The organism is Micromonospora sp. NPDC047467, assembly GCF_040643095.1.
In the GTDB taxonomy this organism is placed as follows: Bacteria; Actinomycetota; Actinomycetes; order Mycobacteriales; family Micromonosporaceae; genus Micromonospora.
Window position 1 is genome coordinate 459,684 of record NZ_JBEYTO010000003.1, and the last position, 57,244, is coordinate 516,927.

The 57,244-nt window shown below is 72.9% G+C and carries 51 protein-coding genes and 1 riboswitch (2 of these 52 only partly in view); of the genes, 14 read left to right on the forward strand and 37 right to left on the reverse strand.

All coding sequences use genetic code 11. The features are described from left to right. The 9 genes from ABZ780_RS10820 to ABZ780_RS10860 form a co-directional block, all read right to left on the reverse strand. A protein-coding gene (locus ABZ780_RS10820; RefSeq protein ID WP_357485618.1) for a hemolysin family protein crosses the window boundary here: on the reverse strand, positions 1-898 show its 5' portion. 167 nt of this gene lie to the left of the window's left edge; 898 of the gene's 1,065 nt are visible here — the first part of the coding sequence; the start codon lies at positions 896-898; its stop codon lies beyond the left edge, outside the window. Further along, entirely contained in the window at positions 895-2,250 is a 1,356-nt protein-coding gene (locus tag ABZ780_RS10825; RefSeq protein ID WP_357485620.1) for a hemolysin family protein, read from the reverse strand. Before ABZ780_RS10825 ends, ABZ780_RS10820 begins: the two co-directional genes overlap by 4 nt. 177 nt (positions 2,251-2,427) lie before the next feature. Next, positions 2,428-2,781, reverse strand: coding sequence for a monovalent cation/H(+) antiporter subunit G (gene mnhG / locus ABZ780_RS10830; RefSeq protein WP_357485878.1), 354 nt, complete (start codon positions 2,779-2,781; stop codon positions 2,428-2,430). Then, complete coding sequence (locus ABZ780_RS10835; RefSeq protein ID WP_357012195.1) at positions 2,781-3,044, reverse strand: monovalent cation/H+ antiporter complex subunit F; 264 nt, start codon at positions 3,042-3,044, stop codon at positions 2,781-2,783. The genes mnhG and ABZ780_RS10835 overlap by 1 nt, the downstream gene beginning before the upstream one ends. Beyond that, positions 3,041-3,655, reverse strand: a complete 615-nt coding sequence (locus ABZ780_RS10840; protein ID WP_357012192.1) for a Na+/H+ antiporter subunit E — start codon at positions 3,653-3,655, stop codon at positions 3,041-3,043. The genes ABZ780_RS10835 and ABZ780_RS10840 overlap by 4 nt, the downstream gene beginning before the upstream one ends. Further along, on the reverse strand, positions 3,652-5,157 hold the full coding sequence (locus ABZ780_RS10845; protein WP_357485622.1) for a Na+/H+ antiporter subunit D: 1,506 nt from the start codon (positions 5,155-5,157) through the stop codon (positions 3,652-3,654). The genes ABZ780_RS10840 and ABZ780_RS10845 overlap by 4 nt, the downstream gene beginning before the upstream one ends. 22 nt (positions 5,158-5,179) lie before the next feature. Further along, positions 5,180-5,662 carry a Na(+)/H(+) antiporter subunit C gene (locus ABZ780_RS10850; protein ID WP_357012188.1) on the reverse strand — a complete coding sequence of 161 codons (483 nt, stop codon included), beginning with the start codon at positions 5,660-5,662 and terminating at the stop codon, positions 5,180-5,182. 43 nt (positions 5,663-5,705) lie between these two features. After that, positions 5,706-8,546 carry a Na+/H+ antiporter subunit A gene (locus ABZ780_RS10855; RefSeq protein ID WP_357485623.1) on the reverse strand — a complete coding sequence of 947 codons (2,841 nt, stop codon included), beginning with the start codon at positions 8,544-8,546 and terminating at the stop codon, positions 5,706-5,708. A 192-nt stretch (positions 8,547-8,738) separates the two neighbouring features. After that, the gene (locus ABZ780_RS10860; RefSeq protein ID WP_357012184.1) at positions 8,739-9,125 is read right to left on the reverse strand and encodes a hypothetical protein; all 387 of its coding nucleotides are present in this window, start codon (positions 9,123-9,125) and stop codon (positions 8,739-8,741) included. A gap of 178 nt (positions 9,126-9,303) precedes the next feature. On the opposite strand from ABZ780_RS10860, the gene ABZ780_RS10865 reads away from it, so the two are divergent. Beyond that, the gene (locus ABZ780_RS10865; RefSeq protein ID WP_357485625.1) at positions 9,304-13,986 is read left to right on the forward strand and encodes a DEAD/DEAH box helicase; all 4,683 of its coding nucleotides are present in this window, start codon (positions 9,304-9,306) and stop codon (positions 13,984-13,986) included. 363 nt (positions 13,987-14,349) lie between these two features. On the opposite strand, the gene ABZ780_RS10870 is transcribed toward ABZ780_RS10865, so the two are convergent. Further along, positions 14,350-14,946, reverse strand: a complete 597-nt coding sequence (locus tag ABZ780_RS10870) for a hypothetical protein (RefSeq protein ID WP_357485626.1) — start codon at positions 14,944-14,946, stop codon at positions 14,350-14,352. A 144-nt stretch (positions 14,947-15,090) separates the two neighbouring features. On the opposite strand from ABZ780_RS10870, the gene ABZ780_RS10875 reads away from it, so the two are divergent. Further along, a complete protein-coding gene (locus ABZ780_RS10875) occupies positions 15,091-15,891 on the forward strand; it encodes an SAM-dependent chlorinase/fluorinase (RefSeq protein ID WP_357485627.1) in 801 nt (266 codons plus the stop codon). A 46-nt stretch (positions 15,892-15,937) separates the two neighbouring features. Then, positions 15,938-16,159 (forward strand): CPCC family cysteine-rich protein, encoded by a 222-nt coding sequence (locus tag ABZ780_RS10880; RefSeq protein ID WP_357485880.1) that lies wholly within the window; start codon positions 15,938-15,940, stop codon positions 16,157-16,159. A 25-nt stretch (positions 16,160-16,184) separates the two neighbouring features. On the opposite strand, the gene ABZ780_RS10885 is transcribed toward ABZ780_RS10880, so the two are convergent. Further along, positions 16,185-17,453 carry a hypothetical protein gene (locus ABZ780_RS10885; RefSeq protein WP_357012172.1) on the reverse strand — a complete coding sequence of 423 codons (1,269 nt, stop codon included), beginning with the start codon at positions 17,451-17,453 and terminating at the stop codon, positions 16,185-16,187. A gap of 110 nt (positions 17,454-17,563) precedes the next feature. Between ABZ780_RS10885 and ABZ780_RS10890 the strand changes: the two genes are divergently transcribed. Both ABZ780_RS10890 and ABZ780_RS10895 read left to right on the forward strand, forming a co-directional pair. Next, positions 17,564-18,373 carry a DNA-formamidopyrimidine glycosylase family protein gene (locus ABZ780_RS10890; protein WP_357485628.1) on the forward strand — a complete coding sequence of 270 codons (810 nt, stop codon included), beginning with the start codon at positions 17,564-17,566 and terminating at the stop codon, positions 18,371-18,373. Between the two features lie 165 nt (positions 18,374-18,538). After that, positions 18,539-22,222: a hypothetical protein gene (locus tag ABZ780_RS10895; RefSeq protein WP_357485630.1), complete on the forward strand. Its 3,684-nt coding sequence runs from the start codon at positions 18,539-18,541 to the stop codon at positions 22,220-22,222. 20 nt (positions 22,223-22,242) lie between these two features. On the opposite strand, the gene ABZ780_RS10900 is transcribed toward ABZ780_RS10895, so the two are convergent. From ABZ780_RS10900 to ABZ780_RS10930, 7 genes are all read right to left on the reverse strand, one after another. Then, positions 22,243-23,028, reverse strand: coding sequence for a hypothetical protein (locus tag ABZ780_RS10900; protein WP_357012165.1), 786 nt, complete (start codon positions 23,026-23,028; stop codon positions 22,243-22,245). 23 nt (positions 23,029-23,051) lie between these two features. Next, positions 23,052-23,933: a PspA/IM30 family protein gene (locus ABZ780_RS10905; protein WP_357012163.1), complete on the reverse strand. Its 882-nt coding sequence runs from the start codon at positions 23,931-23,933 to the stop codon at positions 23,052-23,054. Between the two features lie 200 nt (positions 23,934-24,133). Then, positions 24,134-24,592: a helix-turn-helix transcriptional regulator gene (locus tag ABZ780_RS10910; RefSeq protein WP_357012161.1), complete on the reverse strand. Its 459-nt coding sequence runs from the start codon at positions 24,590-24,592 to the stop codon at positions 24,134-24,136. Positions 24,593-24,744: 152 nt separating this feature from the next. Beyond that, positions 24,745-25,296, reverse strand: a complete 552-nt coding sequence (locus ABZ780_RS10915) for a CinA family protein (protein ID WP_357012158.1) — start codon at positions 25,294-25,296, stop codon at positions 24,745-24,747. 56 nt (positions 25,297-25,352) lie between these two features. Continuing rightward, entirely contained in the window at positions 25,353-25,943 is a 591-nt protein-coding gene (pgsA, locus tag ABZ780_RS10920) for a CDP-diacylglycerol--glycerol-3-phosphate 3-phosphatidyltransferase (RefSeq protein WP_357012156.1), read from the reverse strand. A gap of 77 nt (positions 25,944-26,020) precedes the next feature. Further along, on the reverse strand, positions 26,021-27,520 hold the full coding sequence (gene rimO / locus ABZ780_RS10925; RefSeq protein WP_357485631.1) for a 30S ribosomal protein S12 methylthiotransferase RimO: 1,500 nt from the start codon (positions 27,518-27,520) through the stop codon (positions 26,021-26,023). Between the two features lie 103 nt (positions 27,521-27,623). Next, a complete protein-coding gene (locus ABZ780_RS10930) occupies positions 27,624-28,547 on the reverse strand; it encodes an ornithine cyclodeaminase family protein (RefSeq protein WP_357485881.1) in 924 nt (307 codons plus the stop codon). Between the two features lie 92 nt (positions 28,548-28,639). Next, positions 28,640-28,712: riboswitch (guanidine-III (ykkC-III) riboswitch) on the forward strand. Positions 28,713-28,771: 59 nt separating this feature from the next. Between ABZ780_RS10930 and ABZ780_RS10935 the strand changes: the two genes are divergently transcribed. Both ABZ780_RS10935 and ABZ780_RS10940 read left to right on the forward strand, forming a co-directional pair. Further along, complete coding sequence (locus ABZ780_RS10935) at positions 28,772-29,086, forward strand: SMR family transporter (RefSeq protein WP_357012151.1); 315 nt, start codon at positions 28,772-28,774, stop codon at positions 29,084-29,086. 82 nt (positions 29,087-29,168) lie between these two features. Continuing rightward, the gene (locus ABZ780_RS10940) at positions 29,169-29,414 is read left to right on the forward strand and encodes a hypothetical protein (RefSeq protein WP_112586600.1); all 246 of its coding nucleotides are present in this window, start codon (positions 29,169-29,171) and stop codon (positions 29,412-29,414) included. 92 nt (positions 29,415-29,506) lie between these two features. Here ABZ780_RS10940 and ABZ780_RS10945 read toward each other — a convergent pair whose 3' ends face one another. Beyond that, positions 29,507-31,960 carry a DNA translocase FtsK gene (locus ABZ780_RS10945; protein ID WP_357485633.1) on the reverse strand — a complete coding sequence of 818 codons (2,454 nt, stop codon included), beginning with the start codon at positions 31,958-31,960 and terminating at the stop codon, positions 29,507-29,509. A gap of 113 nt (positions 31,961-32,073) precedes the next feature. Here ABZ780_RS10945 and ABZ780_RS10950 point away from each other — a divergent pair, with 113 nt between their 5' ends. Next, positions 32,074-32,544, forward strand: a complete 471-nt coding sequence (locus ABZ780_RS10950) for a YbjN domain-containing protein (RefSeq protein ID WP_357485634.1) — start codon at positions 32,074-32,076, stop codon at positions 32,542-32,544. After that, entirely contained in the window at positions 32,541-34,205 is a 1,665-nt protein-coding gene (locus tag ABZ780_RS10955) for a YbjN domain-containing protein (RefSeq protein WP_357485636.1), read from the forward strand. Before ABZ780_RS10950 ends, ABZ780_RS10955 begins: the two co-directional genes overlap by 4 nt. 75 nt (positions 34,206-34,280) lie before the next feature. Here the strand turns inward: ABZ780_RS10955 and ABZ780_RS10960 are convergent, their stop codons facing one another. The 5 genes from ABZ780_RS10960 to ABZ780_RS10980 form a co-directional block, all read right to left on the reverse strand. Then, positions 34,281-35,969, reverse strand: coding sequence for a ribonuclease J (locus ABZ780_RS10960; protein ID WP_357012139.1), 1,689 nt, complete (start codon positions 35,967-35,969; stop codon positions 34,281-34,283). A gap of 52 nt (positions 35,970-36,021) precedes the next feature. Continuing rightward, positions 36,022-36,948 carry a 4-hydroxy-tetrahydrodipicolinate synthase gene (gene dapA / locus ABZ780_RS10965; RefSeq protein WP_357012136.1) on the reverse strand — a complete coding sequence of 309 codons (927 nt, stop codon included), beginning with the start codon at positions 36,946-36,948 and terminating at the stop codon, positions 36,022-36,024. A 47-nt stretch (positions 36,949-36,995) separates the two neighbouring features. Further along, positions 36,996-37,736: an FAD-dependent thymidylate synthase gene (gene thyX / locus ABZ780_RS10970; protein ID WP_357012421.1), complete on the reverse strand. Its 741-nt coding sequence runs from the start codon at positions 37,734-37,736 to the stop codon at positions 36,996-36,998. A gap of 885 nt (positions 37,737-38,621) precedes the next feature. Continuing rightward, positions 38,622-39,158, reverse strand: a complete 537-nt coding sequence (locus ABZ780_RS10975; protein ID WP_357012420.1) for a DUF2752 domain-containing protein — start codon at positions 39,156-39,158, stop codon at positions 38,622-38,624. A 64-nt stretch (positions 39,159-39,222) separates the two neighbouring features. Then, on the reverse strand, positions 39,223-40,452 hold the full coding sequence (locus ABZ780_RS10980) for a crosslink repair DNA glycosylase YcaQ family protein (RefSeq protein WP_357485638.1): 1,230 nt from the start codon (positions 40,450-40,452) through the stop codon (positions 39,223-39,225). A 79-nt stretch (positions 40,453-40,531) separates the two neighbouring features. Between ABZ780_RS10980 and ABZ780_RS10985 the strand changes: the two genes are divergently transcribed. Beyond that, positions 40,532-41,083 carry a GNAT family N-acetyltransferase gene (locus ABZ780_RS10985; RefSeq protein WP_357485639.1) on the forward strand — a complete coding sequence of 184 codons (552 nt, stop codon included), beginning with the start codon at positions 40,532-40,534 and terminating at the stop codon, positions 41,081-41,083. Here ABZ780_RS10985 and ABZ780_RS10990 read toward each other — a convergent pair. Continuing rightward, on the reverse strand, positions 40,982-42,256 hold the full coding sequence (locus ABZ780_RS10990; RefSeq protein WP_357485641.1) for a glycosyltransferase 87 family protein: 1,275 nt from the start codon (positions 42,254-42,256) through the stop codon (positions 40,982-40,984). The genes ABZ780_RS10985 and ABZ780_RS10990 overlap by 102 nt on opposite strands. Positions 42,257-42,291: 35 nt before the next feature. Between ABZ780_RS10990 and ABZ780_RS10995 the strand changes: the two genes are divergently transcribed. From ABZ780_RS10995 to ABZ780_RS11005, 3 genes are read left to right on the forward strand one after another with little or no spacing between them, the layout of a single operon-like run. Next, entirely contained in the window at positions 42,292-42,882 is a 591-nt protein-coding gene (locus ABZ780_RS10995) for a GNAT family N-acetyltransferase (RefSeq protein ID WP_357012127.1), read from the forward strand. A gap of 60 nt (positions 42,883-42,942) precedes the next feature. Further along, complete coding sequence (locus tag ABZ780_RS11000) at positions 42,943-43,920, forward strand: sigma-70 family RNA polymerase sigma factor (RefSeq protein WP_357485642.1); 978 nt, start codon at positions 42,943-42,945, stop codon at positions 43,918-43,920. A 9-nt stretch (positions 43,921-43,929) separates the two neighbouring features. After that, a complete protein-coding gene (locus tag ABZ780_RS11005) occupies positions 43,930-44,172 on the forward strand; it encodes a hypothetical protein (RefSeq protein ID WP_357485644.1) in 243 nt (80 codons plus the stop codon). Positions 44,173-44,183: 11 nt separating this feature from the next. Here the strand turns inward: ABZ780_RS11005 and dapB are convergent, their stop codons facing one another. From dapB to ABZ780_RS11040, 7 genes are all read right to left on the reverse strand, one after another. Then, positions 44,184-44,957 carry a 4-hydroxy-tetrahydrodipicolinate reductase gene (gene dapB, locus ABZ780_RS11010; RefSeq protein WP_357485645.1) on the reverse strand — a complete coding sequence of 258 codons (774 nt, stop codon included), beginning with the start codon at positions 44,955-44,957 and terminating at the stop codon, positions 44,184-44,186. Positions 44,958-45,073: 116 nt separating this feature from the next. After that, positions 45,074-46,471: a pitrilysin family protein gene (locus ABZ780_RS11015; protein WP_357485646.1), complete on the reverse strand. Its 1,398-nt coding sequence runs from the start codon at positions 46,469-46,471 to the stop codon at positions 45,074-45,076. A 47-nt stretch (positions 46,472-46,518) separates the two neighbouring features. Further along, positions 46,519-48,915: a polyribonucleotide nucleotidyltransferase gene (locus ABZ780_RS11020; RefSeq protein WP_357012115.1), complete on the reverse strand. Its 2,397-nt coding sequence runs from the start codon at positions 48,913-48,915 to the stop codon at positions 46,519-46,521. A 226-nt stretch (positions 48,916-49,141) separates the two neighbouring features. After that, positions 49,142-49,411 carry a 30S ribosomal protein S15 gene (rpsO, locus tag ABZ780_RS11025; RefSeq protein ID WP_030337594.1) on the reverse strand — a complete coding sequence of 90 codons (270 nt, stop codon included), beginning with the start codon at positions 49,409-49,411 and terminating at the stop codon, positions 49,142-49,144. A gap of 200 nt (positions 49,412-49,611) precedes the next feature. Next, on the reverse strand, positions 49,612-50,541 hold the full coding sequence (locus ABZ780_RS11030) for a bifunctional riboflavin kinase/FAD synthetase (protein WP_357012112.1): 930 nt from the start codon (positions 50,539-50,541) through the stop codon (positions 49,612-49,614). A gap of 76 nt (positions 50,542-50,617) precedes the next feature. After that, positions 50,618-51,502 carry a tRNA pseudouridine(55) synthase TruB gene (truB, locus tag ABZ780_RS11035; RefSeq protein ID WP_357012110.1) on the reverse strand — a complete coding sequence of 295 codons (885 nt, stop codon included), beginning with the start codon at positions 51,500-51,502 and terminating at the stop codon, positions 50,618-50,620. Positions 51,503-51,533: 31 nt separating this feature from the next. Next, complete coding sequence (locus ABZ780_RS11040) at positions 51,534-52,874, reverse strand: MATE family efflux transporter (protein WP_357012107.1); 1,341 nt, start codon at positions 52,872-52,874, stop codon at positions 51,534-51,536. 395 nt (positions 52,875-53,269) lie between these two features. On the opposite strand from ABZ780_RS11040, the gene ABZ780_RS11045 reads away from it, so the two are divergent. Next, positions 53,270-54,019, forward strand: a complete 750-nt coding sequence (locus ABZ780_RS11045) for a hypothetical protein (RefSeq protein ID WP_357012104.1) — start codon at positions 53,270-53,272, stop codon at positions 54,017-54,019. A gap of 585 nt (positions 54,020-54,604) precedes the next feature. Here the strand turns inward: ABZ780_RS11045 and ABZ780_RS11050 are convergent. From ABZ780_RS11050 to ABZ780_RS11070, 5 genes are all read right to left on the reverse strand, one after another. Further along, positions 54,605-54,814: a DUF6186 family protein gene (locus ABZ780_RS11050; RefSeq protein WP_357485648.1), complete on the reverse strand. Its 210-nt coding sequence runs from the start codon at positions 54,812-54,814 to the stop codon at positions 54,605-54,607. After that, positions 54,814-55,221, reverse strand: a complete 408-nt coding sequence (locus ABZ780_RS11055; protein WP_357012098.1) for a hypothetical protein — start codon at positions 55,219-55,221, stop codon at positions 54,814-54,816. The genes ABZ780_RS11050 and ABZ780_RS11055 overlap by 1 nt, the downstream gene beginning before the upstream one ends. Positions 55,222-55,293: 72 nt before the next feature. Further along, a complete protein-coding gene (locus ABZ780_RS11060; protein ID WP_357012096.1) occupies positions 55,294-56,352 on the reverse strand; it encodes a bifunctional oligoribonuclease/PAP phosphatase NrnA in 1,059 nt (352 codons plus the stop codon). Beyond that, entirely contained in the window at positions 56,349-56,843 is a 495-nt protein-coding gene (gene rbfA / locus ABZ780_RS11065) for a 30S ribosome-binding factor RbfA (protein ID WP_357485649.1), read from the reverse strand. Before rbfA ends, ABZ780_RS11060 begins: the two co-directional genes overlap by 4 nt. A 125-nt stretch (positions 56,844-56,968) precedes the next feature. Further along, on the reverse strand, positions 56,969-57,244 hold the 3' portion of the coding sequence (locus ABZ780_RS11070; RefSeq protein WP_357485651.1) for a DUF503 domain-containing protein. Its footprint extends 21 nt past the window's final position; only the last 276 of its 297 coding nucleotides appear in the window; the start codon falls outside the window, past its right edge — the gene reads right to left on this strand; its stop codon occupies positions 56,969-56,971.

Sequence of the window (57,244 nt, forward strand, 5' to 3'; positions counted from 1 at the left end):
CCTCGGTGACCGAGGACGTCGAGGGCAGGGTGAACGCGGGCGTCATCAGCTCCTCGGCGGTGGCGACGCGGCCGTTGGTCACCACCCGCACCGCCTCCCGGACGTGCACCAGGCCGCAGACCTCGCCGTCGGCGTCCAGCACCGCCAGCCGGGACCGGCCGCTGTCCCGGCTGACCTGCTCGATCCGCTCGGCCGGGTCCTCCCGCCGGACGGTGACCATGGTGGCGAACGGCTCCATCACCTGCGCCACCGACGTGCCCTGCAACTCCAGCATGCTGGTGAGCAGCTCGTGCTGCTCGGCGCCGAGCAACCCGTGTTCGCGGGACTGCTCCAACAGCATCCGCAGCTCGTCCGGGCCGTGCACCTGGGCCAACTGATCCTGCTGTTCGACCCCGAACAGGCGCAGGATCGCGTTGGCCAGCGCGTTCAACGCCGACAGCACCGGCCGGGCCACCCGGGCGAACGCGCGGAACGGCAACGCGAGCAGCGTCGCCGACCGCTCCGCGTCGGTGATCGCCCACGACTTCGGCGCCATCTCCCCCACCACCAGGTGCAGGAAGGTGACCAAGCCGAGGGCGAGGACCAGGGCGATCACGTGGCTGGCGGCGTCCGGCAGGCCCACCGCGTGCAGCAGCGGGCTGACCAGATGCTCGATCGCCGGCTCGGCCAACGCGCCCAGCCCCAGGGTGCACAGCGTGATGCCCAACTGCGCTCCGGCCAGCATCAGCGACAACTCGCGGACACCGTCCAGGGCGGCTCGGGCCGCGCGGCCACCGCTCGCGGCCGCCTGCTCCAGGCGGTACCGCTTGCTGGCCACCAGTGCGAACTCGGCGGCCACGAAGAACCCGTTCAGCGCCAGCAGCACCACCGAGGTGAGCAGCGCGATTCCGGGGCTCATGCGGTCACCCCCGGCTTGGTCAGCTGCAACCGCACCGAGTCGGCCACGTGCCGGTCCACGGCCAGCACCTCGACCAGCGCCCGTGGCTCCGCGTCGTGGTCCTCACCGTCCGCGCCCTCGCGCACCAGGCTGATCTCCAGCCGGTCACCGACCTCCGGCACCCGGCCCAGCTCCCGCATGACCAGCCCGGAGAGGGTGTCGTACTCCGGGGCCTCGGGCAGCGCGATGCCGGTGCTGTCGGCGACCTCGTCGATCCGCCAGCGGGCCGGCACCACCCAGGACCCGTCGTCCTGCCGGGCCGGTGCCCGATCCGGCGGGTCGTCCTCGTCCCGGATCGGGCCGACCAACTCCTCGGCGATGTCCTCCAGCGTGATCACGCCGGCGAACCCGCCGTACTCGTCGACCACGCAGGCCATCTGCCGGTGCCCGGACCGCAGGCGGTCGAGCACCGTGGGCAGCGGCAACGTCTCCGGCACCAGCAGCGGCGGCCCCGCCACCGCGCTCACCGCGGTGGTGGCCCGCTCCCCCGGCGGTACGCCGAGCACGTCGGCGATGCCGACGATGCCGATCAGGTCGTCGACGCCCTCCGCGCCGCGCACCGGGAACCGGGAGTGGCCGGTGTCCAGCAACTCGACGACCCGGCTCACCGGGTCGTGCGCCCGTACGGTGTGCACGTCGACGCGCGGCACCATGGCCTCGCCGGCGGTCAGCTCACGGAAGTCGAGCCCTCGGTCGAGCAGCGTGGACATCTCTGCGTCCAGGCTGCCCTCCTGCCGGGACTCGGCGATGATCTGTTCCAGGTCCGCCGGGGTGGCGCCGCTGGGCAGCTCCTCGATCGGCTCGATGCCGATCCGGCGGAGCAGGCGGATCGAAGCCCGGTCGAAGAGCCGGATCAGCGGTCCGGCGACGGCCAGGTAGATGAGGGTGGAACGGCTCAGCGCCCGGGCCAGCGACACGGCCCGCGCGATGGCCAGGTTTTTCGGGGCCAACTCGCCGAGGACCATCTGCACGACGGTGGCGATGACCAGGGCAAGTGCCACCGACAGCGGCAGGCTCACCGACGTGCTGACGCCGGCCACGCCGAGCAGTTCGGCGAGGCCACCGCCGAGGTACGGCTCGGCGACGTAACCGACCAGCAGGGCGGTGACGGTGATGCCGAGCTGCGCGCCGGAGAGCATGAAGGAGAGACGGCTGGTGACGGTCAGAGCCCGGGCGGCGGCCTGGTCGCCGTCATCGGCGAGCTGGCGCAGCTTGCCCCGGTCCACGGCGACGTAACCGAACTCCTGGGCTACGAAGTAGCCGGTGGCAGCGGTGAGTACAACAATCAGAAGGAGACCAACGACGATCAACACGGGTCGCTCAGGGCTCCCGGGGTCGTCGGGGCGGGGATATGCCGGGCACGACCCGGCTGGCTACTGCTGCCCTCCTGGGCAGAAGAGTCGATCATGCTGCCATTTTATCGGCGTTGGCTGGGACTCCGCTGAGGGTGGGCCGAAGGCGCTGATCGTCCGGTTCACCGCGCCCGGCCGTCACCCCAACTGCCCGCCGCTCGGCCCGCGCTCGGCCAGCTCGTCAGCGTCGAGCAGGCTCCGGTCCAGACGCCCGGCCCGGTAGGCCGCCCGGCCGATCATCTGCGCCGCGACCGGCGCGGTGGCCAGCTGGAACACGCCTACCAGCAGGATCATCCCGATGTCGGACGGGGTCCGCAGCCGCAGCGCGATGCCGAGCAGCAGCAGGAGCACCCCCAGCACCTGGGGCTTCGTGGCGGCGTGCATCCGGGACAGGGTGTCCGGGAAGCGCAGCACACCGACCCCGGCGGCAAGTGCCAGCAGGGCGCCCGCCACCAGGCAGGCGGCGCCGACCCAGTCGGCGACCACGCCGATCACGCCTGCTCCCGAACGGCGAAGCGGACCAGCGACACCGAGCCGACGAAGCCGAGCAGGGAGAGCACCACCAGCACGGGCAGCGTGGTGGAGTGCCGGTTGACCGCCGCCTCCGCACCCACCGCGCCGATAATGGTGGCGAGCAGCATGTCGGCGGCGATCACCCGGTCCAGCAGCGACGGGCCCCGGTAGAGCCGGATCAGCGCGAGCAGCGCGGTCACCGACAGCAGGGCGGTGAGGACGGCGGCCAGGATCAGGATCACTGGTTGCTTCCCTTCTCGGCGGAATCGGGCTCGACGCAGCGCACCTCGGCCGCGCTGCCGACCGCGCGGACGATCCGCCGCTCGAGAGCGTAGGTGCGTTCCCGGGCGAGGGTCAGGTCCTCCGGGCCGCGGGTGTCCAGCACGTGCAGGTAGAGCGTCGCGGCGTCCCGGTCCACCTCGAGGATCAGCGTGCCGGGAACCAGCGAGACCGCCTCGGCGGTGAGGGCCATGTTGAGGTCGGTCGGCACCCGCAGCCGGACCCCGATGATCGCCCCGCGCGGCCGGTAGCCGGGCTGCACGGCGATCCGGGCGACGTGCAGGCTCGCGCTGACCAGCTCCACGACGAACCGGCCCACGAACACCAGCAGCGCCCCGAGCCGCAGCCGGCCGCCGAAGGTGACCGGTGGCAGCGGGAAGAACACCAGCACCGCGCCGCCCACCAGCACACCGCCGATCAGGTTGGCCCAGGTGATCTCGCCCCAGAGCAGATTCCAGACCACCACCAGCCAGCCGAGGGCCACCGCCTGGTCGCGCCAGCGGCCGAACCGCCCTCTGGGCGACGTGGGCGGCTCGGGGGCGGGCCCTGGCGTCGTCGCGCGCGGATCGGTCACGGCGCACCTCCCGGCAGCACGGCCCGCACGTACGGGGTACGCGAGAGCAGGTCGGTGGCCGCGTCGGCGGTGACGTCGAAGAGCGGACCGGCCAGCACGGTCAGCATCAGCCCGAACACGACCAGGCCGACGGTGGCGCCGACCATCAGTGTGGGCAGCCGGACGACCGGCTCGGTGGTGGCCAGTTGGGGTGCCCGCCAGAATGCGATGTTCCACACCCGGGAGGCGACGTAGAGGGTGAGCAGGCTGGTCAACGTGCCGGCCGCCACCAGCGCCCACGGCAGTGCCCCGCCGGCCGCCACCCCAGCCTCGAGCAGACCGAGCTTGCCGAGGAAGCCCGAGAATGGTGGCACCCCGGCGAGATTCATCGCCGGAACGAAGAACAGCACTCCGAGCAGGGGCGCCACCCGGGCCAACCCGCCGAGACGGCGCAGGTCGGTGCTGCCGGCCCGCTCCTCGACCAGCCCGGCGACCAGGAACAGCGTGGTCTGGATGGTGATGTGGTGCACCACGTAGAAGATCGCGCCGGAGAGCCCGGCGATCGTGCTCAACGCCACCCCGAAGATCATGTAGCCGATGTGGCTGACCAGGGTGAACGACAGGAGCCTCTTCATGTCGGACTGCGCCACCGCCCCGAGGATGCCGACCACCATGGTCAACCCCGCGACGACCATGAGCAGCTTGCTGGCCTGCCCGTCCGGGAAGAGCAACGTCTCGGTGCGGATGATCGCGTAGACACCCACCTTGGTGAGCAGTCCCGCGAACACCGCCGTCACCGGGGCCGGGGCGGTGGGATAGCTGTCCGGCAGCCAGGCCGACAACGGGAAGACCGCCGCCTTGATCGAGAACGCGAGCAGCAGCATCAGCTGCAGGGTCAGCCGGACGTTGTCGGGCAGATCGTCGAGCCGCTGCGCGAGCTGCGCCAGGTTGAGCGTGCCGGTGGCCGAGTACACCAGACCCACCGCGGTCAGGAAGATCATCGAGGAGAGGATGCTGACCACCACGTACGTCGACCCGGTGCGGATCCGGGCCTCGGTGCCCCCCAGCGTGATCAGCACGAAACTCGCCGCCAGCAGGATCTCGAAGCCGACGAACAGGTTGAACAGGTCACCGGCGAGGAACGCGTTCGTCACGCCCGCGGTGAGCACCAGGTACGTCGGGTGGAAGATCACCACCGGTGTGGTCTCGGCCGTCTCGCTGCGGCCCTGGCCGATCGAGTACAGCAGCACGCACAGGGTGACCGCCGAGGACACCACCACCATCAGCGCGGCGAGCTGATCGGCGACCAGCACGATGCCGACCGGCGCCGGCCACCCCCCGATCGCCAACACCACCGGCCCATACCGGTACGCCTGGACCAGCAGCACCACCGCGACGACGAACGTGCTCGCCAGACACAGCACGCTGACCGAACGCTGAATCCGGGGCCGGCTCGCCAGCAGCAGGGTCAGCGCCGCACCCAGCAACGGCACCACCACCGGCAGCGGCAACAGGCTGTTCATCGAGTCCCCCACCTTGCCCCGGTCATCCCGTCTCGCCCTCGTGCCGCAGCCGACGGCGCGCCGGCTCCGGATCGACCTGCTCCGGGTCCTCGTCCGGGCCCTCCCCGCCGTGGTCGACGGCACCCACCTCGTTGCGCTCGGCCTGGCGGATGATCTGCCGGTCCTCCAGGTCGTCGGGCACCTCGTCGTCCCCGGTGAGATACCAGCTGCGGTACGCCACGGCGAGCAGGAACGCCGACAACCCGAACGTGATCACGATGGCGGTCAACACCATGGCCTGCGACAGCGGATCACTCATCTCGTCCACCGGACCGGTGCCGACGACCGGCGCCCCACCGGGCCGGCCACCCAGCAGGATCAGCAGGTTGACCCCGTTACCGGCCAGGATCACGCCGAGCAGGATCCGGGTCAGGCTGCGCTCCAGCAACAGGACCACGCCGCAGCCGACCAGCACCGCGACGGCGAGCACCAACACCACCGTCGGCCCAGCGTTACCGGCCGTCATGCCGCACCGCGTTTCGCGACTGGCCGCACTCGCTGACTCACCCTCATGGCCGGTCTCCCTTGTCGACGGCCAGTCCGCCCGATCCGGTCCCGGTCGCCTCGATGTGCCGATCCACCTCGGCACCGAGGCTGCGCAGGATGTCCAGCACCAGCCCGATCACGATCAGGTACACACCGATGTCGAAGAACAGCGAGGTCACCAGGTGGATGTCGCCGATCAGTGGTAACGACCAGTCGATCTTCGCGCTCTCCAGCAGCGCACCACCGGCCAGCAACGACACCACGCCGCTGCCCACCACCACGGCCAACCCGGCGCCGAGGATCAGGCCCGCGCCCACCGGCGCCGCCTCGGTCAGCTCGTACCGGCCGCCGGCCAGGTAGCGGACCACCAGGGCGAGGCCGGCCACCAGACCACCGGCGAAGCCGCCGCCCGGCGCGTTGTGCCCCGAGAAGAGCAGGAACAGGGAGAACAACACCACCGTGTGGAAGATCAGCCGGGTGATCACCTCCAGCACGATCGAGCGCCGCTCCTCGTACAGGGTTGGCCCGCCGCGCAGCCACACCCGCCGGCCGTACCGTGCCGTCCGGGGAGCCCGGACCGGCTCCGGCCGACGCGGGCGCGGCCCGGTGCGGGACCGCTCGAAGATCAGGCTGGCCACCCCGGTCGCGGCCACCACCAGCACCGACACCTCGCCCATGGTGTCCCAGGCCCGGATGTCGACCAGGGTCACGTTGACCACGTTGCGGCCGTACCCCTCGCCCACCGCCAGGTCCGGGAAGGCAGCAGAGATGTCCGGTGCCCGGCGGGCGCCGGCCGCGACGAGGGCGAGCCCACCCGCCACCACGCCCACGGCCACGCCGATCACCCGGCGCGTCCACCGGCTGCGGCGCAGCGGGCGGGCCGAGAACCGTTGCGGCAGCCGGCGCAGCACCAGCACGAAGACCGCGATGGTCGCGGTCTCCACCAGGAACTGCGTGAGCGCGAGATCGGGCGCGCCGTGCAGGATGAAGAGCATCGCGGTGCCGTAGCCGGTCACCCCCACCAGCAGCATCGCGGTCAGCCGCCGGCGGGCACCGACCGCGAGCAGCGCGGCCACCGCGATCACCACCACGACCACCGGTTGCAGTGGGTTGTCCCAGAGTGGAATCCGGGTTCGCCACGGGCCGGCGGCGAGCATCGCGCCGCCGGGCAGCACCACCAGGGTGACCAGGATGATGCCCAGGTACTGCGGCAGCGAGCCCCGCTGGGTCGCCCCGGTCACGTCGGTGGCGAGCCGGTCGAACCGGCCCACGACCCACTCGTACCCCTGGTTGCCGCCCACCGGCGAGCGGAGGCGGGCCAGCACCGGCGCGAGCGGCCCGCGCAGGGCGAAGAGCAGACCGCCGCCGGCCAGCGCCAACACGGACAGGCCGAGCGCCGGGGTGATGCCGGGCCAGAGCGCCAGGTGCGCGTCGACCGCGCCGAACAGCTCGGCGTACGGGCTCAGCAGGCCGTCCAGCACGGCGGCGGCCGGGCCGGCGAGCAGCCCGATGCCGGCGAGCACGGCCGGCGGGACGAGCATCGACGCGGCGATCGGGGCCGGTGCGACCGGTTCCACGCCCGGCCGGTCGGCGAACGCGCCCCAGAGGAACCGGGCGCTGTACGCGACGGTGAACACCGTCCCGACGACCAGCCCGGCGAGGAGCAGTGGCTGGTCGGTGAAGGCCGCGAACACCGCCTCCTTGGCCACGAAACCGACCAGCGGTGGCACGCCTGCCATCGACGCCGCCGCCAGGATCGCGACCACGAACAGCGGCCGGGACCAGCGCCGCAGCCCGGACAGTTGACGCAGGTCGCGGGTGCCGGCGCCATGGTCGATGATGCCGACGACCAGGAACAGCGAGGCCTTGAACAGCGCGTGCGCCAGCAGCATCGCCGTGCCGGCCAGCGCGGCGGCCGGAGTACCCGCGCCGGTCACCGCGATCAGCAGACCGAGCTGACTGACCGTCCCGTACGCCAGCAACAGCTTCAGGTCGGTCTGCCGCAGGGCCGCCCAACCGCCGACGAGCATGGTGGCCACGCCGGCGACCTGCACCACGGGCCGCCACGGGTCGACCGTGGCGAGCACCGGCGCGAGCAGCCCGACCAGGTAGACGCCGGCCTTGACCATGGCGGCGGCGTGCAGGTACGCGCTGACCGGCGTGGGTGCCGCCATCGCTGCCGGCAGCCAGGAGCTGAACGGCAGCACCGCCGACTTGGACAGCGCGCCGGCCAGGATCAGCAGCACCGCCGCGATCAGGTACCCGCCGCTGGGCAGCGGCTGTGCGGCGATCTCGGACCAGCGGTAGCTGCCGGCATGCTCGCCCAGCATGATGAACCCGATCAGCATCGCCAGCCCGCCCAGCGTGGTCACGGTCAGCGCCTGCGCCGCCGCCCACCGGCTGGACCGCCGTTCGGTGCTGTGACCGATCATCAGGTACGAGAAGACCGTGGTCAGCTCCCAGCCGACGTAGAGCAACAGCAGGTCGTCGGAGAAGACCAGCAGGAGCATCGCGCCGGCGAAGGCGACCAGGACCCCGGCGAACTGCGCCAGCCCCGCCGAGCCGGCTTTGAAGTACCGGGCACAGTAGACCATCACCAGCGCGCCGACGCCGCCGATCAGCAGGGTCATCAGCCATGACAGGGTGGTGACCCGCAGCGCTATGTCGAGCTTCAGTTCCTTGATCCACGGGTACGTCTCGACCACCGCACCGCCGTCACCGACGGCGGGCGTGTGGGCGAGCGCCCAGCCGAACGCCGCGGCAGGTGCCAGCGCCAGCGCATAGAACGCCCGTGGACCCCACCAACGGACGAGTAGAGGCGCCGCAACGGCAGCCACGAGGTGGAGGATGAGTAGTAACAGCACTCGCGCTCCCGATCGTGGTGGCCGACGCCCGTACAGCTGTGGCGCCTAGCAGCGATCAGACGCCACTTCGCCAGCGCGCGAGCGCCATTGCCATTATTCGTCCCCTATCGGGCGGGCAAAGTGGCGGCTGCCGTCAGCCAGCGAGTGCGCGAAAACGCGTCGGTGGCCGACTGACCAACAGGCCGCCGGAGATCAGCTTATCAGGGCGTTACTGATGGGTTGCGCGTCGTCCATGTCGGCGTCGCCCGCGCGCAACTCGGCCAGCAGGTCGGCGCGGCCGAGTTGGCGAGCCACTTTGCTGACCACCCGCTCGGCGACGGTCAGGGACCGCATCGACAGCAGACGACCCCTGCTCTCCCGGCGCAACACGAAATAGTGGACGGCGACGCGCACCTGACCACGGTCGGCGGCGCTGGCCTGGGCGGTGGAGATGACCAACTCGCGCAGGCAGCGGGCGAGGCGCTCGGCGAGGGCCAACTCGGGCCCGTTCAGGCCGCCGCGCAGGGTGGCGAGGTGGCTGTCGACCTTGCGGATCAGCACATCGGTGCCGGGTTCGACGTGTCGCGGCTCCTTGGCCATCTCATCGCCTCCACCCCGGTTCGCGTTGCGGTGAAGTTACGTTATGTTGCACCTCACAAGCAAGCAGTTAAGTGAGACTTAACGTACTTAACCACGCATCCAGTGCTTTTTGCCGGAGGCGGGACCGTTCTGACCGGGGACGCTCGTGGTTGTCGTACCGGCGGGGCACGATGGTCCGGTGACCGGGGCAGATGTGGACACGGGCGGGGTGCTCGACGGGTTCGGCCCGGCCACCCGCGCCTGGTTCGACGCCGCCTTCGCCGCACCCACCGCCGCCCAGGCCGGCGCCTGGCGGTCGGTCGCCGCTGGGCGCAACGCCCTCGTCGTGGCGCCCACCGGCTCCGGCAAGACGCTCGCGGCCTTCCTCTGGTCACTGGACCGGCTGGCTCGCGAGCCCGCACCGGCCGAGACCCGGCAGCGGTGCCGTGTGCTCTACGTCAGCCCGCTCAAGGCTCTCGCCGTCGACGTCGAGCGCAACCTGCGCGCCCCGCTGGCCGGCATCCGGCAGGCGGCGACCCGCCTCGGCGTCGCCCCGCCCGACATCACCGTCGGCATGCGCACCGGCGACACCCCGGCCGACGAGCGACGCGCCTTCGCCCGCACCCCGCCCGACATCCTCATCACCACGCCCGAGTCGCTGTTCCTGCTGCTCACCTCCGCAGCTCGGGATTCGCTGCGCGGTGTCCAGACGGTGATCGTCGACGAGGTGCACGCGGTGGCCGGCAGCAAGCGCGGCGCGCACCTGGCCCTGTCGCTGGAACGCCTCGACGAGTTGCTGCCCTCCCCGGCACAACGGATCGGCCTCTCCGCCACCGTCCGGCCGATCGACGCCTGCGCCCGATTCCTCGGCGGCGCCCGGCCGGTCGACGTCGTGCAGCCGGCCACGCCGAAGACCATCGAGGTCAGCGTGCAGGTCCCGGTGGAGGACATGACCCGACTGGACGAGCAGGACCAGCCACCGGAGGACGACCTCGGTGTCCCCGGGCCGCGCCGCGCCTCGATCTGGCCGGCCGTGGAGGAGCGGGTCTTCACCCTCATCGGGCAACACCGCTCGACAATCGTCTTCACCAACTCCCGCCGCAGCGCCGAGCGCCTCTGCGCCCGGCTCAACGAGCTTGCCGCCGAGAGGCTGGCCGCCGAAGGGCTGGTCGCCGCGTCGGGCGACGGTGCTATCGGCGTACCGGAAGGGTTGCCGGCGAACGACGGCCCGGCTGCCAACGGCGGTCCGGCGTCGGGCGGGCAGCGGTGGGGTGACCCGGCCGGGCCGGTCCGCAACCGGCCGCCGGCCGCGGTGATGGCGCAGTCCGGCGCGGCCACCGGCGCGACGCCCGTGATCGCCCGCGCCCACCACGGCAGCGTCTCGCGCGAAGAGCGCAAACACATCGAGGAGGCGCTCAAATCTGGGCAGCTCCCGGCGGTGGTGGCCACCTCCAGTCTGGAGCTGGGCATCGACATGGGCGCGGTCGACCTGGTGGTGCAGATCGAGGCACCGCCCAGCGTGGCCGCCGGGCTGCAACGGGTCGGTCGGGCCGGGCACCAGGTGGGCGCGGTTTCGCGCGGGGTGGTCTTTCCCAAGCACCGCGGAGACCTGCTCTCCTGCGCGGTGGTCGCCGAGCGGATGACCAACGGCGCGATCGAGGAGCTGCACTACCCGCGCAATCCCCTCGACGTGCTGGCCCAGCAGATCGTCGCGATGGTGGCACTGGAGCCGTGGCCGCTCGGCGACCTGGCCGTGCTGGTCCGCCGCGCCGCGCCCTTCGCCGAGCTGCCCGACTCCGCGCTGCACGCCGTTCTGGACATGCTCTCCGGCCGCTACCCGTCCACCGCCTTCGCCGAGCTGCGCCCCCGGCTGGTCTGGGACCGGGCCACCGACCTGCTCACCGGCCGCCCCGGCGCACAACGGCTCGCGGTGACCAGCGGCGGCACCATCCCCGACCGGGGCCTGTTCGGGGTCTTCCTGGCCGGTGCCGAGCGGGCCGCCCGCGTCGGCGAGCTGGACGAGGAGATGGTCTACGAGTCCCGGGTCGGTGACGTCTTCCTGCTCGGCTCGTCCTCCTGGCGCATCGAGGACATCACCCCCGACCGGGTGCTGGTCTCGCCGGCTCCCGGCCAGGCCGCCCGGATGCCGTTCTGGAAGGGCGACCAGCTGGGCCGGCCGGTGGAGCTGGGCCGGGCCATCGGCGCCCGGGTCCGCACCCTGCTGCGGCAGAGCGACGAGGCGGCGCTGGCCGCACTGCGCGCCGGTGGGCTGGACGACTGGGCCGCCGCCAACCTGATGGCCTACCTGCGCGAGCAGCGGGAGGCCACCCGCTCGCTGCCCGACGACCGCACCATCGTGGTCGAGCGGTTCCGCGACGAGCTGGGCGACTGGCGCCTGGCCGTGCACAGCGTCCTCGGCGCGCGGGTCAACGGGCCGTGGGCCCTCGCCGTCGGCCGCCGGCTCGCCGAGCGGTACGGGGTGGACGCCCAGGTCATGCCCTCCGACGACGGCATCGTGGTGCGCCTGCCGGACACCGCCGACGAGCCACCCGGCGCCGATGTGGTGGTGTTCGAGCCCGACGAGATCGCCCAACTGGTGGAGGAGTCAGTGGGCACCTCGGCACTCTTCGCCGCCCGGTTCCGGGAGTGCGCCGCCCGGTCGCTGCTGCTGCCGCGCCGTGACCCGCGCCGCCGCCAACCGCTCTGGCAGCAGCGGCAACGTGCCGCACAGTTGCTCGACGTCGCCCGCGAGTACGCCGACTTCCCGGTCACTCTGGAGGCGGCCCGGGAGTGCCTCCAGGACGTCTTCGACCAGCCGGCGCTGGCCGGGTTGATGCGTGACCTGGCGGCCCGCAAGGTTCGGCTGGTCGAAGTGGAGACCAGCGCGCCGTCCCCGTTCGCCCGGTCGCTGCTCTTCGGCTACGTCGGGGCATTCCTGTACGAGGGTGACGCCCCGCTCGCCGAGCGGCGCGCCGCCGCGCTCGCGCTGGATTCCACACTGCTCGGCGAGCTGCTCGGCCGGGTCGACCTGCGCGAGCTGCTGGACCCGGCGGTGCTCGCCGAGACCGACCGGCAACTGCGCTGGCTGACCGAGCAACGCCGCCCCCGCGACGCGGAGGACGTGGTCGAGCTGCTGCGGGTGCTCGGCGACCTGAGCACTGCCGAGCTGGCCGAGCGGGGTGCACCGGAGGCCTGGCTGACCGACCTGGAGGCCACCCGCCGGGTGCTGCGGGTCCGGATCGCCGGCGAGCAGCGCTGGGTGGGCGTCGAGGACGCCGCCCGCCTGCGGGACGCGCTCGGCGTGGCGCTGCCGGTCGGAGTGGCCGAGGCGTACCTCGCACCGGTGGCCGACCCGCTCGGCGACCTGGTGGCCCGCTACGCCCGCACCCACGGCCCGTTCGCCGCCGCGAGCTGCGCGGCCCGCTTCGGGCTCGGGGTGTTCGTCGTCGAGCAGGTCCTGCGCCGGCTCGCCGCCACCGGGCGGGTCGTCTCCGGGGAGTTCACCCCGGATTCGGCCGGTGCCCAGTGGTGCGACGCCGAGGTGCTGCGGATGCTGCGCCGCCGCTCGCTCGCGGCGCTGCGCCGGGAGATCGAGCCGGTGCCGCCCCGGGCGCTGGCAACCTTCCTGCCCCGCTGGCAGCAGGTCGGCGCGTCGGCCCGAGGCGTGGAGGCGCTCGCCGCCACCGTGGAGCAGTTGCAGGGCGCGGCGGTGCCGGCCTCCGCGTTGGAGCGGCTCGTGCTGCCCGGCCGCGTCGCGGACTACTCCCCCGCCCAACTCGACGAGCTGTGCGCCAGCGGGGAGGTGCTCTGGGCGGGTTCGGGGGCCATCTCCGGCGGTGACGGCTGGGTCACCCTCGCGTACGCGGACGCCGCGCCGCTGCTCCTCGCGCCCCCCGATGACGCGCTGACCCGCACCCCGCTGCACGACGCGGTGCTCGATGCCCTCGGCGACGGGCAGGCGCTGTTCTTCCGGCCGCTGGCCGACCGGGTCGGCTCGACCGACGACGCCACGCTGACCGGGGTGATCTGGGACCTGGTCTGGGCCGGGCACCTCACCAACGACACCCTCGCCCCGCTACGGGCGGTGCTCGGGGCCGGTGGGGCGCACCGCTCGCGGCCGTCCGCGCCGCGCACCCGCTACCGGCGGCCGGGTCGGGTGGCGCTGCCCACCCGGGGCGGCCCGCCGACGGTCGCCGGTCGCTGGTCACGCCTACCGGAGCGAGATCTCGATCCGACCCGGCGTGCCGCCGCCCTCGCCGACGTGCTGCTGGAGCGGCATGGGGTGGTCACCCGTGGTGCGGTGATGGCCGAGCAGGTGGTCGGCGGGTTCTCGGCGGTCTACCCGGTGCTGTCGGCGCTGGAGGAGCGCGGCGCGGCCCGCCGCGGTTACTTCGTCGAGGGCCTCGGCGCGGCGCAGTTCGCGGTGCCCGGGGCGGTGGACCGCCTGCGCGCGTTGGCCGAGACCGCCGACGGCACCCGGGGTCGGGGCGGGCCGGCCATGGTGCTCGCCGCCACCGATCCCGCCAACCCGTACGGCGCGGCGTTGCCCTGGCCGGAGCGCGTGGTCGACTCGGGCGACGGGGCCGCCCCGGCGACCGGGCACCGGGCCGGCCGCAAGGCGGGCGCCCTGGTGGTGACAGTCGGCGGCGACCTGGCGCTGTACGTGGAACGCGGCGGCCGGACGCTGCTCTCCTTCACCGACGACACCGACACGCTCGCGGCGGCCGGCAAGGCGCTGGCCGAGGCCGTCCACTCCGGAGCGTTGGGCGCGATATCGGTGGAACGCGCCGACGGTGAGGCGGTGCACTCCTCACCGCTGCGTGACGCGCTGACCGCCGCCGGCTTCCGGGCCACCCCGCGCGGCCTACGCCTACGCGGCTGAACCCCACTCCCCAGCGCCCGCCCCCGACCAACGTGACGCCGACCCATGCCACGCCGACCGGGCCGGGCTAACTCACCCGACGCCAACCCCGCACGACCCACGCCACGCCGACCCAGGCGAGGGCCGACTCACACGACACGAACCGAGCAGCCTCACTCACGCGACGCCGGCCCGGCGGCCTCACTCAGTTGAGCGTGATGTCTGTGAGACATATTGATGCCTCACAGACATCACGCTCGAAATAGAGGCTTGCCTCGTCGCTGACGCCAGTACCCACCGCTCAACGCCGACAGCCCGGCGCCCCACAGCACGCTGCCCACAGCCCGGCGACCGGCGACCGGCGACCGGCGTTGAGGGTCTGGCTCAGCGGAGGCTGTTGAGGGCCTTCTCGTAGCGCGGGCGGTCGGCGGCCGGGGTCTTCGCCTCCAGGTAGTTGAGCACCACCGCGCCGCGCCGGTACGACTGGCCGCCCCAGGTTTCGGCGATGTCGCTGGCGCTGGTCTCGTCGGGGAACACGTAGACCGTGACGGCATCGGTGGCGACGATCTCTGAACAGCCCAGGCCGAGCCCGTCCGGTCCGCAGTCGACGGACCGGTCCTTCGGGCGCGGCACCTTCAGGCCGGCGGCCCGGAACGCGTCGACTACCTGCTGGGCTCCGGGCGCGCCGGCCGGGCGCTGGGGCAACACCACCGGCGGCTGGCTCGCCGGCCGCCGCTCGGTCGGCCCCTGCGGCGGAGCCGGCGGCGCAGCGGGCTGGCCCGGGGTGGCGGCACTGCCGGCGGGGCCGGACGGAACCGCCGATGGCAGTGGGGCGTCCGGCAGAGCGGTGGCCTCCTGGGTTGGGAGGGACGAGGCGGATGGGGCCGCGCTCGGCCGGTCGGCGTCGTCACTGCCGCAGCCGGCGGTGAGAGCGACGGCGACCAGGAGAACACCGACGGCGGGCAGGCTCCGATTTGTCACCAGGGCAGTCTGCCGGTCGGCGCCCGACGACGGGAGGGGCCGGTCGGCCACTGCGCTCTGTCCCATTTCCGCCAATCGTCGGTCGGCCGCGCAGCCCGGGTACACCACAGGGCTGGCACCGGCGCGGAGCGCTAACCTGCGGGGATGGCCGCCACGCCCTGGATCTCACTGACCACCGACTATGGCCTCACCGACGGCTTCGTGGCCGCCTGCCACGGGGTGATCGCCCGGATCGCGCCGGCCGCCCGGATCATCGACGTGACCCACCTGGTGCCGCCGGCCGACGTCCGGCGGGGCGCCGCCGTGCTGGCGCAGACGGTGCCGTACCTGCCGGTGGGCGTACACATGGCGGTGGTCGACCCCGGGGTGGGGACCACCCGGCGGGGTGTCGCGCTGGCCACGCCGGGCGGACTGCTTGTCGGCCCGGACAACGGTCTGCTGCCGGACGCCGCCGCCACGCTCGGCGGGGTGACCGCCGCGGTGGAGCTCACCGAGCCCCGCTGGTTGGCCACCCGGGTGTCCGGCACGTTCCACGGCCGGGACGTCTTCGCGCCGGTGGCGGCCCGGCTGTCGCTCGGCGCGCCGCTGGCCGAGGCGGGCCCGGCCGTCGACCCGGCCGGGCTGGTCCGGCTGCCGCCGCCGGTCGTGGTCCCCGACGCCGACGGGTTCACCGCCGAGGTACTGACCGTGGATCACTTCGGCAACGTCCAACTGGCCGCACCGGCCGAACGCCTCGACCCGCCTGCGGCCACGGTGCGGGTGGGGCCGCCGGGGCCGACGCCGGGTCGGACAGCGGTGCGCGGACGCACCTTCGGTGACGCACCCGACGGCGGCCTCGTGGTGTACGTCGACTCGGCCGAACGGGTGGCGATAGCGGTCAATGGTGGTCGTGCGGTGGACCTCCTCGGGGTAGGCCCGGGTGATCTTTTGCGGGTGGCCTGGTGACATTCAACTGTGGAATGCTGCCTCGGTGGGTGAACACGTAGTTCCCGTGGGCTGTCCCTGTTGCGCCTCTCGCACTGGCGGCGGGACCTGCCCGGTCTGCTTCTGGACAGACGACGGGCAGACCGACGCCGATGCCGACGCGGTGCGGGGTGGCGCCAACGGCGACCTGAGCCTGTCGTACGCCCGGCTCAACTACGCCGTCTACGGGGCCAGCCATCCGCGTTACCAGGACATGGTGCGCCCGGCCCGCCCCGACGAGCGCCCCTGACGGCGCCCGACGGGGCGAGACCGGATCAGCAGACCGGGACGGTGCCGCCGTACACGGCGGAGATGTACGCGTGGCTGACGTACTGCCCGGCGGCCAGGCGGTTCCACCGGGTGGTGGTGCGGTAGGGGCCGGTCACCGACTGACCGGTGACGTAGCACTGGATCGGCACGTTGGCGAACCGGGCCGCGAGCCCACGGACCGCGTACGACGTGCTGGCCCCGCTGCGGATGTTGAGTGGCCCGTCGCCGACGACACCGCGCGACCCGCCGCCGGTCCACAGGTAGGCGACGTCCACCCAGGCGTTGGTGGTGAGCTTCAGGCCGTCCCAGAAGGTGCCGTCGGCCAGATCGATGCCGGCCGGGTTGAGCACGGTCCGCCCGAACTGGTCCCGCCCGCCGTTGTAACCCGACTGGTAGGCGGCCTGCGCCTCGGGCCGGCCCTGTGGCAGGTTCTTCCAGTTCTCCCGTACGGCCGCGGGGTTCCAGTAGTCGTCGCGGGTGTTCCACGGCCCGACGTCCCAGACCGGGGCGTACTCGCAGCGGGACCCCGTGGTGGTGCAGACCCGCACGGTGTAGTCGCCGGTGTTGAGCGGGGAGAGGCCACGGCGTGACGGCAGGGCCACGAAGTGGTCGCGCGGCTGCACGGTGCGGCCGTTGGCGGTCACCTCGCCGACCAGCCCGATCCGGGTGGCGTACACCCGGTAGGTGCGGCCGGGCGTGGCGGCGGAGACGGCGGCGGTCGCGTCGGCGGTGAGTTGGACGCCGCGTACCGTCGCGGTGGCGCCGCCGTTGGGCGCGGTCAGCACCACCCGGGTCTGCACCTGGCTGACCGGCCGGTCGAAGACCGCGCCGGCGGTCGCGGCCCGCCATTCGGTCCAGCCGCTGACCCGCCAGCCCCGGACCTGCACCTCCACTGTCGCACCGGCGGGAACGTCCGCGGTGAGCTCGGCGCGGACCCGGGTGGCCGGGCGGGCGAGGGTACGCGGGGCGGTCAGCAGCATGCCCTCGGCGACCGCGCTGTGCGGGCTACGCGGGCTGCGCCCGGTGGATCGTGCCTCGCGCAGCCGCAGACCGGCGGGGGTACGCCGGACGTTGACGTCGTCGCGGTCGACGACCGAGAGGTCGGTGCTCCACCGTTCGCCACCCGGCGCGACAGCGGTGTGGGTGACCAGGCCGCCGACGCTCGGGGTGGCGGACGAGAATCCGCTGGTGATGGGCACGAGAGCGGCCGTGAGTGCGAGGGCGAGGGCGGCGGTGAGGGTGGTGGAGCGGATACGACAATGAGGTCGTCTCATGGGCATTCTCCTCAGATCCCCCCTGACCCTGCCATGTCTGGAGATCATGAGGAACCGAGGTACAAATAGCGATACATGCGAATCTTGCTCGACCGAGGGAGGATGGCAGGGTGCCCGAGGGTGACACCGTCTGGAACACCGCGCGCGTGCTGCACCGCGCGCTGGCCGGCGCGCGGCTCACCGGCAGTGACTTCCGGGTGCCGCAGCTGGCCACCACCGACCTCACCGGCTGGACGGTGCGCGAGTCGACCAGCCGGGGCAAGCACCTGCTGCTCCGGCTCACCGCCCCGGACGACGCGCACTGGACGCTGCACTCGCACCTGCGGATGGACGGCGTGTGGCGGGCGTACGCGCCGGGGGAACGGTGGAGTGGCCGCCCGGCGCACCTGATCCGGGTGGTGCTGCGCAGCCCCGGCGCGGTCGCGGTCGGCTACCACCTGCACGAGCTGGCGCTGGTGCCGACCGCCGAGGAGGACCGTCTGGTCGGCCACCTCGGCCCCGACCTGCTCGGCCCGGACTGGGACGCGGCCGAGGCGGTCCGCCGGCTCACCGCCCACCCGGAGCAGACCATCGGCGAGGCGCTGCTCGACCAGCGGAACCTGGCCGGGGTGGGCAACCTCTACAAGTGCGAGGTGCTCTTCCTGCGGGGCGTGTCGCCGTGGACACCGGTCGGCGCGGTGCCCGACCTGCCCGGCATGGCGGCACTCGCACAGCGGCTGCTGGCCGCCAACCGGGGCCGCTGGACCCAGAGCACCACCGGCTCGCTGCACCGGGGGCAGACCAGCTACGTGTACGGTCGCCGCGCCCAGCCCTGCCGCCGCTGCGGCACCGCCATCCGCAAGCAGGAGCTGGGCGAGCGGGTGACCTACTGGTGCCCGGTCTGCCAGCCGGAGCACCCGAGCGACCTGCCGCCCGGCTGACCGGGGCCTCGTCGATCGAGCTCATCCCAGATACGGACGATTGGGTAATTCCTATCTGGCGTCGGACGTCGCATGCTGCGGTTGAGTGCTCACCGATCGTCAGCAGAGTGCCGAGGTTCGCCACGTCGGGGTGGCGACTCTCGTGCCCCGACCCCGGGGAGAGCCATGGCGATGTTTCGCAGACTCCGCTCCACGTTCTTCGACCGGCCCGCCCAGGGCAGCGACGAGGCCAACGGGCGGGCGGCGCCCGTGCCGGCCGCTCGTACCCCCGAGGAGGCGACCCCGGCGCCGAGCCTGGACCCCGCCGTCGCGCCCCGGTGCTTCGGCCCGGTGCCGAACTTCGCGTACAGCCCTCGCCCGGCGCGTGACCCGCACGGTCAACTGGTGCCGGGCACCGGTCTGCGGAAGTTCGTCGACGCGCTGCCGACCCCGGGCGAGCTGGGTCGCACCGACCTTGGCAGCTACCTGCCGGTGGCGGTGCCCGACACGATCAGCTATCCGGGCTGCGACTACTACGAGATCGGCCTACAGGAGTACGCCCAACGGCTGCACCGGGACCTGCCGGCCACCCGGCTGCGCGGCTACCGGCAGCTCAACCTGGGCACCGACGTGTCGGGCCACAACACGGTGGCGCCCCCGGAGCGACCCTGGCACCTCGGCCCGATGATCCGCGCCCGGCGGGGCCGGCCGGTGCGGGTGAAGTTCATCAACCAGCTTCCCACCGGCCGGGCCGGCGAGTTGTTCCTGCCGGTCGACGAGACCGTCGAGGGCGCCGGCATCGGCCCGCTGGACGGCCCCGCTCCGTACCCGCAGAACCGGGCGGTGCTGCACCTGGCCGGGGCGCAGACCGGCTGGACCAGCGCCGGCAACCCCGAGCAGTGGATCACTCCCGCCGGGGAGATCACCCCGTACCCGACCGGGGTCAATCTGGCGCACGTGCCGGACATGCCGCCACCCGGTGCCGGCGCCACGACGCTCTACTACCCGAACGAGCAGAGCGGCCGGCTGCTGTGGTTGCACGACAACACCCTCGGCCTGGCCCGGCTCACCGTCTACGGCGGGCAACTCGCCCTCTACCTGCTCACCGACCCGGCCGAGGACCAACTCGTCGCCGACCGGGTGCTGCCGGCCGAGCAACTGCCCCTGGTGATCGAGGACAAGACGTTCGTGCCGGACGACACCCAACTGGCCGCCGAGGACCCGACCTGGGACCGGGAACGCTGGGGAGCCCGGGGCAGCCTCTGGCACCCCCACGTCTACCAGCCTCGGCAGAACCCGTACCGATCCGGCGGGCGGAACCCCACCGGCCGGTGGGACTACGGCCCCTGGTCGCGCAACCCGGCCCCGGACGGCAGCCGGGCCGACGCCCGTTCCACCGTGGACGGCTGGTCGGCAGCCGACCACATCACCGGCGGGCCGCCGCTGGTCGGGCCGGGCCCGGTGCCGAACCCGCACCACGACCCGGTGGGCGCACCGGCCGAGCCGCCGCTGCGCCCCGGAGTGCCGCACCCGTCCGCGGTGCCCGAGGCGTACGGCGACACGCCCCTGGTCAACGGCGTCGCCTACCCGTACCTGGAGGTGCGGCCCCGCGCGTACCGGTTCCGGATCCTCAACGCCTGCCTGGACCGCGGCCTCAACCTCCAGCTCTACCGAGCGTGCTCCGACGCGCCGATGTGGACCGACGACGGGAGTCTGGCCGACGCGGACGCGGGTGAGGTGCCGATGGTGCCCGCCGTGCGGGCGGCGGACCAGCCGGCCGGGTGGCCGACCGACGCACGGGACGGCGGTGTGCCGGACCCGCGCGCCGCCGGGCCGGCGTTCATCCAGATCGGCAACGAGGCCGGGCTGCTGCCCGCACCGGTGGTGCTGCCCAGCCGGCCGATCAGTTACCGCTACGACCGGCTCGACCCGACCGTGCTCAACGTCGACGGGCACACGCTGCTGCTCGCCCCCGGTGAGCGCGCCGACGTGCTTGTCGACTTCTCCGCCGTGCCACCGGGCAGCACGCTGATCCTCTACAACGACGCCCCGGCGCCGCTGCCCGGCTTCGACCCGCGCTACGACCAGCACACCGACGCGCCGGACCGGACCGCCGAGGGCGGCCCGCCGCCCACCGAGCCCGGGTACGGCCCGAACACCCGGACCCTGCTCCAGTTCCGGGTGACCGGAGCGCCGGCACCGCCGTACGACCTGGACCGGCTGCGGGAGCGCCTGCCGGTGGCGTACGCGGCCAGCCAGCGCCCGCCGATCGTGCCGCAGCCGGCGTACGACCCAGCGTTCGGCACCCGGACGGCCGCCGAGACGACCGTGCCGGTGCACGCCGCCACGGTGACGTTCACTCCCGCCGGCGGCGCCGTCCCGGTGACCCTGCCGATCGAGGTCAAGGCCGCGCAGCACGTCTTCGAGCCGGGGCACGGCCGGCTGGCCGGACGGCTCGGCGTCGGCCACCCGCTGGCCGGGCCGCTCACCTCGGCGACCCTGCCGCTCGGCGCCACCGACCCGGTCACCGAGGTGCTGTTCGCCGCCGACCCGGCCGTACCGGTGGGAGCGCCGACCGACGGGACGCAGATCTGGCGGATCAGCGGGAACGTCCGGCAGACCGAGCCGCTGCGCTTCGGCGGCTGCGACGTGCAGGTGGTCAACCGGGTCGGCTGGGATGGCACACTGCGGCCACCGCACGGCGCGGAGCTGGGCTGGAAGGAGATCGTCCGGGTCAACCCCCGGGAGGACGTGGTGGTGGCGCTGCGCCCGGTCGCTCCGGTGCTGCCGTTCAAGCTGGGCGACAGCGTTCGGCTACTCGACCCGGGCCGCCCGCCCGGGGCGCGGACCGGGTCGACTCCGGTCAGCCCGGCCGACGGGCGACCCGCCGTGGTGGTCAACCAACTGGTCAACCTGGGTTGGGAGTACCGCTGGCACAGTCAGCTCGCCGGTCACCGTGACCTCGGCATGAACCGGCCGCTGGTGCTGCGGGTGACGCCGAGGGCGCCGACCGGGCTGACCGCCACACCGGTGCCCGGCTCGGCCACCGCGTTGCCGGCCATCGCGCTGACCTGGACCGGCAACGGTGGACGCCCGTCCGCGACCAGCCACCTGCTGCAACGGGCCACCGACGTGACCTTCGCCGGCGCGGTCACCACGATCACCGTCGCGGCCGCCGCCACCCGGTACACCGACGCGACGGTCACTCCGGGGGTGACCTACCACTACCGGATCCGGGCGGAGAACGAGGTCAGCTACTCGTCCTGGTCGAACAGCGTGCCCGCCTCGGTGCAGCTGGCCGCCCCGGCTGGCCTGATCGCGGCGATCCCGCCGGCCGCTCCGCTGCGGGTGGCGCTGCGCTGGACGAACCGGTCGTTCGCCACCGGCATCGACGTGCAGCGCGCCACCAACCCGACCTTCACCAGCGGGCCAGGCACCACGGCGATCAGGGTCGGCGACAACCACCTGGACGCCACGATCGCGCCCGACACCACGTACTACTACCGGGTCCGGACCACGTACCTGGGCGCCGCCTCGGCCTGGTCGACGGTGGCGACGGTGAGCACCCCGCCCGCGCCGGCCACCCCGGCCGGGGTGAGCGCCACCGCCAGCGCGCCGGGGCCGGACACCGCCACGGTCGTCCTGGGCTGGACGGCGAACACACCCGCCGGCCCGGGGGCCGGGTTCATCGTCCAGCGGGCGTTGGACCCGGCGTTCGGCAGGGAGGTCGCCACCTTCACGGTGACCGGTCGCGGCTTCACCAACACCGGGCTGGCCCGGGGCGTGACCTACCACTACCGGGTGCGGTCGTTCAACGTCGTGGGCAGCTCGGCGTACACCGGCCCGATCCCGGTCACCACCCCACCGTGACCGGGCGGGCGGGGCTCAGCTCAGCGGGTGGGCGCGCGGAGCGGGCGGTCGACGGCGCGCAACTCGGCCAGGGCGGAGGCCACACCGTGCAGCAGGTCGGTCGCCTCGGTGAGCCGGTCGGCGGCGGGATGGGTGGGCTCCGGTCGGGCGTCCTCGGCGAGATAGCCGGCGGCGGCGACCACCAGCCGCTCGTAGGCCGCCACGCCGCTCTCCAGTTGGCCGGTCAGCATGCGGTGCGCCTCGGCGAGCGGGGGCCGGGCGTCGGTCGGTGCGAGCCGCAGCGCTCGTTCGACGCTGGCTGTCCGCTCGGCGAGTTCGCGCAGTGACCGGTCCGCGGCGGCGGCCTCCAGGACCGCGGGCTCGGCCAGCCCGCTGAGCCGGGGCGCCATCCCGGCCAGGGTCAGCGAGGCCCGGTCGAGTCGTGCCCACTGCTGCCCGGCGGTGGTGCCGCGCAGGGCGACCCGGTTGCGGACCCGGCGGGCCTCGGCCAGCAGGCCCGAGCCGGCCGGCAGTCGCTCGACGGCGGCCACCAGCCGTGCACGGGACCGGGCGGCAGCCTCGGCCGGATCCAGGGCCGGCGGTGCCGGTTGGGCGGCGAGCCCGCGCAGGTCGATCCACCGCCAGGCGGCCAGCGCCACCGCACTGCCTGCGGCGCCGGCCCAGGCCGCGTCCGGCAGACCGAGGCCGGCGTACGGGGTCAGCACCGCCGCAGCACCGCCCAGCCCTCCGGCCAGTACGCTCCACCGCCGGGCCGAACGGCGCAGCCGATCCAGCCGACGGAAGTACCGCGTCCGCTCGTCTGCCACCGTGACCTCCTCGGACCAGTCGTTCAGCCGGCGGCGGTCGGGTCGCCGGTGCCCCGCTCGCGGGCCATGCTGGCCCGCAGCTCGTCCAGCCGGGCGGCGGCGGCCGGGTCGCCGGCCGGGCTCGCCGAACCGGTCGTCTCAGCCTGGGGTACGGCCGGGCGCTGGCCCGCGCCACCGAGCTGCTCCCCCGCCATGCTGGACCGGATCTGCTCCAGCCGGGCCGAGCCCGCCGAGTCGATCGTCGCCTTCTGGATCTCCAGCATCCGGCCCTCGACCGAGTTACCGGCCAGCTCGGCGCGGCCCATCGCGTTGGCGTACCGCCGTTCGATGCGATCACGCACCTCGTCCAGGGACGGGGTGTTGCCGGGGGCGGTCAGGGACGACATCGACTCCAGCGAGTGGGCGACCGTCTCCTGCATCTTGGCCTGCTCCAGCTGGCTGAGCAGCTTGGTGCGCTCGGCGAGCTTCTGCTGGAGGATCATTGAGTTGTTCTCGACCGCACGGCGGGCCTGCGCTGCCGCGCCGAGGGCCTGGTCGTGCAGGGTCTTCAGGTCCTCGGTGGCCTGCTCGGCGGAGACCAGCTGACTGGCGAGGGTCTGCGCGGACTGCTCGAAGCGCGCCGCCTCGGCCTCGTCGCCCTTGGCGCGGGCCTGGTCGGCCAGCACCAGGGCCTGCCGGGCGTTGCCCTGCAACCGCTCGACCTCGGACATCTGCCGGGACAGCTTCATCTCCAACTGGCGCTGGTTGCCGATCACCGCGGCTGCCTGCTGGACCAGTGCCTGGTGCTGCCGCTGGGCATCCTCGATGGCCTGCTGGATCTGCACCTTGGGATCGGCGTGCTCGTCGATCTTGGCACCAAAGAGCGCCATCAGGTAGTTCCAACCCTTGACGAACGGGTTCGCCATCTCCGCGGTATCCCCTCAGTAGCGTCGTTCCGCCACGGTCGGGCCGGATGGACCGACCGACCGCGACCCGGCCGATCTCCATCGTCCCAGTCGGACGCCCGCAAGGCATCCGTACCGGACGGTCGACGGGCACCGGCGGCTCCTGCCGGCCACCCTACGCGGCCCGCGCCACCTCGCCCATGGTCAACCGGACTGATGACTCAGGCGGCGCAGACCACATCGCGGTCGCGCTCGGTGGGGCGCACCCGCGTGCTGCGCAGCGTGGCCCGCAGCGGCGAGTCCTGCCGGACCGACACGGCGACCTTGCCATCGGAGGTGACCTGGCGGACGGCCCGGTTGGCGCTCTTGCCGACGGCCGCCGTCGCGCCGACGGGCGTGGCCTCGGCCGGCTCGTCGGCCATCGGGACGAGCACCCCGGGCAACTGCTCGGCGAGCGCCACGGTGTCGCTCACCTCACGGAGCAGCTCGGACAGGCGGGCGCCGAGCGCGTCGCAGATCGCGGCGAGCAGCTCGCTGGACGGCTCCTTGTGCCCGCGCTCGATCTCGGAGAGGTAACCGAGGCTGACGTTGGCGGCGGTGGACACCTCGCGCAGCGTGCGCTGTTGCCCCTGCCGGCGCGCCCGCAGTGCGTCACCGATCACTCGGCGTAGCAGGACCATCGCACCTCCCCCTGAGGGATACCTCTCGCCCGGCGTCGGGCAGCCGGTCGCGGCGGACCGCGCCGGCCCCGAGCGTCGGAGCCTTCCCGCAACCGTACCCGGTGTGGGCCCGGCCGACATCCCGCCCCGCCTGTCGGATCGCTGGGAACGCCTCAGCGGTGCCCCGCGCCGGCGGTTCCCAGGCCGTCGCGGGCGGCTTCGTCGGCGGCGTGGATCCGCTCGGCGAGCAGCCGCAGCGCCGCGACCACGGCACCCGAGCGGACGTGGTCCCGACCGCCGTCCAGGTCGAGCTGGCGGACCTCGCCGCCGTTCGGACCGGCGACGGCGACGTAGACCAGGCCGACCGGCTTGCCGTCCTGCGGCTCCGGACCGGCCACGCCAGTCGTGGCGAGCCCCCAGTCCGCGCCGCAGCGCTGCCGTCCGCCTTCGGCGAGCGCGGCCGCCACGTCCGGGTCCACCGGGCCGCGCTCGGCCAGCAGCTCGCCCGACACGCCGGCCAGCGTGGCCTTCAACTCGGTGGCGTAGACCACCAGCCCGCCCTGGTAGATCCCGCTGACGCCGGCGATCTCCACGACCGAGGCGGCGAGCAGGCCCCCGGTGAGCGACTCGACCGTGGCGAGGGTCTCGTGCCGCTGCGCCAAACTGTGCACCACCGCGGCCGCGGGACTACCCGTCAACCGCCCAGACTCAGAATCCCGCGCCATAGAACCCGTCCTTCCCCACCAGTCCCACCCCAACCCTGCCTGACCTGGACGGTGGGTCAGCGGCGGTGTCGGAGCCGGAGTGCCTGGGCTATGTAGTCGAAGCCGGTGGCGACCGTCACCAGGACGGCGGCGGCCATGATCCAGGGGCCGACGGCGACGAGGGCCGCCGGCAGCGGCCAGAGGTACCAGGCGATGGCCAGGATCTGGAGCGCGGTCTTGACCTTGCCACCCCGGCTGGCCGCGATCACGCCGTGCCGGATCACCCAGAACCGCAGCCCCGTGATGCCCACCTCGCGGACGAGGATCAGCGCCGTCACCCACCAGGGCAGCCGGTCGTACCAGGAGAGCAACAGCAGTGCCGCGCCGGTGAGCGCCTTGTCGGCGATCGGGTCGGCGACCTTGCCGACCGAGGTGACCAGAGCGAACCGGCGGGCGATCCAGCCGTCCACCAGGTCGGTCGCCGAGGCCACCGCGAAGATCAGGCAGGCTGCCATCTGCCAGCCGGCGTGGGTCATCTCGGACGTGATCACCGACGCGGCGAAGACCGGCACCAGCGCCAGCCGCAGCGCGGTCAGCGCGTTGGCCGCGTTGAGCACGGGAACCTGCGGGACCACCCGGGCCGGCGTCGACTCCGTCGCCCCGGTCACCGCCTCACCCCGCTCGGATCGCCGTGGCGTCTCCGGCATCGCGCCACCTGGCTCCCCCGCTCCGCTCGGCCCCGCCGTCACCGTGCCGCGCCGGGCGCCGCCGAGATCATCTCATCCGGCACCGCGAGCAGATCCACCCCTTCGGTGCCGGTCACCGTGGCCCGTACCAGGTCACCCGGGCGCAGCGCGGCCAGGTCGACCCCGCCCTCGGCCGGGGCGACCAGGGTGGTGGAGCCGTCCACCTCCGGCGCCTGGTGCGCCGCCCGACCCTCGACCATGCCGTCGGCGATCGAGTCGACAAGCACCTCGACGGTCGAGCCGAGGCGATCCTCGGCCCGCTGCGAGCAGAGCTCGTCGGCGAGCGCGCTGAGCCGGTCGTAGCGCCGCTTGATGGTCGCGGCGGACACCTTGCCGGGCAGACCGGCGGCCTCGGTGCCGTCCTCGTCGCTGTAGTCGAACATGCCGATCGCGTCCAGCCGTGCCTCGGTGAGGAAGCGGATCAGCTCGTCGACGTCGGCCCGCGTCTCGCCGGGGAAGCCGACGATGAAGTTGCTCCGCGCGCCCGCGTCCGGAGCCAACGCGCGGGCACCCGCCAGCAGCTCCAGGAACCGGTCGGTGGAGCCGAAACGCCGCATCCGGCGCAGCACGGGCTCGCTGGAGTGTTGGAACGACAGGTCGAAGTACGGGGCCACCCCGGGCGTGCCGGCGATCGCCTCGACCAACCCGGGCCGGGTCTCGGCCGGCTGGAGGTAGCTCACCCGCACCCGGACGATGCCGGACACCGCGGCGAGCTGCGGCAGCAGCTTCTCCAGCGCCCGGGGGTCGCCCAGGTCCTTGCCGTACGAGGTGGAGTTCTCGCTGACCAGCACCAACTCCCGTACGCCGGTCTTGGCCAGCCACTCCGCCTCGGCGAGCAGCTCGTCGGGCGTACGCGAGACGAACGCCCCACGGAACGCGGGGATGGCGCAGAACGCGCAGCGGCGGTCGCAACCACTCGCCAGCTTCAGCGACGCGACCGGGCCGGTGTCCAGTCGGCGGCGCAGCACCTGACGCAGGTGCGCCGGGGTGTGCTCGTCGGCGTCGACGGCCGTCCGGGCGACGGTGCCGTGCCCGGGCAGCGAAACGGCGGCGTCGCGTCGCTTCACCGGGGTCAGCGGCAGCAGCTCGCGGCGGTCCCGGGGAGTGTGCGAGGTGACCTGCTCACCGGCGACGACGGCGTCCAGCCGGGCGGCGATCTCCGGGTAGTCGTCGAAGCTCAGCACCGCCTGCGCCTCGGGCAGGCTGTCGGCCAGCTCCTTGCCGTACCGCTCGGCCATGCAGCCGGCGGCCACCACCTTGGCGCCCGTCCCGGCGGCGGCGAGCAGGGTCTGGATGGAGTCCTGCTTGGCCTTCTCCACGAAGCCGCAGGTGTTGACGACCACCACGTCAGCGCCCTCGCCGTCGGTGGTCACCTGCCAGCCGTCGGCGTGCAGCCGGGCGGCCAGCTCCTCCGAGTCGACCTCGTTGCGGGCACAGCCCAGGGTGAGCAGGGCTACACGGCGGCCCTCGGCAGCGGAAGGGGAGGTGGCAGACACCATCCGAGGGTACCGGGCCGATCAGGGAACCCCACGCACGCGGGGCGACCTGCCGACCGCCGTATCCCGCGCGACGGTGGTCACGCAGGTGCCCGGCAACCGCCGCTCAGCGGGTCGCGGCCCCCACCCGGGTCAGCGCGTCGAGCAGGAAGACCTCGGTGCCGGCCAGGCCGGTGGAGCAGAAGACGGAGACCTGGTCCGCCGAGGTCCGGCCGGGGACCGCGCCGGCCAGAATGCCGCCCAGGTCACGCAACCGATTGGCGTACGGGGGTTCGGCGGCGAGCATCGGCGGCTGGTAGTCCGCGGCCTGGGCCGGTGAGTCGGTGACCAGCAACTCGGCGGCGTCCAGCAGGTCAGTGCCGAACTCGCTGCGGTCCCGCTGCTTGAAGCCGACCGCGCTGACGTGCGTGCCGGGGCTCAGGTCGACGGCGCGCACGACCGGGGTCACGCTGGTGGTGGCGAGCACCACCACGTCCCGCCCGCGCGCCGCCGCGCCGGGGTCGGCGACCGCGCGGGCCGGCACGCCCAGTTCGGCGCGTACCCGGGCGGCGAAGGCGTCCCGCCGGGCGGCCGAGCGGCTGTGCACCACCACCTCGCGCAGCGGGCGGACGGCGGCGGCCGCCCAGACCTGGGTCCACGCCTGACGGCCGGAGCCGATCACCCCGAGGGTCGCCGCGTCCGGTCGGGCCAGCGCGTCGACCGCGACGCCACCCAACCCACCGGTACGTCGTGAGCCCAGCTCCTCGCCGACCGCGACCGCGCGGACGGCGCCGGTGCGGGCGTCGTGCAGCACCACCAACTGCTCGCCCTGCGGGTGGCCGAACGTGTCGTACGAGCGGAAGCCGTACCACTCGCCGACCAGGTGCCCGGCGGTGAGCACCATCCGCCCTCCGCCGAGCGGGGCGGCGGCCCGGGGTGGGGCGACCAGTCGTCCGTCGTACGCGGCCACCAGGGCGGCGCGCATGGCGTCGACCGTGGTGGTGGCGTCCAGGAAGGCGGCGACCTCGGCGTCGGCGTAGAGCAGGGTCATGGTGGCCATACTGCAAGTTGAAGTGAGGTAGAGGTCAAACGGCCGTGGCGGGAGTCACGGCCCGGCCGCCGGGGCCGGTGCTAGCGTCGGCGGTGGTGGCCCCGGATGCCCGTGGCCGCTCCGGACGAGTGGTGGGCGTACCCGGTCAGGCCAAGACGCCCCGCGTGACGTACCGACTCGACTCGTCCCGGCGCGGCAGCCCCGGGCTCTCCGTGAGGTGAACGATGGCCTGGCTCGTACTGGTGATCTCGGGACTGTTGGAGACGGCCTGGGCGATCGCCCTGGACCGCAGCGCCGGCTTCAGCCGGCTGGTCCCGACAGTGGTGTTCGTGGTGGCCCTGGTCCTGAGCATGGGCGGGCTGGCGTACGCGCTGCGGGATATTCCGGTCGGCACCGGGTACGTGGTCTGGGTCGGCATCGGCGCGGTCGGCACCGCACTGGTCGGGATGTTGGCGCTCGGCGAGTCGGCGAGCCTGCCCCGGATTCTCTGCCTGCTGCTGGTGGTCGCTGGCGTGGTCGGCCTGAAGATCTACCACTGAAGTGCCGCGCGGGCATGCGTGATCGACACCCGGAGTGGGTAGTGATCGATTTGTCACAGCAGGCTCTCAACCGGAGGCAGACATGGCCGACATGCCCAGCACCGCCCGCCCGCGCAGCAACGCCGCCCGGATTCTCACGATCGTGGGCTTCGTCTTCGCGGTGCTCGCCCTGTTGCTCAACCCGATCATCTTCGGCGTGCTCGGCGTGATCGCGGGCGTCGTCGGCGCTGTGCTCGGCGACAAGCCGCTGGGCTGGTACGCGGCCGTGGCCAGCGTCGTCGCCGCGATCATCAGCCTGGTGATCATCGGCGCGCTGATCAACAACTGAGCCCTGAACTGTCGCGGGCCCGCCGGTTGCCGGCGGGCCCGTCGTGTTTCCCCGGTCGATGGTGCCCGATCACACCGAGAGCGCCCGCCGGGTCAGTCCACGTCGCCGCGCAGGCCGCCCAGGACGTCCTCTAGCTCGTCCGGCTTGACCAGCACGTCACGAGCCTTCGAACCCTCGGACGGCCCGACCACGCCACGGGTCTCCATCAGGTCCATCAGACGGCCCGCCTTCGCGAAGCCCACCCGCAGCTTGCGCTGAAGCATCGAGGTCGAGCCGAACTGGGAGGTGACCACCAGCTCCACCGCCTGCACCAGCAGGTCGAGGTCGTCGCCGATGTCCTCGTCGATCTTCTTCTTGTTCTCCTGGGCCGGGGCCAGCACGTCCTTGCGGAACTCCGGCTCGCGCTGGTCCTTGCAGAACTTCACCACGTCGGCGATCTCGCGTTCGGTGACCCAGGCGCCCTGGATCCGTACCGGCTTCGAGGCGCCCATCGGCAGGAAGAGCCCGTCGCCCCGGCCGAGCAGCTTCTCCGCGCCCGGCTGGTCCAGGATGACCCGCGAGTCCGCGAGGGACGAGGTCGCGAACGCCAGCCGGGACGGCACGTTCGCCTTGATCAGACCGGTCACCACGTCGACCGAGGGCCGCTGGGTGGCCAACACCAGGTGGATGCCGGCGGCCCGGGCCAGCTGGGTGATCCGGACGACCGAGTCCTCCACGTCGCGCGGCGCAACCATCATCAGGTCGGCCAACTCGTCCACGATCACCAGCAGGTACGGGTACGGGCGCATCTCCCGTTCGCTGCCGGGCGGTGCCTTGATCTCGCCGTTGCGGACCTTACGGTTGAAGTCGTCGATGTGCCGGACCCCGTTTGCCGCGAGGTCGTCGTAGCGCATGTCCATCTCGCGGACGACCCAGTCCAGCGAGTCGGCCGCCTTCTTGGCGTTTGTCACGATCGGGGTGACCAGGTGCGGGATGCCCTCGTAGCCGGTCATCTCGACCCGCTTCGGGTCGATCAGCAGCAGCCGCACCTCATCCGGGGTGGCCCGGGTGAGGATGGACACCAGCAGCGTGTTGAGGCAGGACGACTTGCCGGCGCCGGTGGCCCCGGCGATCAGGATGTGCGGCATCTTGGCGAGGTTGGCCACCACGTAGCCGCCCTCAATGTCCTTGCCGAGCGCCACCACCATCGGGTGATGGTCGCTGGTCGCCGCCCGCGAGCGCAGCACGTCACCGAGCGCCACGTTCTCCGGGTCGGTGTTGGGGATCTCCACGCCGACCGCGCTCTTGCCCGGGATCGGGCTGAGGATCCGTACGTCCGGCGACTTCACCGCGTACGCGATGTTGCGGGACAACTGGGTGATCCGCTCGACCTTGACGCCGTGCCCCAGCTCCACCTCGTACCGGGTGACTGTCGGCCCTCGGGTGAAGCCGGTGACCGCCGCGTCCACGTCGAACTGGTCGAACACGCCGGTCAGCGCCGCGATCACCTCGTCGTTGGCCTTGCTGCGGGTCTTCGCGGCGGCACCGGCGCTGAGCATGTTGGCCGGCGGCAGGGTGTAGTCGCCGGCCAGGCCGGTCAGCGCCAACTGCTCCGCCCGGGTTGGCGCGGGCGAGTGCTCCGGCGGCTCGGCCGGCTTGCGGCTGGCCGGCACCTTCGCCGGCGCCTTGCGCGGCAGCACCATGGTCTCCTGGAGGTCGGCGCCCTCCAGGTCGTCGAAGTCGTCCGGGTCCACCGGCGGCGGCATCCGCTTCGCGGGCCGCTTGCGCGCCGGACGGACCGCCGTCTCGTCCACGTCCTCGCCAGCGTCCGGCTGGGCGACCAGACCACCGGCGAGCAGACCCAGCCGCTCGGGGATCTTGTTGATCGGCGTCGCGGTCACCACGAGCAGGCCGAAGAGCAGCAGCAGGATCAGCAGCGGCACCGCCACCCAGGCGGTGACCGCGCGTTCCAGCAGACCACCGACGCCCGCGCCGACCAGACCGCCGGCGAAGTCGCGCTGCACCGGGTCGGTCGGGTCCTGACCGATCTGGAGCAGCGCGGCGGTCGACACCAGCAGCGAGCCCCAACCGATCAACCCCCGGCCCCGGTGCGCCGGGTCGGCCGGCTGGCGCATCAACCGCCAGGCCCCGATCATCAGCAGCACCGGCACCACCACGGAGATCGCACCCAGGAACAGCCGGACCGTGTCGGCCAGGCGCGCACCAACCGGGCCCGCTCCGGACAACCAGAGCGCCACGGCGCTGAGCAGAGCCAGCCCGAACAGCAGCAGCCCCGCCCCGTCGCGGCGGTGCTCGGGGTCGAGGTCACGGGCGGAGGCAGCCTGCCGGCCAGCGGCCCGCATCGTCCAACCCACTCCGTGGGCCACGCCCATCCACAGTGCACCGATGGCGCGGCCCACGTAGACGGCCGGCCCCGGTCGCGCGGGCGTGGTGCGCCGCCGGACCGGCGCCCGGGTCTTCTTCGCCGGTTGACGAGCACGGCTGTTGGTGCCACCGCGCGGCGACGCGCCGCGTCGCCGGCTCGCCTGAGAGGTACGGCCCGCCATAGAGTCACGGTAACGGTGGGGCCGGGCAGAACGCCGCTTTTCCGGGTCGTGTCCGCGCGTCGCAGCACGGACCCCGCCGCCGGTCGTGATATCCGCCTCAGAAGGGAAGCCCGATGGCGCCGCCCGGATTCGAGGACGATCCGCTGGCCGGGCACCCCGGCACGTTGCGCCCGCTGACCGGCGAACTGGTCGCCGCGGTGCTCGCCGCTCGGGGCCGGCCGGTCGGTCGGGCCGTCAACGGCGACCTGGTGGGCCGCTTCGACGACAATCTCATCTGGTTCCTGCGCCTCGGCGCAGACGGCGAGTTGTTGCAGGTCCGCACCATGGTCACGGCCACCTTCGACATCGAACAGGTGCCCTCCCTGTACGCCTTCTGCAACTCGTGGAACCACGACCGGCTCTGGCCCAAGGCGTTCGTGCACGTCGACGACGACGGCCGGGTCCAGATCTGCGGCGAGGTCATCACCGACCTGGAGCGCGGAGTGACCCCGCACCAGCTCGACCAACTGCTTGACTGCGGCATCACGGCCGGGTGCCAGCTCGCCATGGCGGTCGGCCGGCTGCCCGGTGCGGTGTCGGCATGACCGGGCGGGACGAGGCCACCGGCAGCCGTACCGAACGGGCCGGTGAGCCCGGCGCGTCGGGCACCGGCAGCCGGGCCGCGGCCCGCGCTCCGGCGCTGGTGGCCGCGCTCGTCGACGCCCGGGACCAGCCCGACGGCCCGGCCCGGCTGGTCGCCCTGGAACGGGTCGCCGAGCGGGCCGACGCCGCCGGGGACGTCCGGTCCGCGGTGGACGCCCGGATCGCGCTGATCGAGGCGTACCTGCTGCACGGCGAGCGGTGGCGTCTGGTCGAGCCGGTACGGCGCTGCCTGGCCGCCGCCGACCACTGGCCCGGGCTGCTCACCGACGCGGAGGCCGCGCTGCTGCTGCGCTACCAGCGGTACGCGGTGGAGGCGCTGCTCGGCACCCCCCGGGTGGGGCTGGACCAGACCCGGGCCCTGCTCGACGACCTGGCGCTGCGGGTGGGAGCGGACGGACCCGACGCGCCGACCGTCGCCGAGCTGCGCTGCCGGATCGCCGACCACCTCGGCGACGAGCCCACCGCCCGCCACTTCTACCAGCGGTGGGCCGGCACACGCCCCGGGCCGGCCGGCGGCTGCGCGGGCTGCGCCCCGGCCCGGCGCGCGGAGTTGCTCGCCGGCTGGGGTGAGTGGCACTCGGCCCTCACCGAGCTGCGGCAGCCCGCCGCCGCGGACGGCTGCACCGACCAGCCCGAGCGATCGCTGGTCGCCGGGCTGTTGCCCGAGCTGCGGGCCGGCGATCCGACCCGGGCCGCGGCGGCACACGTGCGGGCGTACCGGAGGCACCGGCGCGAACGCGCCGCGTTCCCGCACCTCGCCACGCACCTGAGGTTCTGCGCGCTCGGCGGCCATCTGGAACGCGGCCTGGCCATCCTGGCCGCGCAACTGCCCCGGCTGGACCAACCCACCGACGACCACGCGGCGATGGAGTTCGCCGCCGCCGGGGCGCTGCTCTGCGGGCTGGCTGGGGACGCCGGCCTCGGTGGACGGACGGTGCGCCGCCCGGCGTACGGCGAACGCCCGGCCGCCGACCTCGACGTCGCCGCCCTCGGCGCGCTGCTGCTCGGCGTGGCAAGCGAACTGGCGGGAAGCTTCGACGCCCGCAACGGCACCGGTCACCACTCCGGAAGGATGGCGGCCTGGCTGGCCGAACGCCCAGTCCCGGCGTCGATGCCGCTGCCCGTGCGGGACGACGAGACCGACACCGACGACACCGACGACGCCGGTCCGCCGGGCGCCGACGCGTACCCCGAGCACGAGGTGACGGGCTTCACCCTCGATCTGATCACCAGTGCGCTGGACCGGCGCGGCGATCAGTACGTGGTCGACGAGGACGGCACCGTGGTCGGGCGGTGGGGTGCGGCGCTGATCCAGTTCCGCCGGGCCGGCGAGCGCGGCGAGGTGCTGCACACCCGGGCGATGGCAGCCCGTCGACTGCCGGCGGAGCGCCGCGCCGAGGCGTACGCCTTCTGCAACGCGTGGAACCACGACCGGCTGCTGCCCAAGGCGTACGCGCACGACCTCGGCCCCGAGATCGTGCTGGCCGGCGACGTGGCCACCGACCTGACCCACGGGGTGGCGCCAGCGCAGATCAGGGTCCTGGTGGACGCCGCCGTCGCCACCGGCGTGGCGTACGCCGAGGCCGTCGCCGCGCTGCCCTGACTCCGGCGGGCCGCGGCGGAGACGGCGACGCCGGTCCACCCCGAACAGGGTGGACCGGCGTCAGCGCGACGTTGCTCAGACCTCGACGACGGTGGGCACGATCATGGGCCGACGCCGGTACTTGTCGTTGACCCACCGCCCCACGGTCCGCCGGACGATCTGCTGGAGCTGGTGCGGGTCGGTGATGCCGTCGGCGGCGGCCCGGTTGAGCGCCTCGGTGACCAGCGGAACCACCGGGTTGAACGCCTCCGGGTCCTCGGAGAAGCCCTTCGCGGACAGCGTCGGGCCGGCGACCACCTTGCCGGTGACCGAGTCGACGACCACGGTGGTGGCGATGAAACCGCCGTCACCGAGGATCCGCCGCTCGGTGAGCAACGACTCGCTGACGTCGCCGACGGCGAGGCCATCGACGTAGACGTACTTGCTCTTGACGTGCCCCACCAGGCTGGCGCGGCCCTCGACCAGGTCGACCACGTCGCCGTCCTCGCAGATCACCACCCGGTCGGCGGCGACCCCGGACTCGATGCCGAGCCGGGCGTGGGCCCGCAGGTGACGCCACTCGCCGTGCACCGGCATCAGGTTGCTGGGCCGGACCACGTTGAGCAGGTAGAGCAGCTCTCCGGCGGGGGCGTGCCCGGAGACGTGCACCTTCGCCACGTCCTTGTGCACGACCACCGCACCGGCCCGGGCGAGCCGGTTGATCACCCGGTAGACCGAGGTTTCGTTGCCCGGCACCAGCGACGAGGCCAACACCACCGTGTCGCCGGGGGCGATCGTGATGTGCCGGTGGTCGCCGCTGGCCATCCGGCCCAACGCGCTCATCGGCTCGCCCTGCGAACCGGTGGACATGAGCACGATCTGGTCGGGGGGCAGCGTGGTCGCCTCGTCGATCCCGATGACCAGGCCGGCCGGGATGTTGAGCAGGCCCAGGTCCCGGGCGATGCCCATGTTGCGGACCATCGACCGGCCGATCAGCGCGACCTTGCGGCCGTGCTCCGCGGCGGAGTCGAAGACCTGCTGCACCCGGTGCACGTGCGAGGCGAACGAGGCCACGATGATCCGGCCCTTGGCCTTCGCGAAGATCGAGTCGAGCACCGGCCCGATCTCCCGCTCCGGGGTGACGAAGCCGGGGATCTCCGCGTTCGTGGAGTCGGACAGCAGCAGGTCGACGCCCTCGGCGCCGAGCCGCGCGAAGCCCGCCAGGTCGGTGATCCGGCCGTCCAGCGGAAGCTGGTCCATCTTGAAGTCGCCGGTGTGCAGCACCAGGCCCGCCGGGGTACGGATGGCCACGGCGAGCGCGTCCGGAATCGAGTGGTTGACGGCGAAGAACTCGCACTCGAACGGGCCGAGCCGCTCCCGGCCGCCCTCCCGCACGGTCAACGTGTAGGGCTGGATGCGCCGCTCGGCCAGCTTCGCCTCGACCAGGGCGAGGGTGAACTGTGAGCCGACCAGCGGAATGTCGGGCTTGTGGGCGAGCAGGTACGGCACCGCGCCGATGTGGTCCTCGTGGCCGTGGGTCAGCACGATCGCCTGGACGTCGGCCAGCCGGTCGAGAATCGGCCCGAAGTCGGGCAGGATCAGGTCCACGCCCGGCTGTTCGACGTCGGGGAAGAGCACCCCACAGTCGACGATCAGCAGCTTGCCGTCGTATTCGAAGACGGTCATGTTCCGACCGATGGCGCCGAGCCCGCCGAGCGGGATGATCCGCAGGCCCCCTTCCGGCAGCGGCGGGGGCAGTTCCGCCTCGATGTGCGCCTCGGTCACGCGTCCACCTCATTCTGCGACGCCATCACTCGGCGCCCATCGTGTCGTTCGATCATTCGGGCAGCTCCAGGCCCGCTGCCGCGAAGTCCGCGCGCAGCTGGGCGATCTCGTCGTTGGTGGCGTCCACCAGCGGGGGTCGCACCGGGCCGGCCGGCAGGCCCAGCGACGCCAGGCCCGCCTTCACCAGGATGGTGCCCTGGGTACGGAAGATGCCGGTGAACAGCGGCAGCAGCCGCCGGTGCAGGGCAAGCGCGGCCGGCATGTCCCCCGCGTCGTACGCCTCGATCATCTGTGCGGTCAGCGCCCCGGTGAAGTGCGTCGAGGTGCCGACCAGGCCCACGCTGCCGACGGCCAGCGCCGGCAGGGTGAGCGCGTCCTCACCGCTGTAGAAGGCGAGGGAGCTCCGGCTGGTCACCCAGCTGGTGGCGGTCAGGTCGCCCTTGGCGTCCTTGACCGCGACGATCCGGCCGTGCTCGGCGAGCCGGACCAGCGTCTCGGTGTCGATCGGCACGCCGGAGCGGTGCGGGATGTCGTACAGCATCACCGGCAGGCCGGTGGCGTCGGCCACCGCGGTGAAGTGCCGCAGCAGCCCGCTCTGCGGCGGCTTGTTGTAGTACGGGGTGACCACCAGCAGACCGTGCGCGCCCGCCTTCTCGGCGGTGGCGGCCAGCTCGATGGTGTGCCGGGTGTCGTTGGTGCCGACCCCGGCGACCACTTTGGCGCGGTCACCGACGGCCTCCACCACGGCCCGGATCAGGCGTTCCTTCTCCGCGTCGGTGGTGGTCGGTGACTCACCGGTGGTGCCGTTGATGACCAGCGCGTCGTTGCCCTGCTCGTCGACCAGGTGAGTCGCCAGCCTGGCGGCGCCGTCGAGGTCGAGCGAGCCGTCGGGGGTGAACGGGCTCACCATGGCCGTGAGCAACCGCCCGAAGGGGCGGGACACCGCTCGGGCGCCGGTGTCGGGGTGGTCGTGCGTCATACCCTCCAACCTAGCGGACGACCGGCCGGGGCCAGCCGGGGAAGGGCTCAGGATGCCTCGTGAGGGCTGGCCGCCACCTCGGTCCCGTCCGCCAGCGTGGAGATCACGAAGTCGGCGAAGACGTTCGGGGCGACCCCCTGCAGCTGGCGCAGGCACTCCACGGCCAGCTCACGGATCTCCACGTCGGCGTGCTCGGTGGCACGCATCGCGACGAAGTGCCGCCACGCCCGGTAGTTGCCACTGACCACGATCCGGGTCTCGGTGGCGTTGGGCAGCACCGCGCGGGCCGCCTGCCGGGCCTGCTTGCGGCGCAGCGTCGGGTTCGGCTCGTCGGAGAACCGCTTCTCCAGGCCCTCCAACAGCTCGGTGTACGCCCGCACGCTCGCCTCGGCGGCCTCGGTGAACTTCTTGTGCAGCTCCGGGTCGTCGGCGATCACCGCCGGCTCGACCATGGCCGCGTCCCGCTCCGGGACGTAGCGCTGGGACAGCTGGGAGTACGAGAAGTGCCGGTGCCGGATCAGCTCGTGGGTGAAGGAGCGGGACACCCCGGTGAAGTAGAAGGTCACCGAGCCGTGCTCCAGCACGCTGAGGTGGCCGACCTCAAGGATGTGCGCGAGATAACCGGCGTTGGTGGCGGTCGCCGGGTTCGGCTTCTTCCAGGACTGGTAACACGCCCGACCGGCGAACTCGGCGAGCGCCTGACCGCCCTCGGCATCGGTCGACCACGGCACGTCGTCCGGGGCCGCGAACTGGGTCCACGCGATCAACTTGACCTGGGGCTGCACCATCTCCGGCATTCCTGGCACTGTAGTGGCGCGCCACCCCTCGGCCCAACTCAGACTCACCCCGTGCAATGTCGATCACTCAGGCGGCCTCGGAGCCGAAACCCGGGGGCGCGACTGGTGCATCGTGGCCAGGGAGTCGCGGCCAGGAGGTCGCGGCCAGGAGGTCGCGGCCAGGAGGTCGCGGCCAGGAGGTCGCGGCCAGGAGGTCGCGGCCAGGAGGTCGCGGCGGGGCCGCCCGTGACCCGGGACCTCACCGCCGGGGCATCGCGGCGAAGGCACCACGGCCCGCAACCCACCACCAAGGCATCACGGCGAAGGCACCGCCGCCCCGGCACCACGGCCCGCAACCCCACCGCCGCGGCATCACGGCGAAGGCATCGCCGCCCCGCATCACCGCCCGGAACCCCACCGCCGAGGCATCGCGGCGAAGGCGTCGCGGCCCCGGCACCACGGCCCGGAACTCCACCGCCGAAGCATCGCGGCCAGGGCGGCCACTACTGGCCGCGTCCTTTGGAGCTGAATCGTCTACGACATCAGCCATCCCTGCGCGGACGAGCAGTCTCCGCGCGGGTCCGCGACAGCAGCGCGGGGTCCGGGCGGGCGGCGGGCTGCGGGCTGCGGGCTGCGGGCTGCGGGCTGCGGGCGAGAAATTGGACAGCTGGTCGGCAGTGACGGCCGGAGGAAACAGGCGATGTCCTAAACGGTTCAGCTCCAAAGGGCGCGAGCAACACCTGCCGGCCGGGCCGGCAGCCGCGAACCGACGACGCGTGAACCGCCAGCGCCGCGAACCGACAGGCCGCCGCGAACCGACAGGCCGCCGCAAATCGACAGGCCGACGTGCACCGACAGACCACCGCGTCGGGCGGGCGGAGCGCTCAGAGGTAGGGCTCAGACGTAGAACGAGGTGAACGGCGCCCAGGGCAGGTTGCGCAGCACCGAGAAGGCGAGCCACGCGGCCAGGAAACCACCGATGACCTTGGAGCTGATCCGCAGCTCGGGCAGCCTCCAGCCGAACGCCTGGTTGCCCGCCCAGGCGACGAAGAGGTACGCCAGGAACGGAACCGCGAAGACGAACAGGAAGTGGTGCCGGGCAGCGGCCGGCAGGTCGCCGTGCAGCACGTACCAGAGGGCGCGGGTGCCGCCGCAGCCCGGACAGTCCAGCCCGGTGGTCAGCTTGAGCAGGCAGGTCGGCGCAGCATCCGGGTCGGCGTGGGTCGGGTTGCTCAGCAGCGCGTAACCCATGCCGGCGGCGACGCAGCCGACCGCGGCCAACGGCACCGCCCAGCGTGGCGAACGCTCGTAGAGCCGCAACACGAACCGGGTCAGCCGGTCCGGCTCCGGGGCTGGGTAGCCGTAGCCAGCCGGCGGGCTCGCCGGCCACCCGGCAGGACCAGTTCCACCGGCAGCGTCAGCTTCTGCCGGCACCGTGCGGACCGCCCCGGGGGCGGGCGTCGGCTGGTCGACCGGTCCGGGAGCGCTCGTCACGCGCTCACGGTACACCGGACACGCCGGCCAACGCGGCGGTGAGCGGGCCGGCCAGGTCACCGGCAATGGGCGGTGCCACCGCGCTCAGCCCCAGCCAGCCGGCGAGCCGGTACAGCTCGGCCGCGAGGGCGACGGCGGTCTCCCCCGGGTCGGCCCCGGGCTCGACCCACGCGGCCGGCACCAGCAGCACCCCGGCCTTGCGGTCGGCCTTCAGGTCGACCCGGGCGGTGAACCTGTCGCCCTGCAGAAACGGCAGCACGTAGTAGCCGTAAACCCGCTGCGGCGCCGGCACGTAGATCTCGATGCGGTAGGTGAAGTCGAAGAGCCGTTCGGTGCGGGCCCGCTCCCAGATCAGCGGGTCGAACGGGCTGACCAGCGTGTTGACTCGAACCCACCGGGGCAGTCGGGCGGACGCGTGCAGCCAGGCGGGCTGGCGCCAGCCCGCCACGCTGACCGGCACCAGCTCACCGGCCTCGACCAGCTCCGCGATGGCCTGGCGGGCACCGGCCAGCGGCAGTCGGAAGTAGTCGCGCAGCTCCGGCTCGGCGGCCACCCCGAGCGACCGCGCGGCGAGGGCCACCAGGCTGCGGTACGCCTCGGCGTCGGTCGGGGTGGGCTCGGCCAGCACGGCCGGCGGGAGCACCCGCTCGGGCAGGTCGTAGCGGCGGGCGAAGGAGGTGCTGCGCTCGGCGGCCGTCACCTCGCCGGCCCAGAACAGGAACTCCAGCGCCCGCTTCACCGCCGACCAGTTCCACCCCCAGTTGCCGGTCTCCCGGGGCGCGTCGTGCTCGATCTCGGCCGCGGTCAAGGGACCACGGGCAGCCACCTCGTCGCGCACCCAGGCGACCAGCTCCGGCTGCTCCTCGGCGATGCGCCGCATGCCGCCCCAGGACTCGCTGTGCGCGCGGGCCATGCGCCAGCGCAGCAGCGGGTGCAGCCCGACCGGGACCAGCGACGCCTCATGGCCCCAGTATTCGAACAGCTCGCGGGGTCGGCGGTAGGCGGCCTGGTCGAGCAGCGTGGTCGGGTACGGGCCGAGCCGGCTGTAGAGCGGCAGGTAGTGCGCGCGTTGCAGCACGTTTACCGAGTCCATCTGGATCAGCCCGACCCGGTCGAGGACCCGGCGCAGGTGCCGGCGGGTGGGCACGCCGGCCGGTGCCGGGTCGGCGAAGCCCTGGGCGGCGAGAGCCACCCGCCGGGCCTGGGCGAGCGAGAGTGATTCCGGTGCGGTCATCGTCGGCGACCTTAAATCATGGGTACGACGCCGGTGCGGGAAGCTGGACTCCGACCATCACGGGGCATAGAACGGTGCAATGCTGACGATCCGCCGCGAGGAGCCGGACGACGCCGACGCGGTCGCCCGGGTGCACGTGCACGGCTGGCAGGCGGGTTACGCCGGGTTCATGCCGGACGAGGTGCTGGGACGGCTCAACGTGGCGGCCTGGGCACAGCGCCGCCGTGACGTCGGCACCGCCGACCCGGAGCACCCGTTCACCACTCTGCTCGGCGAGGTGGACGGCCTGGTCGTCGGCTTCACCACGTTCGGGCCGTACCGCCGCAACCAGGACCGGGACGACCTGGACCCGGCCGTCGGCGAGGTGCTGGCGCTCTACGTCGAGCCGGCGTTCTGGGGTGACGGGACAGCCGCCGCGCTGTTCGCCGCCGCCCAGGCCGGGCTCGGCGAGCAGGGCTGGACCGGATACCGGCTGTGGGTGCTGGCGGACAACGTGCGGGCACGCCGGTTCTGCGAGCGGGCCGGATTGTCACCGGACGGTGAGCAGGCGACCTATCAGGTGCCGCTCGCCGGCGGGCGCGGGCCGGTCGGGTTGGCCGAGCTGCGGTACGCCGGACGCCTCGACGACTGACCCGTGCGGGGTCAGCCACCGGCGGATCGGCAGGAAGGCCAGCAGCGCGAGGCTGATCCAGACGTACGCGTTGCTGCCCAGGAAGCCGTCGACGCCGGTGAAGTCCTTCTCCCAGAACCACACGGTACGGCTGATCAGCAGCGCGTACCCGATGGTCGCGGCGGCCAGCAGGACCAGCCGACGGCGGCCGGCCGGCGCGGCCATCGCGTTGTCGACCAGCAGGATCAGCGCGGGCAGCAACCAGACCAGGTGGTGCACCCAGGTGACGGGGCTGACCAGGCACATCACCGCGCCGGTCAGCGCCAGACCGGTCGCCTCGTCGCCGGCCGCGACGGCGGCCCGGGACCGCCAGGCCCAGAGCGCCAGGGCGCCGAGCACGAGCAGCAGCCAGAGCAGGGTGCTCGGGTGCTGCGGGTCGAGCCGGGCGACCACCCCGCGCAGCGACTGGTTGGAGACGAAGGCCAGTTCGCCGACCCGGCCGGTGTTCCACAGCGCCTCGGTCCAGAACTCCCGCGACGCGTCCGGGAAGAGCGCCCCGGCCAGCAGGGTGACACCGGCGGCCACGCCGCTGGCGGTCAGCGCGGCCCGCCACCGCCCGGTGACCAGCAGATAGACGATGAAGATGCCCGGGGTCAGCTTGATCGCGGTGGCCACGCCGATGCCCACACCCGCCCACCGGTTGCCGGCCGGCAGCAGCCGCAGCAGGTCCACCGCCACCAGGAAGAGCAGCAGGGTGTTGACCTGGCCGAAGTTGACCGTCTCCCGCATCGGTTCGAAGGCGGCGGCCAGGCAGAGCGCCACGGCCAGAGCGAACCAGCGGGTCCACCCGGCCCGACGGGCGATCGGGTCGACCAGCCACCAGATCAGCACCGTCGTGGTGACCACGCTGGCCAGCACGCTCACCACGATCGCGGCCGTCCACGGCAGGTACGCCATCGGCAGCATGACCAGCGCGGCGAACGGCGGGTAGGTGAAGCCGTACTGGGTGCCCGGTTTGAGGTAGTCGTAGATTTCCCCGCCGTCGTGCACCCACCAGGTCAACGCGCCGTAGTAGACCTTCAGGTCGAAGAAGCCGTGCCGTACGGCCGCCACAGCGAGGAACGCGGTGACCGCCGCGGCGAGCACGACCACGCCCACGACCTGCGCGGTCGTCCTGTTGGCACCCTGCGCCACCGTCGCCTCCCTGGCCCTGCGTAGGCTTCCGTCCCATGGCTCTCGGGTACGTCCGCCCGGCGCGTCCCGAGGACGCCGGCGAGATCGCACGCATTCAACTCGCGACCTGGCGGGTCGCGTACCGTCGGATCCTGCCTCGGCACGTCCTCGACAACCTGGACGAGGCGTTCCTCGCCCGGCGGTGGAGCGCCGCGGTGCTGGAGCCGCCCTCGGCCGCGCACCGGGTGCTGGTCGCCGTCGAACAGGCCGAGCAATCGTATCTGGTGGGTTTCGCCGCCTCCGGCCCGGCCGACGCCGAGGCGCTGGCTCCGGGCGAGCCGGAAGAGGCGCTGGGCCCGGACGTGGCGGCGGTGACCGACCTGCTGGTCGAGCCGCGCTGGGGTCGACGTGGGCACGGCAGCCGGCTGCTCGCCGCCTCCGTCGACCTGTGGCGGGAGGACGGTCTGAGCCGGGCGGTGGCCTGGGCGTTCGAGGGTGACGAGGCGACCCGCAAGTTCCTCGCCAGCACCGGGTGGGAGGCCGACGGCGCGGCCCGCGCGCTGGACGTCGAGGACATGCTGGTGCCGCAGGTACGCCTGCACGTCGGCGTCCCGGCCGAGCGGGAGGACGACCAGCCCGCCGACTGACGCGGCGCGCCCGCCGGATCTACCGGCCCGATGTCGGACCGTTCGCCTACGGTCGGGCTCATGAGGGCAGCGAGCGCGTCAGTGACGGCGCCGACAGACGACGGCCGGCTGGAGGAGCACCGGGTCGAGCTGACCGGCTACTGCTACCGGATGCTCGGCTCGCTGTTCGACGCCGAGGACGCGGTGCAGGAGACCCTGCTGCGCGCCTGGCGTGGGTGGGAGGGCTTCGACGGCCGGTCCAGCCCGCGCACCTGGCTCTACCGCATCGCCACGAACGTCTGCCTGGACCATCTGCGCGGCCGCAACCGGCGCGCCCTGCCGACGGACTTCGGCGACCCGTCACCGCCGGTGGCGGCGGCCCTGGGTGATCCGGAGGCCGGCTGGGTGGGGCCGGCACCGGACGCGGCGGTGCTGCCGACGGCGGATCCGGCGGAGCTGGCGCTGCTACGGGATTCGGTACGGTTGGCGTTCGTCGCCGCGCTCCAGCACCTGCCGGCCCGCCAGCGTGTGGTGCTGATCCTGCGCGACGTGCTGCGGTGGCACGCCGACGAGGTCGCCGGCCTGCTCGACAGCAGCGTGCCGGCCGTCAACAGTGCGCTGCAACGTGCCCGCGCGACGCTGGCCGATCGGGCGGCAACGGCCGACGCGGCGAGCACGCCTGTGTTGGACGAGGAGCAACGCGATCTGCTGGCCCGCTACGTGCGGGTCTTCGAGCGCTACGACATCGACGCCCTCGTGGGTCTGCTGCGCGCCGACGCCATCCAGAGCATGCCGCCGTACCGGATGTGGCTGCGCGGCGCGGCCGACATCGGTCGCTGGATGGTCGGCCCGGGGGCGGGCTGCCGTGGCTCCCGGCTCCTGTCGGTGTCGGCCAACGGCGGGCCGGCGTTCGCCCAGTACCGGCCCGACCCGGCCGGTGGGCACCTACCGTTCGCCATTCAGTTCATCGAGGTCGCCGGCGGCCGGATCACGCGGGTCACGTCCATGTTGGATCCGGCGCTCTTCGCCCGCTTCGGCCTGCCCGACCGGCTGCCCTGACCACCACCGATGAGTTCGGCGCCGGCCCTGGTCTACCCGAAGGCCGACCACACGCCAGCGACCTACACGGTGCTCAACTTCCCGGTCGACGACGTGGACCGGGCAGTCGACGAGCTGACCACGCGCGGGGTGCGCTTCGCCCGCTACGACGGGATGCCGCAGGACGACAAGGGGATCATGCGTGGGCAGGGGCCCGCGATCGCCTGGTTCACCGACCCGGCCGGCAACATCCTGTCCGTCCTGGAGCAGTAACCGGGGCGCGATCAGTCGAGCAGGGCGTCCAGGCCGACGGTGAGGCCGGGGTGGTTGCGCACCGCGCGGACGGCCAGCAGCACACCGGGCATGAAGGACACCCGGTCGTACGAGTCGTGCCGGATGGTCAGCGTCTCGCCGGTGGTGCCGAAGAGCACCTCCTGGTGGGCGACGAGGCCGGTGGCACGGACGGCGTGCACGCGTACCCCGTCGATGTCGGCGCCCCGCGCGCCCGGCACCTCGTCCCGGGTGGCGTCCGGCACCGGGCCGAGGCCGGCCTCGGCGCGGGCCTGGGCGATCTGCCGGGCGGTGTGCGTGGCGGTGCCACTCGGCGCGTCCAGCTTGCGCGGGTGGTGCTGCTCGATGATCTCGACGGACTCGAAGTGCCGGGCGGCCCGCGCCGCGAACTGCATCATCAGCACCGCGCCGATGCCGAAGTTGGGTGCGATCACGGCGTTGACGCCGGGCTTGCCGGCCAGCCAGCCGCGTACCTGTTCCAGGCGCTGCTCGGTGAAGCCGGTGGTGCCGACCACCGCACTGATGCCGTGCTCGACACACCACCGCAGGTTGTCCATGACGACGTCGGGCGTAGTGAAGTCGACGACCACCTCGGCGCCGGCGGCCGAGACCGCGGACAGGTCGTCACCCTGGTCGACCGCTGCCACCAGGTCAAGATCGTCGGCGGTGTCGACCGCCTTGCAGACCTCGATGCCCATCCGGCCCCGAGCGCCGAGCACACCGACTCGCAGCGGCTCGTTCGGGTTTCTCTCCTGCGCGTCCGTCACGGGCCACAACCTACCAATCGGGACGTGCGCCTCCCGCCGGACGGGGTCCACACCCACCATCCGGGAGCACGCCTGCCCGACAGCGCCATCACGCGCTCACGCGACGGCGACAGCCCTCAGGCGGAGAAGTCGCTCTTGCCGAACGGGCCGACCACGGCCAGCGACATCGGCCGGCTCAGCAGTTCCGCGGCGAGCGCGTTGACGTCCGCCACGGTGACCTCGTCGACCCGACGGAGCAGCTCGTCCACCGGCATCAGGTCGCCGTAGAGCAGCTCACCCTTGGCCAGGCGGCTCATCCGGGAACCGGTGTCCTCCAAGCCGAGCACGAACGAGCCCTTGCTCATCCCCTTGCCCCGGGCCACCTCGGCCTCGGTCAACCCGTCGGCGGCGACCCGGGCCAACTCGGCGCGGGTCAGGGCGAGCACCTCGTCCACCTTGCCCGGCGCGCAGCCGGCGTAGACGGCGAACAGGCCACTGTCGGCGTACTGGCTGGCGTAGGAGTAGACCGAGTACGCCAGGCCGCGCTGCTCGCGGATCTCCTGGAACAGGCGGCTGGACATGCCACCGCCGAGCACGTTGTTGAGCACCCCGAGGGCGAAGCGCCGATCGTCGATGCGGTCGATGCCGGGGCAGCCGAGGATGACGTGCGCCTGCTCGGTCTCCTTCGGCTCGACAAGCGTGGTGGCCGGCTTGGTGCGTACCGTCGGGGTGGCCGCGCGGTGCGACGCCGGGGCCGCCGGGTCGCTGTCCAGCGGGGTGCCGCGTATCGCCTGGCGGACCAGCTTGACCACCGTGGCGTGGTCGAGGTTGCCGGCGGCGGCGATGACGATCTGCGGCGCCGTGTACCGCCCCCGGTAGAAGCTCTGGATCTGCCGGCGGGTCATCGGCGTGACGGTCGCCTCGGTGCCGGAGATCAGCCGGCCCAGCGGGTGGTCGCCGTAGACGGCGCGGGCGAAGAGGTCGTGCACCTCGTCACCGGGCTCGTCGTCGTGCATGGCGATCTCCTCCAGGATCACGCCACGCTCGGTCTCCACGTCGGCCGGCTCCAGCAGCGAGTCGGCGACCAGGTCGCACATCACGTCGATCGCCAGCGGCAGGTCCTCGTCCAGCACGCGGGCGTAGTAGCAGGTGTATTCCTTCGTCGTGAAGGCGTTGGTCTCGCCACCCACCGCCTCGATCTGCGACGAGATCTCCAGCGCGGTGCGCTTGTGGGTGCCCTTGAAGAGCAGGTGCTCCAGGAAGTGCGCGGCACCGGCCTGGGGACGGGTCTCGTCCCGCGAGCCCACCGCCACCCAGATCCCGAAGGAGACGCTGCGCATCGCGGGAATCGCCTCGGTGAGCACACGAAGGCCGCTGGGCAGCACGGTACGTCGTACCGTGCCGCCCAGCGGGTCGTCGCTGAGCGTCCGGGTCACCGCCCGGGCGGTGCCGCCGGAGCGGCCCGCCCCGGTGTCCCGAGACGGGGCCACCCCCCGTCGATCCGGTGGAAACGGCGCACTGAAGGCCCGACTCACGTGGTGCTCCCGGTTCGACGAGGGGTGGGTGATGCGATGTGCGGAGGTCAGCTGTGCCGGGTCCGGCGGCGCGGACGCTCGCCGCCCTCGCCACCCTCGCCGCCGCCGTTGCCGCCGCCCTCGCCACGGTCACCGCGCTCCGGGCCACGGCCGCCCCGGTCGCCGCCACGCTCGCGGTCGCCCCGGTCACGCGGACCACGGTCGCCCCGGTCACGGCTGGCCGGCCGGTCGCCACCGGCGGCCTCGCCAGCGGCCGGCGCCTCGGCACCCTCCGGGCGGACCTTGTCCAGGTAGATCTTGCCGCGGGCGTCGATGTCCGCGATCTCGACCTCGACCCGGTCGCCGACGTTGAGGAAGTCCTCAACACGCTCGACCCGCTTGCCGTCGCCCACCTTGGAGATGTGCAGCAGACCGTCGCGGCCCGGCAGCAGCGAGATGAACGCGCCGAACGCGGCGGTCTTGACCACCGTGCCGAGGAACCGCTCGCCCTGCTTCGGCAGCGTCGGGTTGGCGATCCCGTTGATCCGGTCGACGGCCGCCTGGGCCGACGGGCCGTTGGTGGCGCCGACGTAGATCGTGCCGTCGTCCTCGATGGAGATCTCGGCGCCGGTCTCGTCCTGGATCGCGTTGATGGTCTGCCCCTTCGGGCCGATCACCATGCCGATCTTGTCCACCGGGATCTTGACGGTGGTGACCCGCGGCGCGTAGTCGGACATCTCGGCCGGAGCCTCGATCGCCGCCTTCATCACGCCGAGGATGATCTGCCGGGCCTCGTTGGCCTGCTGCAGCGCGGCGGCCAGCACGTCCGACGGGATGCCGTTGAGCTTGGTGTCGAGCTGGAGCGCGGTGACGAACTCCGGCGTGCCGGCGACCTTGAAGTCCATGTCACCGAACGCGTCCTCGGCACCGAGGATGTCGGTCAGCGTCACGTACTGGGTCTTGCCGTCCACCTCGTCGGAGATGAGCCCCATCGCGATGCCGGCGACCGGCGCCTTCAGCGGCACACCCGCGGAGAGCAGGCCCAGCGTCGACGCGCAGACCGAACCCATCGAGGTGGAGCCGTTGGAGCCGAGCGCCTCGGAGACCTGCCGGATGGCGTACGGGAACTCCTCGCGCGACGGCAGCACCGGGATCAGTGCCCGCTCGGCGAGCGCGCCGTGGCCGATCTCGCGCCGCTTCGGCGAGCCGACCCGGCCGGTCTCACCGGTCGAGTACGGCGGGAAGTTGTAGTTGTGCATGTAGCGCTTGCGGTTCTCGGGGGACAGCGTGTCCACCATCTGCTCCATGCGGAGCATGTTCAGCGTGGTGACGCCCAGGATCTGGGTCTCGCCCCGCTCGAACAGCGCCGAGCCGTGCACCCGGGGCAGCACGCCGACCTCGGCGGTCAGCGCCCGGATGTCGCGCGGGCCACGCCCGTCCATGCGGACCTGCTCGCGCAGCACGCGGTTGCGCACCTCGGACTTGGTCAGCGACCGGAAGGCGGCGCTGAGCTCCTTCTCCCGACCCTCGAACCGAGCGCCCAACTCCTCGGCGACCCGGGCCTTGACCCGGTCCAGGGCCTCCTCGCGGTCGGCCTTGCCGGCGATGGTGATCGCCTCGGCGACCTCGCCGCGGGCCAGCTCGGAGACGGCGTCGTACACGTCGTCCTGGTAGTCCAGGAAGACCGGGAACTCGGTGACCGGCTTGGCGGCGACCTCGGCCAGCTCGCTCTGCGCGCGGCACAGCTCACGGATCGCCGGCTTCGCGGCTTCCAGGCCACTGGCCACGACCTCCTCGGTCGGGGCGGTGGCACCGGCCGAGATCAGGGCGACGGCGTTCGGCGTGGCCTCGGCCTCGACCATCATGATCGCGACGTCGCCGTCCTCCAGCGTGCGGCCCGCCACGACCATGTCGAAGGTGGCGCGAGCCAGCTCCTCCAGGGTCGGGAAGGCGACCCACTGGCCGTCGATGTGCGCGACCCGGGTGGCACCGATCGGGCCGGAGAACGGCAGGCCGGACAGCTTGGTCGACATCGAGGCGGCGTTGATCGCCACGACGTCGTACGGGTGCTGCGGGTCGAGCGCGAGGATGGTCTCGACGACCTGGACCTCGTTGCGCAGGCCCTTGACGAAGGACGGGCGCAGCGGCCGGTCGATCAGCCGGCAGGTGAGGATCGCGTCCTCGCTGGGCCGACCCTCACGGCGGAAGAACGAGCCGGGGATGCGGCCCGCGGCGTACATCCGCTCCTCGACGTCGACGGTCAGCGGGAAGAAGTCGAACTGCTCCTTCGGGTGCTTACCGGCGGTCGTGGCGGAGAGAACCACCGTCTCGCCCAGCTGGGCGATGACGGAACCGGCGGCCTGGCGAGCCAGCCGGCCGGTGGAGAAGGTGATCTCACGGGTGCCGAAGGACCCGTTGTCGATCACGGCGGTGCGGGATTCGGTGCCGAGTTTGGTCTCGGTCATGTGCTGTCGTGCTCCTTCGCGTCGTGGGCCCACGACATCGGGGAGCTGCTCAGCCGGCCGGTCTTCGATCGAAGCGCCCGGGTGGCCGGCATGATGCCGGGTTCCCGGGGGCCACTACCGGAGACCGGTACGCTGACCGGCTCCCTCTCGGGTGGTCGCGCGGCCCGTGTTTGTTCAGGTGGGACGCGGTACGGGGGAGCGGCCGGTCGGCCACTCCCCCGTCACGTCACCGGCGCAGGCCGAGCCGCTCGATGAGCGACCGGTAGCGGGCAATGTCCTTCTTCTGGACGTAGTTGAGCAGCCGACGGCGACGGCCGACCAGCAGCAGCAGCCCACGGCGGCTGTGGTGGTCGTGCTTGTGCACCTTCAGGTGCTCGGTCAGCTCGGCGATCCGCTTGGTGAGGACCGCGACCTGGACCTCCGGCGAACCGGTGTCGCCCTCGGCGGTCGCGTACTCCGCGCGGATGCTGGCCTTGGCTTCCTGGTCGAGCGCCATGTTCTCCCTGTTTCGATGGGTTGATCAAGTAGGTGTCCGTCGTCCCGATGAACCGGGAACGGACCGGTACCTCGCACCCGCGGCGTCGTGCAGGCACGCGAGGCCCCACGCCGGTCACCCGACGTCCGGGCAAGACTACCAGCAACCAGCGGAAGCGCCCGGTGAAGGGCTCGGCAGGAGCGGCGCGAACACCGCGACGATCAGCTCAGAGCGCGCCGAGTGCGTGCGACGTCCTGTTCGATCTGGGCGATCAACGGTTCGACCGAGTCGTACCGGACCTGACCGCGCAGGTGTGCCACGAAGTCCAGCGCCAGCCGCTCACCGTAGAGGTCGCCGTCGAAGTCCAGCGCGTACGCCTCCACCCGCCGCTCCCGGCCGGAGAAGGTCGGGTTGGTGCCCACCGACACCGCCGCCATCAGCGGCTCGTGCTGCCCTCGGCGGATCATCCGGGCGGCGTACACCCCGTCGGCGGGCACCGCCGCGTACCGGTGGCAGAGCAGGTTCGCCGTGGGGAAGCCCAGCACCCGGCCGCGCTGGTCGCCGCGCACCACCACGCCCTCCACCCGATGCGGGCGGCCCAGCGCGGCCGCCGCGGCGCCCACGTCACCCGCGTCGACGCAGGAGCGGATGTACGTGGAGGAGAAGACCGTGCCGTCCTGGGCGACCAGCGGGCCGCCCTCCACCCCGAAGCCGAAGGTCTGCCCCAGCCGCTCCAGCAGTGCCACGTCGCCGGCCGCCCGGTGCCCGAAACGGAAGTTGCTGCCCACCACCACCAGCGCCGCGTGCAGGTGCTCGACCAGGATGTCGTGCACGAACTGCTCGGCCGGCAGCCGGGAGAACTCCGCGGTGAACGGCACCACGCAGAGCACGTCCACGCCGAGCGCCTCGACCAACTCCGCCTTGCGGGCCGGTTCGGTGAGCACCGCCGGGTGGGAGCCGGGCCGGACCACCTCGGCCGGGTGCGGGTCGAACGTGACGACCACCGACTGCACGCCCAACTCCCGGGCCCGCGCCACGGCGTGCCCGATCGTCGCCTGGTGCCCCTTGTGCACGCCGTCGAAGACACCGATGGTGACGACCGAGCGCCCCCAACCACCGGGTGCCGCGTCGTACCCCCGCCACCGCTGCATGCCGTTCCTCCCCTGCTGTCCCGCCGTCCGGCGGGTCGACACCGCCGACCGGGGCCGGCGAACCTGCCTCCCGGTCTCAGGCCGGGGCGAGCACGATCTCCGCGCGGGCTCGCCCGTCCCGCTCGCTGACGATAGCGATCAGGCCGCCGGTCGGTCCGAACACGGCGTACGGGCCGGTGAGGCCGGCCGGGTCCAGCGGCCCTCCGTGGGCGAGCACCCGCGCCTCGTCGGGCGTCGCCTCCCGCCGGGGGAAGAACCGGTCGGCCGCCGCGTCCAGCGGCAGGTTCACCACGTCCGGGGAGCGCTGCTCCAGCTCGTCGAGGGTCGCCGCCTCGGCGAGGGTGAAGCCGCCCACCGCGGTGCGGCGCAGCGCGGTGAGATGCCCACCGACGGAGAGCGCCAGGCCCGCGTCCCGGGCGATGGCCCGGATGTACGTCCCCGACGAGCAGGTCACGTCGACGTCAACGTCCACGACGTCCGGCTCGGTGCGGCGGATCGCCAGCACCTCCAGCCGGGAGATGGTGACCCGCCGCGCGGGCAGCTCGACGCTCTCCCCGTCACGGACCCGCTTGTACGCCCGCTGCCCGTCGATCTTGATGGCGCTGACGGCGCTCGGCACCTGGTCGACCTCGCCCGCCAGTGCTGCCAGCGCCGACCGGATCGCGTCGTCGGTGACCTGGCCGGCCGGCGTGGTGGCGATCACGTCACCCTCGGCGTCGTCGGTGACGGTGGCCTGGCCGAGCCGGATGGTGCCGGTGTAGCTCTTGCCGGCGCCGATCACGTAGGTCAGCAGCCGGGTGGCCCGGCCGACGCCGATGATCAGCACACCGGTGGCCATCGGGTCGAGGGTGCCGCCGTGCCCGACCCGCCGGGTCTTCGCCAGCCGGCGGATCCGCGCCACCACGTCGTGCGACGTCATGCCGCCGGGCTTGTCGACCACGATCAGACCATCGGTGCTCACGTCGGCCAAGCCTGCCAGACGCAGGCGTCGGTCAGCGGACGGCCCCGACCACCGCCCAACGGCCGTCGCGCATTCGCAGCAGCAGAGCGACCAGGCGGATCACCACGGACAGGGTGAGCCCGGCCCAGATGCCGCCCAGCCCGAGATCGAGCCCGTAGGCCAGCCAGATGGCCGGCAGGAAGCCGCCGAGCGTCGCCACGATGGTGAGGTTGCGCAGGTACCGCACGTCGCCAGCGCCGATCAGCACGCCGTCGAGGGCGAACACCACCCCGGCCAGCGGCAGCATCCCGACGAACCACGGCCAGGCCACCATGGCCTGCTCGCGTACCTGCGCATCGGAGCTGAACCACGACGGCACGACGCCGGCGCCGGCGGCGATGAGCAGCGCGAACGCGACGCCGCAGATGCCGCCGAGCAGCCCGATCCGGCGGGCCAGCGCCCGCGCGCCCGCGTCGTCGTCGGCGCCGAGCGCGGCGCCGACCAGGGACTGCGCGGCGATGGCCAGCGCGTCGAGCACCAGCGCGGTGAAGAACCAGAGTTGCAGGGCGATCTGGTGCGCGCCGACGGCGGCGGCGCCGAAGCGGGCGGCGACCGCGGTCGCCGAGAGGAAGCTGGCCTGGAACGCCACGCCCCGGATCAGCAGGTCCCGGCTGAGCACCAACTGCTGGCGGATCACTCGGGGCCGGGGGCGCAGCGACACCCGCTCGGAGACCAGTGCCACCGCGAAGAGCACCCCGCAGAGCGTCTGCGCGACGACGTTGGCGATCGCCGATCCGATCAGGCCCAGCCCGACGGGGTAGACCAGCAGCGGGCAGAGCAGCGCGGAGAGCAGGTTGGGCCCGAGCACGAAGATCAGCGGGCGGCGAGTGTCCTGCACACCGCGCAGCCAGCCGTTGCCGGCGGCGGCGAGCAGCAGGCCGGGAGCGCCCAGGGCCGCGATCCGCAGCCAGTGCGCGGCGGCGTCGGCCACCTCGCCACCACCGCCGGCGAGGGTACGCGCGAGTGCGCCCCCGCCGAACTGCATGCCGACCGCGATCAGCAGCCCGACACCGAGCGCCAGCCAGGACGACTGGACGCCCTCGGCCACGGCCGCCGCCCGGTCGCCGGCGCCGAAGCGGCGGGCCGAACGGCCGGTGGTGCCGTAGGCGACCACGGTGCCGACCCACGCGGTGAGCGTCATCACGGTGCCGCCGACGGCGAGCGCGGCGAGCGGCACCCGGCCGAGGTGCCCGACCACGGCCGTGTCGACGAGCACGTAGAGCGGCTCGGCGGCGAGCACGACGAGGGCCGGCAGTGCGAGTGCGGCGATCCGGCGCGGCGAGGCTGGCCCGTTGGTGGCCGTCGGGGTGCCGGTGGTGGCTTGTTGGCTCATCGCCGCCGATCCTGGCACGACCACTGTAAGGAGTACAAGAGCAGTGGGCGCTTACAAATCTCTCACTCAATGGGAACAGCGAGGAGAGCCAGTCCGCCGAAGTCGCCTGCCAGGGCACCCACTTGCGGCGGTCACTACCCTGATCGGGACTCCCACGCATGTGGTTCACATTTTTGACACCGATAGGGCTTACAGTGAGCAACGGTTACCCCCCGTACGAAGGGCAGCAGCCAGACCCCAACGTCACACCCTGGAGCGGGCCGCCAGCCCCGCAGCAGGGCGGCTACCCCCCCTACGAGCAGCCACCGGCGGCCCCGCAGTACGGCGCCCCGGCGCCACAGTATGGAGCCCCGGCGCCACAGTATGGAGCCCCGGCGCCACAGTACGGGGCCCCGATGCCCCCGTACGGAGCCCCCGTTCCGCCGCCGAAGAAGTCGAACAAGGGCCTGATCATCGGGCTCGTCGCCGGCGCGGTGGTCCTCGTGCTCGCCATCTGCGGCGCCGGCGTCGGGCTCGTGCTCGCCTTTGACGACGACGAGCCCGGCGCGACCGCATCCGCAGGCCCGAACCCCACCCCCGGCACCGACACGGGCAGCACGCCGGACGCGGCGGCCTCCCCCACGCCCGCCCAGTCGGACCAGCCGAACGACAACAACTCGATGACGGCCCGCTTCTCCAGCGACCTGTCGAACGTCTGCGAGGGCAGCCAGATCCTGAACGCGGCCCCCTACAGCGGACCGGCCGGCGCCAAGGCGTACACGTTCTCGAACAACCCTGACCGGCCGACGTTCTGGTCGTCGAAGTTCGTCGGCTCGAGCAAGCCCTACTACGCCAAGAGCGATGAGTACGAGAAGGTGTCGGTGGTCGGCTGCCTGAAGTTCGAGGAAGGCAGCCAGGGCACGCCGAAGAAGTGCCAGTACAAGGACAGCGCCCAGAAGCAGGTCACCGTCGACTACGTCTCGTCGCGCTACACCCTGACCTTCTACGCGGCCAAGACTGCCGAGAAGATCGGCGACGGCGGCACCGTGACCGGCCCGGCGAACCGGTGCCCGAGCATCATCTCGTACGACAAGTCCACGATGAAGGCGTACGCGGCGCCGGACTCCGGAACCATCGAGGCCGCCCTGGACAAGTTCCTGTCCTGAGCGGCTTCTGCGGGCGGCCGGGGAGGGCGGGAGACCGGCCGCCCCGGCCGTCTTTTCGGCCGGTCATCGGGCGGGTCGGTGCTTCTGGCCCGAGGGGACAGTCACCTCGGCGGAGTTGCTGAGGACGGCGCCGATCATGAGCGGCAACCGGGTTGGGGCATCAAACCGGACAGGCGGTGACGTTGTCGACGCGTCGCGTCGACGGCGTCACCGCCTGGCGCCTCGGGTCACTGACGCGTGTCCATCGAGGTCTGGAGTGCGCGGCGAGCCTGCTCGCGGGCGTCGTCGGTGGTTTCCGGCTTGGGCTTCTTCGGCATGGTGGCGCTCCTTCCAGGGTGCGAGCCGCCGACAACGGCAGCCCTCACGGGCGGTCTTACTGCGCGCCCCACGGCGGTCCGGGGTTACCGGAGCAGCCGGCTGGGCAGCGTGAGCCCGGGTCGGTGCGACCCTGGAGGAAGGCAGCGCGAGGTGTGGCACCACCACCCACGACCTGCACCGCAGCGCGCTGCCGGTCGCCTCCCAAGTTATCGTTCAGGTCCACATGCTGCTTACGGTTCCCATCATCTGGGCACCCGCCGACCCGGTTCAGCGGGCCAGGAAGTGCCACCCTAGCCACCACCAGAAACCGAACAGACCGATACGGCCCACCGGCACCGGGCCGACCTCGTAGCGCATCACGTACGCGCAGACCTCACCCAGGGTGGGGATCCGGGAACCCTCCCGCCGGGCCAGCCACTCGACCACGGCGAAGAGCGCCAGCGAGACGAGGAAACCACCGATAGCGAACGCCCGCATCATCGCCGCACCAGCCCCCAGAACGCCGCCAGCCAGGCGAACCAGGCTGCCGAACGGGTCAGACTGTCCTCCAGCAGCGGGTCGGCCAGCCGGGAGAAGGTGGGAAAGTCGTCACCGACGGCCATGACGAAGGTAGCGCCCTCGAAGACGCCGAAGACCACCACCGGCAACGCCCACCAGGCCGCTCCCGCACCCAACCGGCGCGGCGCCGGCCGGCGCGGCACGCGGTTGCTCAGACCGAGCCAGATCAGCACCCCGCCGGTGCCGAGCGTGTAAAGATTGGCCTCGGTCGAGAACGACGCGAACCGCCCACCGACGAGCGACAGGCAGACGAGAACCGGGACGGAGACGGCAGGCCGGTCCCAGACTCGGGGGGCCTCCATGGTGAGGTCGTGCGGCTGTTCCATCCCGCAATTCTTCCCGGTCATACGGAGTGTCGGAAGACCAACACCCCCCGGAGCTGACCCTGATCTTCGCAGTCAGGCGGCGGTGTCGATCAGGGCCGCGCCCAGCTCGCCGCGGATCGCCTCGACCACCTGCTCGACGGAGCCCCGGCCGGTGAACCCGGCCGCGAAGCGGTGCCCGCCCCCGCCCAGCGCGACCGCCACCCGGCTGACGTCGACCGCGCCCTTGCTGCGCATCGACACGGCCCAGTCGCCGGATGCGGTCTCCTTCAGCACGCAGCTCACGTCCGCCTCAGCGGTGCAGCGCACCGAGTCGATCAGCGCCTCCAGCACGTACGGCCGCTGCTCGTGGCGGGCCAGGTCGTCCAGGGTGGCGAAGGTCCACACCAGCCCTCGTCCGTCGGCCGCCGCCGGCTCCAGCCGGGCCCTGCCGAGCACCTCGCCGAAGAGCCGGACCGCCCCGAAGGGCCGGGTGTCGAAGACCCGCCGGGAGATGTCCCCGGGCGAGATGCCGGTGGCCAGCAGGCGGGCGGCCAACTGGTGCACCGCCGGGGTCGTCGCCTCGAACCGGAACGAGCCGGTGTCCGTGGTCAGCGCCACGTACAGGCACTCGGCGACGGCCCGGTCCAGCGGTACGCCGAGCCGGGCCAACAACTGCTCGGCGACCACCGACGTCGCCGCGGCCCTGGCGTCGATCAGGTTGACCGTGCCGAAGCCGGGGTTGGAGGCGTGGTGGTCGAGCACCAGCGACGAACCCGCCGCCGACAGCCGCCCGGCCAGCTCGCCGAGGCGCGACTCGCTCGCCGCGTCGAAGCAGATCACCAGATCCGGATCCGGGTCCGCGGCGCTCGCCGGGACCAGCAGATCCAGGCCGGGCAGACCCCGGAACGGCTCGGGCACCTCCGGCGGCCCGGGGAAGGTCGCCTGCAACAGGTGTACGCCGAACCGGCGCAGACCCAGACCGAAGCCGAGCATGCTGCCCAGCGCGTCGCCGTCCGGGTTGATGTGACAGATCAGCAGCACCCGGCCGGTCGGCGGGAGGGCACGGATCAGCGCCTCGGCCGCGGCCCAGTCCGCCTCGGCGGGGCCGGCGCCGATCGCGGTGGCGAGCTGGGTGCCGGCGCTGCCGGTCACCGCGCTTCCCCACCCCGGGGGTTGTCCGCGACCTCGTCGGCCTCGTCGGCCTCATCAGCCTCGTCGTCGTCCTCGTCGTCGACCCGGTACGGCTGCGCCTCGCCCGCGTACTTCGCCTGGGCGGCGAGGCGCTGCACCTCGGCGTCGGCGTTACGGGCGGCGGCGAGCAGGTCGTCGATGTGCTTGACCTGGTCCTGTACGTCGTCGAGGACGAAGGTGAGCGTCGGCGAGTGCCGCAGCCCGAGGGCCTTGCCGACGGTGCTGCGCAGCATCCCCTTGGCGCTCTCCAGCGCCGCCGCCGTGTCCGCCTGGGCCACCGCGTCACCGAGCACCGTGTAGAAGACCGTCGCGTCGCGCAGATCCGCGGTGATCCGGGCGTCGGTGATGGTGATCATGCCGAGCCGCGGGTCCTTGATCTGGCTCCGCACCACCGACGCGACCAGCTCGCGCACCCGTTCCGCGTGCCGGCGTACCTTGGCCGGATCAGACATCTCGCCACCTCCACGGCGTCCTGCTCCCGGCCGCCGACGACCGTGGGGCCGCCGGCCGACCGGCCAACATCTCGAACACTACCTTCGTGGCCCGCACCGGTCGCCCGGCACCGTCGGCACCCTGGTCAGTCGTCGTCCACGCCGTACAGCCGGCGCCGGACCGACAGCAGCTCGACCTCCGGGCGAGCGGCCACCAGGTGCTCGCAGGAGTCGAGCACCTCGCGGACGTGCACCGCCTCGGCGGCCACCACGGCCACCGCTATCTGCGCCCGACCGTGCAGGTCGTGCGCACCCACCTCGGCGGCCGAAACCTCGAAGCGGCGCAGTGCCGCCACGATCGGCCGTACATATGATCTCTTGGCTTTGAGCGACCGGGAGTCGCCCGGCAGCAGCAGGTCGAA

Bases quoted from the DNA above. Each gene is read 5' to 3' on its own strand.
- ABZ780_RS11040 (WP_357012107.1), bottom strand. From the start codon at position 52,874: ATGAGCCAACAAGCCACCACCGGCACCCCGACGGCCACCAACGGGCCA.
- ABZ780_RS10875 (WP_357485627.1), top strand. From the start codon at position 15,091: ATGGCCGCCACGCCCTGGATCTCACTGACCACCGACTATGGCCTCACC.
- dapA (WP_357012136.1), bottom strand. From the start codon at position 36,948: ATGACGCACGACCACCCCGACACCGGCGCCCGAGCGGTGTCCCGCCCC.
- ABZ780_RS10995 (WP_357012127.1), top strand. From the start codon at position 42,292: ATGGCTCTCGGGTACGTCCGCCCGGCGCGTCCCGAGGACGCCGGCGAG.
- ABZ780_RS10910 (WP_357012161.1), bottom strand. From the start codon at position 24,592: ATGGTCCTGCTACGCCGAGTGATCGGTGACGCACTGCGGGCGCGCCGG.
- ABZ780_RS10955 (WP_357485636.1), top strand. From the start codon at position 32,541: ATGACCGGGCGGGACGAGGCCACCGGCAGCCGTACCGAACGGGCCGGT.
- ABZ780_RS10905 (WP_357012163.1), bottom strand. From the start codon at position 23,933: ATGGCGAACCCGTTCGTCAAGGGTTGGAACTACCTGATGGCGCTCTTT.
- ABZ780_RS11050 (WP_357485648.1), bottom strand. From the start codon at position 54,814: ATGCGGGCGTTCGCTATCGGTGGTTTCCTCGTCTCGCTGGCGCTCTTC.
- rpsO (WP_030337594.1), bottom strand. From the start codon at position 49,411: ATGGCGCTCGACCAGGAAGCCAAGGCCAGCATCCGCGCGGAGTACGCG.
- ABZ780_RS10860 (WP_357012184.1), bottom strand. From the start codon at position 9,125: ATGGCCAAGGAGCCGCGACACGTCGAACCCGGCACCGATGTGCTGATC.
- ABZ780_RS10930 (WP_357485881.1), bottom strand. From the start codon at position 28,547: ATGACCCTGCTCTACGCCGACGCCGAGGTCGCCGCCTTCCTGGACGCC.
- ABZ780_RS11045 (WP_357012104.1), top strand. From the start codon at position 53,270: ATGCCCCCGTACGGAGCCCCCGTTCCGCCGCCGAAGAAGTCGAACAAG.
- ABZ780_RS10945 (WP_357485633.1), bottom strand. From the start codon at position 31,960: ATGGCGGGCCGTACCTCTCAGGCGAGCCGGCGACGCGGCGCGTCGCCG.
- ABZ780_RS11055 (WP_357012098.1), bottom strand. From the start codon at position 55,221: ATGGAACAGCCGCACGACCTCACCATGGAGGCCCCCCGAGTCTGGGAC.
- ABZ780_RS11005 (WP_357485644.1), top strand. From the start codon at position 43,930: ATGAGTTCGGCGCCGGCCCTGGTCTACCCGAAGGCCGACCACACGCCA.
- ABZ780_RS10895 (WP_357485630.1), top strand. From the start codon at position 18,539: ATGGCGATGTTTCGCAGACTCCGCTCCACGTTCTTCGACCGGCCCGCC.
- ABZ780_RS11020 (WP_357012115.1), bottom strand. From the start codon at position 48,915: ATGACCGAGACCAAACTCGGCACCGAATCCCGCACCGCCGTGATCGAC.
- ABZ780_RS10950 (WP_357485634.1), top strand. From the start codon at position 32,074: ATGGCGCCGCCCGGATTCGAGGACGATCCGCTGGCCGGGCACCCCGGC.
- ABZ780_RS10980 (WP_357485638.1), bottom strand. From the start codon at position 40,452: ATGACCGCACCGGAATCACTCTCGCTCGCCCAGGCCCGGCGGGTGGCT.
- rimO (WP_357485631.1), bottom strand. From the start codon at position 27,520: ATGGTGTCTGCCACCTCCCCTTCCGCTGCCGAGGGCCGCCGTGTAGCC.
- ABZ780_RS10940 (WP_112586600.1), top strand. From the start codon at position 29,169: ATGGCCGACATGCCCAGCACCGCCCGCCCGCGCAGCAACGCCGCCCGG.
- ABZ780_RS10935 (WP_357012151.1), top strand. From the start codon at position 28,772: ATGGCCTGGCTCGTACTGGTGATCTCGGGACTGTTGGAGACGGCCTGG.
- rbfA (WP_357485649.1), bottom strand. From the start codon at position 56,843: ATGTCTGATCCGGCCAAGGTACGCCGGCACGCGGAACGGGTGCGCGAG.
- ABZ780_RS10915 (WP_357012158.1), bottom strand. From the start codon at position 25,296: ATGGCGCGGGATTCTGAGTCTGGGCGGTTGACGGGTAGTCCCGCGGCC.
- ABZ780_RS10985 (WP_357485639.1), top strand. From the start codon at position 40,532: ATGCTGACGATCCGCCGCGAGGAGCCGGACGACGCCGACGCGGTCGCC.
- ABZ780_RS10845 (WP_357485622.1), bottom strand. From the start codon at position 5,157: ATGAACAGCCTGTTGCCGCTGCCGGTGGTGGTGCCGTTGCTGGGTGCG.
- ABZ780_RS10850 (WP_357012188.1), bottom strand. From the start codon at position 5,662: ATGACGGCCGGTAACGCTGGGCCGACGGTGGTGTTGGTGCTCGCCGTC.
- ABZ780_RS10885 (WP_357012172.1), bottom strand. From the start codon at position 17,453: ATGAGACGACCTCATTGTCGTATCCGCTCCACCACCCTCACCGCCGCC.
- ABZ780_RS11030 (WP_357012112.1), bottom strand. From the start codon at position 50,541: ATGCAGCGGTGGCGGGGGTACGACGCGGCACCCGGTGGTTGGGGGCGC.
- thyX (WP_357012421.1), bottom strand. From the start codon at position 37,736: ATGGTGCAGCCCCAGGTCAAGTTGATCGCGTGGACCCAGTTCGCGGCC.
- ABZ780_RS11000 (WP_357485642.1), top strand. From the start codon at position 42,943: ATGAGGGCAGCGAGCGCGTCAGTGACGGCGCCGACAGACGACGGCCGG.